Here is a 57,671-nt window from a genome sequence, read left to right on the forward strand (position 1 = left end):
ACTCACCCGTTCGCCACTAATCCACCCCCGAAAGGGCTTCATCGTTCGACTTGCATGTGTTAAGCACGCCGCCAGCGTTCGTCCTGAGCCAGGATCAAACTCTCCGTGAATGCTTCATCAGCAACCACCGAAGAGCGGCACCACCGGGAGGAATCATCCCGGCATGCACAACATCCTCGCTGATCAATCTCAAAGAAACCCCACCCCACAAAACTATGAGGCACGAGGTATCAACATATCTGGCGTTGACTTTTGGCACACTGTTGAGTTCTCAAAGAACGGACGATCCCTTCAAAACCCCTCACAGGGCCTCTCCGGACGTTTCCCTCTCGGTGAAACCGACTCTATCAGAGCTGATCCGACAGAAAATCGGGGGGCTTCTCTGCGTCCCGCAATCTGATTGCGCGACTCGAAGCCAAGAGGTCTCCAGCTGTTGCTTCCGAACTCGTCGGCTCTTCGGCAACCACTCGATTCCACCGCCTCGGAGAACCGGGTCGAACCGGCTTTCCGGGGCGGCGAGAACAGTAACAGGTGGCCGGGGGCGGACGCACATCACGCCGCCGTCGGCACCGTTGCCGCACGGTCGTCGGGCCCGACGTCCCCGGTCTCCCCGGCCTGTGCCGCGCGCTTTCCCAGCACGTACACATAGGCCAGGAACACCAGTTCACTCGCGACGCCGATCGTGACGCGGATCCACGTGGGGAGGCCGGACGGTGTCACGAAGCCCTCGATGACACCGGAGACGAACAGAACAGCCGTCAGCCCCACGGCCATTCCGATGGCTGATCGCCCCTCAGCGGCGAGCGCGACGCGACGGGTGCGCGGTCCGGGATCGATGACCGTCCACCCCAGCCGCAGACCCGTACCCGCCGCGACGAAGACCGCGGTGAGTTCGAGGATTCCGTGCGGCAGGACAAGACCGAGGAAGATGTCGAGGCGGCCGGCCGACTCCATCAGACCGATGCCGATCCCGAGGTTGAGCATGTTCTGGAAGAGCACCCACAGCACGGGGATGCCCAGCAGCGCGCCGAAGACGAGGCAGACGGCGACTGCCTGGGCGTTGTTCGTCCAGACCTGCGCGGCGAAGGAGGTGGCCGGATGGCTGGAGTAGTACGTCTCGTACTGGCCTCCCGGGCGTGTCATCTCACGCAGTTCGTCGGGTGCGGCGATCGCCGACCGTACGTCGGGGTCAGCCCCGATCCACCAGCCGATGAGAGCGGCGACCACGACCGACAAGAGGGCCGTCGGCACCCACCAGTCGCGAGTGCGGTAGACGGCTGCCGGGAAGCCGGCGGTGAAGAAGCGGGCGGCGTCCCGCCACGATGCCCTGCGGGGCCCCGTCACAGCACTGCGTGCACGTGCGACGAGGGTGGTGAGGCTTCCCGCCAGCGCGGGGTCGGGTGCGCTCGACTGGACCTGGGAGAGGTGTGTGGCGGTGCGCTGGTACAGGGTGACGAGTTCGTCCGCCTCCTTGCCGGACAACCGGCGCCTGCGGCGCAGCAGTTCCTCCAGCCGGTCCCACTCCGCCCTGTGAGCGGAGACGAAGACATCCAGATCCATGGTGAGAGCTTGGCAGATCGCTTCGCGGGGGCGGCAGACTGTGCGGCGGAGGGGCGATCTGTGAGGCAGGAGGCACCGTGAGCGAACTCGTGACAGGTGACGCCGTCGTTCTCGGTCTCCGTCCGGCGCGGCTGCCGAGCCGCGCGCTGGCGGTCTTCATCGATCTTCTGCTCGCCTGGGCCGTCTATCTGGCGGTGTCTTTGATGCTGCTGACGGCGGTCGCCTCGCTGGACGCCGCGGCAACGGCGGCCGTCCAGGTGGCGCTGTTCCTGCTCGTGCTGGTGGGCGCTCCGATCGCTGTCGAGACGCTGAGCCGTGGACGGTCGGTGGGCAAGCTGGTGTGCGGCCTGCGGGCGGTACGGGAGGACGGCGGTCCGATCCGGTTCCGGCACGCGCTGGTGCGCGGGGCGCTCGCGGTCATCGAGATCCAGCTGTTCCTCGGGGTGATCGCCTGCACCGCTTCGCTGGTCTCAGCCAGGGGACGGCGGCTGGGGGACGTGTTCGCGGGGACGCTCGTCGTGCGCGAGAGGGTGCCGGCCGCACGGGGTGTACCGGCGCCGCCTCCGCCGGACTGGCTCGCGGGACGGTTCGGGGAGCTGGACCTGTCACGGGTACCGGGTGGACTGTGGCTGGCCGTGCGCCAGTACCTGATGCGGGCCGGCCAGCTCGACGAGACCGTGAGCCGTTCGATGGCGGAGCGGCTCGCGGCGGATCTCGTCGCGTGTACGGGCGTACCGGCACCCGGCGGTGTGCCGGCCGCGGCCTACCTGGCGGGTGTGGTCGCCGAGCGGCAGGCACGCGAGGCGCAGCGGACCTTCGGTGCGCACGGAACCGCCTCGCCCACGGCGGTCTCCGCCGACGGCGGCGCTGCCGAGGGGACCGGCGGGCCTCCGACTCCGCCGCAGCACCCGTGGGTACCGGTCTCGGCGTCCGCCCCGGCCCCGGTCCCGGCGCCGCCTGCCGCGCATCAAGCGCATGGCCCCGGCGACGGGGGACACGGACGTGGAGGTTCGGGTGGTGGTCGTGGTGGAGGAGGAGGACGGCCGCGGGAGCCGCAGGAACGGGAGAGGCCGAGCACCGGGTTCGTACCGCCGTGGTGAGAACGGGCCTGCCGTGAGCCGCTGTTGTGCGGCCGGCGAGCGGAGCGGGACGCGTCGGTCACAGCGGCCGGAAAGCGTGGTTCAACCGAACCTGGAGGGCGGGGTGTCCAGCTCCTCCAGTTCGATGCCGGGAGCGGCCAGCACGACGTCACCGGCGATGTGGACCGGGTGCTGCTCCCCTGTGTCGACCTCGCCGACCTGGTAGTTCTCCACGACCAGCGGGTCGTTGTCGGTCGGGTGTGCTTCAGTTCCGAGCAGTGCCCACGCCTGGTCGAGCGTGCGGGGGGCGAGAACGGGGGGTGCGAGGGAGACGAGGCGTACGCGGGTGGCGGGGGCACCGGCCGCCAGGCGCAGCAGCCGTGAGGTCGCGACGAGGAACGCGGGGGATCCGCCGGTGAAGGAGTGGGCGGGCACGTTGCCCTCCTGGGCGTGTTCGCCTCTCGGGTCGGTACGGACCCAGGTGACGCCGTCGAGGGCGACCCCGCGCACCTGCCAGCCCCCGGAGTGGAGTTCGAGGCGGATCGGCCGGCCGAGTTCGTCGAGGGCCAGGTCGACGGAGCCGGATTCGTCACCGGAAGGTGTGGTGATCCGGGAGACGTAGCGCCAGCCGGAGGGACCGGGGGCGCAGTTGAAGTGTTCTTCGCCCAGGGGGGTGTGATCGTGCGGATCGTGGAGCGAGTACCGGCCGCGTGGCATGGGGCGACTCTACGTGCGGCGGTGTGGCGGCAGAGCGGAAGGCCCCCGCCGGAGAGGCGGGAGCCTTCGCGTGAGCTCGCCGGCGCCCGTCGGCACCTGCGGAGTGACGGGCGGGCTGCCGGAGCTGCCGCCGGTCAGTAGCGGTAGTGCTCCGGCTTGTACGGCCCTTCGACCGGGACGCCGATGTAGTCGGCCTGGTCCTGGCGGAGCGTGGTGAGCCTCACCCCGAGGGCGTCCAGGTGGAGCCGGGCGACCTTCTCGTCCAGGTGCTTGGGCAGCACGTAGACCTCGGTCGGGTACGACTCCGGCTTCGTGAACAGCTCGATCTGCGCGATCGTCTGGTTCGCGAAGCTGTTGGACATCACGAACGAGGGGTGCCCGGTGGCGTTGCCCAGGTTCAGCAGACGGCCCTCGGACAGCACGATGAGGACCTTGCCGTCCTTGAACGTCCAGGTGTGGACCTGCGGCTTGACCTCGTCCCTGACGACGCCGTCGATGGCGGCGAGTCCGGCCATGTCGATCTCGTTGTCGAAGTGGCCGATGTTGCCGACGATGGCCTGGTGCTTCATCCGGGCCATGTCCGAGGCCATGATGATGTCCTTGTTGCCCGTCGTGGTGATGAAGATGTCCGCGGTCTCCACGACGTCCTCCAGGGTCACCACCTGGTAGCCGTCCATCGCGGCCTGCAGCGCGCAGATCGGGTCGATCTCGGTAATCAGGACGCGCGCGCCCTGACCGCGCAGCGAGTCCGCGCAGCCCTTGCCGACGTCGCCGTAGCCGAAGACCACCGCGACCTTGCCGCCGATGAGCACGTCGGTGGCGCGGTTGATGCCGTCGATGAGCGAGTGACGGCAGCCGTACTTGTTGTCGAACTTCGACTTGGTGACGGAGTCGTTGACGTTGATCGCCGGGAAGAGCAGCGAACCGTCCCGCTGCATCTCGTACAGGCGGTGCACGCCGGTGGTGGTCTCCTCCGTCACGCCACGGATCTCCGAGGCCAGCTGCGTCCACTTCTGCGGGTTCTCCCGCAGGGTGCGGTTGAGCACCTCCAGGACGACCCGGTGCTCGTCGTTCTCCGCGGTGTCGACGGAGGGGGCGGCGCCGTCCTTCTCGTACTCGACGCCCTTGTGGACGAGGAGTGTGGCGTCACCGCCGTCGTCGAGGATCATGTTCGGCCCGCCGGTGGCGGCGCCCGGCCAGGTCAGGGCCTGCTCCGTGCACCACCAGTACTCCTCGAGCGTCTCGCCCTTCCAGGCGAAGACCGGGATTCCCTGCGGGTTTTCCGGAGTGCCGTTCGGGCCGACCGCGACGGCGGCGGCGGCGTGGTCCTGCGTGGAGAAGATGTTGCAGGACGCCCAGCGGACCTCTGCGCCGAGGGCGGTCAGGGTCTCGATCAGGACGGCCGTCTGCACGGTCATGTGAAGCGACCCGGTGACCCGGGCCCCTGTCAGAGGCTTGTCAGCGGCGTACTCCTTGCGGATCGCCATAAGGCCGGGCATCTCGTGCTCGGCCAGGCGGATCTCCTTGCGGCCGAAGGCCGCAAGGGAAAGATCTGCGACCTTGAAGTCCTGGCCGTTGGAGGTCGTCGTCATGCGAACTGCTCTCCTCGATGTCGAGGTCATGGCTGACTGGTCCGTGCTGCGGCACTTGGGCTCTGTGTGCGGCGCGTGCCCGGTGTACGCGGAGCGCACCCGGACACACTGGTCCCTTGCTCGCAACCCAGTCGTCGGAGGCCCTCTCTCCCTCGGTGGCCCGGAACGGGCCAGCCGACCGCCATCAGCAGCGACGTCTGCGCTCTACGAATCTACACCGCTCGTCCAGTCGAGCGGATTTCTCACGTACGAGCAAGGGCGGACCTTCCAACCTCGTCGGTTCCCGGCCGCACACTGCACGCAGTTGTGCCGATGCCCAGGAGTGCGCCCTCCCACACATCCGATCACAGCCGGGAAGCTCGACGGGACGCCTCTTTGCGCTGCCGGACCCCGGTCAGACCTTGGGATCGGAGGCTTCCGGCCGGTATATGTCCGGCTCCAGATAGATCGCCCGCGCGCTGGGAACAGCCTGCCGGATCCGGTTCTCCGCCTCGTCGATCGCCCGCGCGACCTCTCCCGCGGTGTCGTCGTGCTCCACGGCCACCTTGGCGGCGACGAGCAGTTCCTCGGGGCCGAGGTGGAGCGTACGCATGTGAATGATTCTCGTCACTGTCCGCCCGTCGACGATGGCGACGCGGATCTTCTCGCGCTCGTCGGGGTCCGCGGACTCGCCCAGCAGCAGCGACTTGGTCTCCGCCGCGAGCACGATCGCGATCACGACGAGAAGCGCGCCGATGCACAGCGTGCCGATGCCGTCCCACACGCCGTCGCCGGTGATGATCGCGGCACTGACGCCGAAGAGGGCGAGGAAGAGGCCCACGAGAGCGCCCAGGTCCTCCAGGAGCACGATGGGAAGTTCGGGTGCCTTGGCGCGGCGTACGAACTGGCTCCAGCTCAGGGAACCGCGGACGTCGTTCGCCTCCTTGATCGCCGTACGGAAGGAGAGCGTCTCCGCGATGATGGCGAAGACCAGCACACCGACCGGCCAGTACCAGACGTCGATCTCGTGCGGGTGCTTGATCTTCTCGTAGCCCTCGTAGAGCGCGAAGACACCGCCGATGGTGAACAGGACGATCGAGACGAGGAAGCCGTAGATGTAGCGTTCACGGCCGTACCCGAAGGGGTGTGCCTCGCTGGCGTCCTTCTTCGCCTTCTTGCCGCCCAGCAGCAGCAGTGCCTGGTTGCCCGAGTCGGCGAGCGAGTGCACGCCCTCCGCGAGCATCGAGGACGAACCGCTGAAGACGAACGCGACGAACTTGCCCACTGCGATGGCCAGGTTGGCGCCCAGCGCGGCGATGATCGCCTTCGAACCGCCTGATGCACTCATGCGAGTCGCTTGTCCTTCTCTCGTGGTGATCTGCCTGTACGGGTGGCCTGCCGGCTCCTGACGCGCGGCTGCGGGCCGCACGGACGGCCGTCCTGTCAGACGGCCACCGTGGCGCGGAAGAGCGTACCTTCACCGCCGGCGGTCAGCCGCTCCCCTGCCCGTACATAGGCCGACTGCCCCTGCCGCAGGGTCAGTTCACCGGCTCCGCCTCCGGCCGGGGTTCCTGTTCCGGGCCCGGTTCCCGTCCCGCCGGTTCCTCCCTCGCCGCGCAGCACGACACTTCCGGCGGTGCACAGCAGGATCTGCGGGGCTGCGGCGCCGAGCCTGCCCGGTACGCCGCCCCGGGCGAACACGTAGCGGGAGAGGCGGAATTCGCCGGCGGGGACGTCGTAGCGTTCCTCGCCGTCCGGCCCGGCCTCCGGCCGCAGGATGCCGGGCTCACCCGGCTCGAAGCGGACGATGCGCAGCAGTTCGGGTACGTCCACATGCTTGGGAGTGAGCCCGCAGCGCAGCACGTTGTCGGAGTTGGCCATGATCTCGACACCGAGACCTTCGAGATAGGCGTGCGGAACTCCGGCGCCGAGGTAGAGCGCCTCACCGGGCTGCAGACGCACGTGGTTGAGCAGCATTGCGGCGATCACGCCGGGATCGCCCGGGTAGTGGTGGGCGAGCGAGGCGTACACGCCGTACGCGGGCGCGTACGGGCTGCCGGACCGCAGTGAGAGTGCCTCCGCCGCCCGTGCCGCTTCGGCGACCGTACGGGCCGTCGCGTCGCGGTCGGCGGTGAGCACGGCGGTCAGGACCTCGCGCAGCGCTTCGCTCGCCGGACCGGCCCGCAGCACGTCGACGTAGGGCTTGAGGCCGTCCACGTCCAGGCCGGCCAGCAGACCGGCGGCCTCCTCGGCCGTGCGGAACCCGCACAGACCGTCGAACGGCGTGAGCGCGCAGATGAGTTCCGGCTTGTGGAAGGGATCCTTGTAGTTGCGCTCGGGCGACTCCAGGGGCACACCGCGTGCTTCCTCCTCGGCGAACCCCTCGGCCGCCTGGCCGAGGTCCGGATGCACCTGAAGGGAGAGGGGCGAGGCGGCAGCCAGCAGCTTCAGCAGGAACGGCAGGCGCGGCCCGAAGGCACGTACGGATCCGGGCCCCAGCTCACCTTCGGGATCAGCCGCGATGACGTCGGGGAGGGACTGCGCGCCCTTCCCGCGGTCGAGGCTCGACGGCGCTCCGGGATGGGCACCCATCCACAGTTCGGCCTGCGGCTCGCCCGTGGGCGGGGTGCCGAGGAGTCCGGGTATGGCGGTCGTCGAGCCCCATGCGTAGGGCTTGACGGTGTTGGTGAGGCGGTCCATGCGGTGACGCTTCGCTTCCTTCCGGCGGTCAGGACCATGATGCGCCGCGGTCGGCCAGCGACAGGTAAACGGCGGTGAAAGCGGCGGTGGCGGTCAGTTCGGCTGCGGCTTCCAGCGGGCTGCTGCCGTCGGTGGGTCCGAGTTCACTGAGGGGGACGTCGCGGGCGTACGTCACATCCCGTACGGCGGGCACGGCGGACTCCTCCTGGAGCGCGTCCTCGCGCAGCAGGACCACCCGGGCGTGCAGCGATTCGGGCTCCTCGACGCGGTCGCGGAAGAAGTCCTCCGGGTCGGACGACGCGGCGAACGCCCCGGACAGCAGCGCGGAGTGCCCGGCCATCGCCTCGGGCAGCTCCGCGGCGAGGGAGGGGACACCCGGGACGGCCGCCAGGGTGGTGGCGGCGTGCCGTGCCACGGCGCCCGCGACGGCACCCTCGCTCCACAACAGCGGGAGAGTGCCGGAGAGTTCGGTGGCGAGGGACTTGGCGGGATTGTCGTAGGTGGCGACGGCCGGGCCGCAGCGCTCCGCGACGTGGTCCAGACGGTCCGCGAGAGCCTGCAGGGCAGCAGGCCCCGCCGGGAACAGTCCGAGACGGTCGCAGAGGAGGAGGAGCGGCGTCAGCAGCGGCCAGAGGTCGCTCGGTGAGCCAGCGGGCGCGGACGGCGCGTGCCGCCCGGCATGCCGGAACGACCCGTCCGGCCGGTCGTTGGCTTCCGCTGCGGCGGGCCCGCCCCGCGGGTCGTGCCCGGCCGGCAGGTCGTGCCCGCCCGGCCCGTTCACGGGGCTCTCCGCCGGCTCCCGGTCCGTGCCCGGCCCTGTGACGAGCGGCACGGCCAGCCCGTGGGTCTCCGCGGTCAGCTCGGCGGCGGGTGACGCGGACGGAGAGACGGTCGCGACAGTGCAGCCGCGCCGGTGCGCCTGCTCGATCAGCGCCGTCAGACCCGGTTCGCCGCCGTCCGGCGTGGCGACGAGCAGCAGATCCAGCGAACCGGCCCAGCCCGGCAACGTCCAGCGCAGCGCCCCGGGATCAGCCTGCGGTCCAGACGGGCGCAGCAGCGTGACGGGGGTCGCGCCGTCGGCGAGCGCGCCGAGAAGGTCGGCCGCGCAGGCGGTCGTCTGTCCGGGGCCGGCGACGAGCACGGCACGCGGACGACCGTCGGGCTGCAACTCGGTCAGCCCGGCCTCCGTCGCCCGCCGCACGGCCGTACGCACGTGGGCGCCGGCTTCGGCAGCACCGCGCAGCAGACCGTTGGCGTCCGCGCGGGCGAGGGCTTCAGGAGAGTCGAGGAGTGACTCGTCGAGCATCTTCCGGAGCCTCCGATCGGCTGCGGGGCCGTGTGCTGCCCGCGCCGGGTGTGTGATTGGTGATGTGATGCCGGGCCGGACCGGGCCCGGTGGGCCGGGGCCGCCCCCTGATCAGGACGGGCGCCGTGCCTCGTCCACGAGGAGGACCGGGATGCCGTCGCGGACCGGGTAGGCGAGAGAGCACTCCTTGCCGCCCGTGCAGACCAGTTCTTCGCCCTCCTCGCGGAGCGGCGAGTGGCACGCCGGGCAGGCGAGGATCTCCAGGAGACCGGCTTCGAGCGACATCGTGACCCTTTCGGAGGCAGGCGCGGCTGGTGGCCAGGGTACCGCCGGGGGCGGGGCGCCCGTCGTGCGCCCGTCGAGGTGGCCGGCGAGGGTGGCGTGGGCCTCGGCGGTGGCTCGGCGGAGGCACGGCCGGGCCCCACACCGGCCGGTGATGGCGGAGCGTGCACGCGTCCTGCGGGCAGTGCGCACGAAGCCGCGCGCACTGCCCGCAGGACGGGAAGCTCTACCCCCGTACGATCGCCAGGACTTCGTCACGCACCGCGGCGGCCGTGCCGGCGTCGCGCGCCTCGACGTTCAACCGGAGCAGCGGTTCGGTGTTGGAGGCCCGCAGGTTGAACCACCAGTCGGCGGCCGTGACCGTCAGCCCGTCCAGTTCGTCGATCTCGACACCGCCACGGTCCTGGTAGGCCGCCTTCACCGCGGCCGCACGGCCTGTCTGGTCGTCGACGGTGCTGTTGATCTCGCCGGAGGCCGCGTAACGGTCGTACTCCTGGACGAGCTCCGAGAGCGGCCCCTGCTGTCCCCCCAGCGCCGCCAGCACGTGCAGCGCTGCGAGCATGCCCGTGTCCGCGTTCCAGAAGTCGCGGAAGTAGTAGTGCGCGGAGTGCTCTCCGCCGAAGATCGCGCCGGTGCGCGCCATCTCCGTCTTGATGAAGGAGTGCCCCACGCGCGTACGTACGGGCGTGCCGCCGCTCTCCCGCACGACCTCGGGCACGGACCACGACGTGATCAGGTTGTGGATGACGGTGGAGCCGGGCGACCTGGCGAGTTCACGCGCGGCGACCAGTGCGGTGATCGCGGACGGTGAGACCGGGTCTCCCTTCTCGTCGACCACGAAGCACCGGTCCGCGTCGCCGTCGAAGGCCAGTCCGATGTCGGCGCCGGTCTCCCGCACGCGCTGCTGGAGGTCGACGATGTTCTTGGGGTCGAGCGGATTGGCCTCGTGGTTGGGGAACGTGCCGTCCAGTTCGAAGTACATGGCGTCGAGTTGCAGCGGAAGGCCGTCGAAGACCGTCGGGACGGTGTGGCCGCCCATGCCGTTCCCCGCGTCCACCACGACCTTCAGGGGCCGGATGGCGGTGAGGTCGACGAGCGCACGCAGATACTCCGCGTAGTCGGAGAGCACGTCCCGCCGGCTGATCGTGCCGGTGCGCGCGTCCGGGTCCCTCGCCGGCAGGCCCGAACCGGACCATTCCTCGACCAGGGCACGGACGTCGGCGAGCCCGCTGTCCTGGCCGACCGGGGCGGCGCCGGCCCGGCACATCTTGATCCCGTTGTAGCGCGCCGGGTTGTGGCTGGCGGTGAACATCGCGCCCGGGATGTTCAGTTCACCGCTCGCGAAGTAGAGCTGGTCGGTCGAGCACAGCCCGATCTCCGTGACGTCGGCGCCCTGCCCGGCGGCACCTCGGCCGAACGCACGCGACAGCCCGGGAGAGGACGGCCTCATGTCGTGGCCGACCACGATCGCGGACGCCTCGGTGACGCGGACGAAGGCGGCCCCGAACAGTTCGGCGAGTGGCTCGTCCCACTGGTCCGGCACCACACCGCGCACGTCGTACGCCTTCACGATCTCCGACAGATCAGCCACGGGCCAGCCCTCTCCTGGATCTTCAGGGTTCTCGACAGCTCACGAGGGGCCAAATCTACCCGCAGGATGCCCGGTCACCGGTCGCCGCCGGGCACGTCCGGGCGCATGTCGCGAAGTGGCGGGCCGTGCCGGGGCTCCGTCGGGCGTGCTGCTTCGTCCGCCCGCCGGGACGGACTACGGCTCGGGCGACCTGAGCACGCGGAGGTGGCCGCGCCGGGCAACCTCCATCGGGTCGGAGTCACGCCCGCCGGGACCGCCCACCGCGTCGGAGGGCACGGCGGAGGACGGGTCACGCCGGGGCGTACGGGCCGCCTCCCGAACGGCGTTGGCGAGCGCTTCGAGATCGTCTCCGCTCGGCCGGGCGGGACCGGAGTCGACCGCGAGGCGTACGACTTCCCAGCCGCGCGGCGCGGTCAGCCGCTCCGAATGCTCCGAACACAGGTCGTAGCAGTGCGGTTCCGCGTAGGTGGCGAGCGGTCCGAGGACGGCGGTCGAGTCCGCGTAGACGTACGTGAGCGTCGCGACGGCGGGACGGCCGCATGCGGTGCGCGAACAGCGACGTACAGGGCTCACGACGTTGGACCGTACCGCACTCTTGAGCGGCCCGCGACGACTCTCCTTGACGTCACCCCGTCGTGTCGTCCCGATACGCCGGAAACACCTGATCTGCGAGAAGACTCGGACGCCGACACGCCTACGTCCGGGGCGAGTCGGCCAACACGCGGCAATCGGTCGGGAGTCGCGCTCAAGCAGGCTCTCGGTGGCGAGATCAACGGTCTTGAACCGAACGGAAAATGGCATGAAACGCAATGTCAACGGTCATTTGGAGACACGTTCGTGAATGACCCGGTGCGGACTTCTCACGACACGTACGGAGACTAGGCTCAGCTCAATGAACAGCCCTGTACCGCCCCGTCGGCCGGAGCACTCCGAGGATTCCGTTACCGGCGCTCACGACCCGCGGCCACGACGTCGCGACCGTCACGGGCGCGGCATGCGGGGGCCGGTGGCACCGCCCCAGGTACCGCTCGCCGTCAGCCGCTCGGAGTCGTTCGACGACATGGTGCGCGACTCCGTCAACAGACTGGAGAGGCGCTGGCCGCAGCTGACCGGGGTCGAGTTCGCGGTACAGGAAGTGCCCCGTACGGACAACGGCGAACTGGACGAGCAGGCCGAAGTCGTACCTCTCGGCCGCGTGACCGAGGCCAAGGACGACCGGCCCGACCGGATCGTCGTCTACCGCCGCCCCGTCGAGATCCGCACACGCAGTCGCGACGAACGGGCGCTCCTCGTGCACGAGGTGGTGGTGGAGCAGGTGGCCGAACTGCTGGGCCTCTCCCCGGAGTCGGTCGATCCGCGGTACGGACAGGACTAGTGACGTCCGGGGAGGTTGGTCAGCCGGGTGACCGGCGTCCGGTGCCGTGAGCCCCGAGCCGGTGAATCCTTTCCCGGTCGCAGCAGCAGCGTCCCTCCCTGCGGTGCGGGCCGCCGGACGGCCGAACTCCGCGCCCGGACGGGCCCGTTCCGGGACGGGAGCAGCGGGAGCAGCGGCCGGAGCCGCCGGTGACGCGCCACAGGCAGGGCCGCGTGCCCGGCCTGCCCCCGGCGGGCGGGCACCCCTCCGGTTCGCTGCGGGAGCACCTCGTGCGGGACCTGCCTCAGGGCGCCCTCCGCGGTGATCCCGTCACGGCGGCAGAGCCGGGCGGCCTGCGCAAGCGCCGCCAGACAGTGGGTCGGTGGCGCGGGCGTCTCTGCCCGCTCAGTCGTCCGTCAGCACGGACAGATCCTGACCGGAGACGGGCACCGAGACGGTGCCGCGGTCGTCGGGCAGCGTCTGCACCGTGAACGCGGGCAGGCCGTCCTTCTTCCGCTCCAGCATCCGCGAGGCGTAGACCTGCCCGCCCGAGAGCCGTTCGACCGTCACCGCGTAGGTTCCCTTCCCGCCCTGCGGACGGGGCGGGACAAGGGACTTGGTGGTCTTCCCCTTGACCTTGTACGTCTTGCTCACCGCGCTGCCGCCGCCGCTGCCCGCGGATGCCGTCACCCGCACCGTGGCCGCCGATCCGGTCGCGGTGAGCGAGAGGCTGGAGCCCTTGTCCCGGTTGTCCGCGGCGGTCGCGCGTTCGACGAGGGGCGCGGTGCTCGGGATGAAGGCGGTCTCCTGCTTCGAGCCCTTGCCGCGCGTCACCCGCAGCGCCGCGACCACCGGAGTGGCGTCACTTCCCCCCTCCGAGGGAGTGAGCACGAGCGAGCCCGCCTCTCCCTTGGTGAGGTCCCGCAGATCGACGGCGGTCGTCATGCCGCCCTTTACGTGCAGCGTCTCGTGGCCCGCCGGCGTGATCTGTCCGGACGGTGTCGCCAGCTGGACCTTGAGGTCCGCGTCGTTCTCCCCGGGGGCGAAGACGACCAGCCGTACGGAAGTCGCGTCCCCCGGAATGCCGGGCAGGACCGCGCTGGGGTTCGGGTCGGCGGCGGCGGAGACCCAGTCGCCGCCCAGCTTCTCGTCGGCCGCCTGCACCTGCGCGCCGACGCGGCCGGAACGGGCCACGACGTGCAGCCCGACGTTCGCCGCCGACTCCGTCGTCAGCGTCGACAGCAGAACCGGCACGGTGGAGCGGGCAGGAACGGTGATGCCTTCGCCCGCTTCGGAATTCTCCCGGCCGTCCTTGCCGTAGAGATTCAGGTCGACGACGGCGGTGGCGTTGTCGGGGTTCGTCAGATGGACGTAGTCCTGCCGCTCCTTCGCCGTGCTCGCCCCGAGGAACCAGAAGTCGGTGTCGGGCACCGAACAGGCGCTCCCCTGGAGGCCACGTCCGGCTCCGGCGGCGACGTCCGTCGTCTGCTGGACGGTCCAGCCGGGCGCCATCCGCCCGTCGGCCGAACCGAACAGCGCGGACGCCGTCGAGCCCTTCTGCGCCGTGACGGGCTTGCCAGGAGTGCGCAGCGGCACGAACGGCTCGGCGTCCGGCTTGCCCTGATCGCCGTCCGCGCCGTCCTCCTCGTCGCGCTCCTTGTTCTCGTCGTCCCCGTCGTCCTTGCCGTCTCCCTCGTCCTTGCCGTCCTTGCCGTCCTCGTCGTCCCCGCCGGACGGATCGCCGGGGTCCGCCCTCTCGGCCGGGTACAGCTCGGCGCCGCCCTTGCCCTCGCCGCCCTTCGGCGCGAAAGCGGTGTACTCCGTCTCCGCCACGTCGGACAGGCTCGGCTGCGGGCAGACCAGCGTGGAGCGCTCGACCGGCTTGCGGCCTGCCGCGCCGGCCTGTCCGGACTCCTCACTGCCGGGCGCTGCGACAGCGGCGACGCCGGTCACGGCAGCCAGTGCGGTGACCGCGCCGAGCAGGGTCATGGTGGTGCGGTTCACTGCTGATCGCTCCTGTTGCCGTACCGGGGGTCGTAGCCGTACGGGTCGGCGGACCCGGCGTGGTGGTCGGGCTGCTGAGCCGGATCCCAGTCCTCGTACGGACGGCCGTAGCCCTCGTCGTGACCGTGCGCGTAGGGCTGCTGGTCGGGGTAGGACGCCCCGCCCTCGTAGGACTGCTGCGCTCCGTAGGGCTGTTGGTCGCCGTAGGGCTGTTGGTCGCCGTAGGGCTGTTGGTCGCCGTAGAACTGCTGATCGCCGTAGAACTGCTGTGCCGGCTGCCGGGCGTCATAGGGGTCGTAGTGCGGCTCACCGTAGGTCTGCCCGTACTCCGCGCCGTACGGGATGTCGGCGCCGGCCTGCGTGCCGTACCGGTCGTCCTGGTCCTGGCCCGCGTGGTCCACGCCGTAGGAGCCGTGATCCGGCGCGCCGGCGCCCGGGTGATCAGTGGAGTCCGCGGGGTCTGCGTGGTCCGGTCCCTGGGCACCGTCGGCCGCATCCGAGGCGGCTCGCAGCCTGCGGGCGCGGCGTCCCTCTCCCGCGACGGGCTGCGCCGGCACGGCGGCCACCTCCGGGAGATCGTCGTCCACCTCGCGCCGGCGGCCCGGCAGCGCCAGGACGACCGCCACGACGGCCAGGAATCCCTGCACCCACAGCCATACGGTGTGCGCCGTGCCCGTCTCGTAGGTGAGCGCGAGACGGCCGCCCTCCGCAGGGAGCCGGAATCCCTGTGCCCATCCGTCGACCGTTACGGGCTCCAGCGGCCTTCCGCCGAGCGTGGCCTTCCACCCGGAGTCGGCCGCGTCGGCGATCCGCAGAACCCTCCCGGCCGGACCGGACTTCAGCTCCGTGTGCGCCTCCACGGGGCCCGCCGCCACGGGAACCGGGTCCGGCTCGTCCCCGGCCGGCCTCTCTCCCGCTCCGCCGGGCACGACGCTGATGCGGGAGACTTGACGGTCCACCGCCCACAGTGCGCTGCCGTCCTCCTGGCTGAGCCGGGTCAGACCGGGCGTCGCGTCCAGTACGCGGCTCATCTGCCGGGGCGCTCCGTCCCGTACGAGCACATAGCGCACCGCGTAGCCGCCGAGCTGGGAGGTCTGGTCGGCGCCCGAGCCCGCCACGAGATTGGCGACAACACGGCCGAGCTTCGCGTCGTCACCTCCGGCAGCCGCCAGGTCGCCGTCTCCCAGCCTGGCACCGGAGCCGCGCACGAGCGAGTACGAGACGTCCGAGGGGACCCGGGAGGCGCCCTCGGCGTTCCCCGACAGCACCAGGGTGCGCGCCTGGTCGCGCGTACTGCTCTCCTCCGCGACGAACGCGGGCACCTGCACGGGGTCGCGCCGTGACAGCGGCCCGTCCGCACCGCCCACCATCCAGCTGACGGCGGCGACGAGCGGTGCGGCGACCGCGGCGGCGGCGACGAGCGCCGCCGCGGGCTGCTTCCAGCCGAAGCTCTGTTCGGCGACCCGCTCCTTCGCGCCCTCCGCCCCGACCGCGGCCGCGCACAGCAGCGCCAGGCCGTAGACGAGAGTGGAGGGCCCGGCCCAACCGGAGCTGTTGGTGAAACCGGCGAACAGCAGCCCCACCAGCGCGACGATCCAGGCAGCGCGAACGGCAAGCTGCCGCTCGCCGCGCAGCAGCGCGGCGAGCGCGGCGAGCACGATGCCCACGAGCAGCAGCCCGCCGGCGGCGCCCGGGCCGCCCGGTGTCAGGGTCAGCAGGTCGAGCGCCGTGGCGGAGCCGCCTCCGTACGGCAGGCCGGCCTCGCGGAGGAAACCGGAGGGGCTCATCACGAGCGAGAGCGACCAGGGTGCGAGCAGCACCATCGGCGTCAGCAGAGCGGCACCGCTGCGCAGCGCTGCGCCCCGCATGCTGTCGGTCCCGGCACCGCTGTCGGCGAGCGGGATGCCGTCGAGTCCGCGTCGGCGCAGCAGGAGCAGCCCGGCCGCCAGTGTCAGCGCGATCAGCCACACGACGGGCGTGAAGGCGCTGGTCAGCGTCAGCAGCAGGCCGTACCCCCACACGGAGCGCCAACTCGGCCTGCCACGCAGCCCGCTCACGGCGACCGCGGCACGCGCCAGAAGAGGCAGAGTGACCGCCAGCACGGCCGTGCCGATACGGCCGCCCGCGAGCGCTCCCGTCACGGCGGGCAGCAAGGCGTAGGCGACGCTCCCCCAGGCACGCAGCAGGCGCGAGTCCACCAGGGGCCGGGACGTGAAGTACGCGGCCAGGCCCGCAAGCGGCACGGAGCAGACCAGCAGCAGTGTGAGCGCGAAGCCGGTGCTGCCGAAGAAGACGGTGGCGACCATGGCCACGATCGCGAGGTACGGCGGAGCGGTCTGGGTGCCGCCGATACCGACCGGATGCCAGCTGTCGGTGTAGCGGGCCCACAGGTCCGACACGTCGGCGGGTGCGGGCAGCAGCGCTCCCCCCGCGAGCGCGCCGCTGCCCAGCAGGGCACGGCAGGCGATCAGCGACACCAGCAGCAGTACGGCGAAGAGCACGGGGGCCGGTTTGCGGGCGATCTGCTTCAGCCGCGCGAACTGCTCGACCTCCAGGTAGTCCGCGTCGTCGTCGCCGGGACCTGACTCCACGGCACCGTGCCGTCCACCCGAGGAGCGTTCCGGCTCGGACCGTCCGCCGAAGTTGCTGGCCACCTGTTCGGCGGTGGCGCGCACGGTCGCACCGGGCGGCGGGAAGAGATGCCGCATGTCCGGGTAGGGCACGACGGGCTTTCCGCGCCGGCGTCGGGCCCCGAGCAGGCGCCCGGGGCGCAGCAGCGTGCCGGTCAGACCGGTCACCTCGTCCAGTGCCTGCCCCGGCACCTTCCCGACGAGGTAGGCGAGCGTACGCACCACCGTGCCGAGCACGAGGCGCAGCATGACCCAGGGGAGCTTCGACGCGGGCACATTGGCGAGGAGCGTGTAGACGGCGCCGGCCTTGTCGACGCGGTGCGGACTGGCGCCGCCCCTGGCCGCGCGGCCCACGCAGTCGACCGGACGGCGCTCACGTGAAGCTGCCTCCGCGTGCCGCATCACCGCGTCCGGCACGATCAGCACCCCGTGGCCCGCGGCGTGTGCCCGCCAGCACAGGTCGACGTCGTCGCGCATCAGCGGAAGATGCCTGTCGAAGCCTCCCAGCTGCTCGAAGACGTCGCGTCGGATGAGCATTCCGGCGGTGGAGACGGACAGCACCGTCCGTACCTGGTCGTGCTGCCCCTGGTCCTGCTCGCGCCGGTCCATGCCGGTCCAGCGGCGCCCGCTGTCGGCGATCGACACCCCGGCCTCCAGCAGTTGCCTGCTGTCGTACCAGCTGCGCAGCTTGGGCCCGACGAGCGTGGCGGCCGGGTCGGCGTCGACGACGCGCAACAGCCGCCCCAGCGCGTCCGGCTCAGGTGCGCAGTCGTCGTGCAGCAGCCAGAGCCACTGGACGGGTTCGCCGTGGGGGAGTTCCGGCATGTCGTAGGCCTCGTCACGCCATGTGCGGGTGACGGGGTCCCAGCCGCTGGGCCGCTTCAGATAGGGAAGGTCGTCCGGGGTCGGCGCGCCCGCTGTACGGGCGGCCTCGTCGACTGCCGCGCCGAAGCCCGTACGCCGGGCCATGTGCAGTACGCGGTCGGCGCCCAGAGCATCGGTGAGCAGCCGGGCCGACTCGTCGGCGCTGCCGGTGTCGGCGGCGATGACGTTCTGCACCGGGCGTTCCTGCGCAAGGAGCCCCGAGAGCGCCTTGGGCAGCCACCTCGCGCCGTCGTGGGAGACGAGCACGGCTGTGACGACGTGCCGGGGGAACTCGGGTGTGGCCGCCTCGAACTGGGCCGCCGTATGGCTGTGCACGGACATGGAGGTGCGGGCCCCTCCCGGGGGTGCGGGGGCGATCCCCCGAAGAGCTGCGACGGACTGCGTAGGCACACTCGCCCCGCGGAGGGGGTCGCGCACCGTGGACGGGCACACACTAACGGCTCAGCGCCGAGTGCCCATCGGTCCGTGCGAGCAGTCCGTGCGACCGGTCCGTGCTCGCGGGGGCGTTCGCCGCCTCACGGGCACGGGCCGGTCGTTCACACAGCGGCCTTCTTCAAGCGCCGGCGTTCACGCTCGGACAGTCCGCCCCAGATACCGAAGCGCTCGTCGTTCGCGAGGGCGTACTCGAGGCACTCGGAGCGAACCTCGCAGGCGAGGCAGACCTTTTTCGCCTCTCGGGTGGAGCCGCCCTTCTCGGGGAAGAACGACTCGGGATCGGTCTGGGCGCACAAAGCGCGTTCCTGCCAGCCGAGCTCCTCGTCCACTTCGTCGACCAGCATTTCCTGGAACAGCTCGGCCATTGTGCGCCCCTCGTCCGTCTTTGCGTCCCCGTGATGCCGTCGTTATCGATCCCGGCTGAACGACACGTGTGAAATTACAAGTGTGCCGATCCGCACCAGTCAAGCCGAGATCTGCTATTGAGCCCGTTATTCACTCTGCGGAACCAAGGGCGATCGGAAAGTGTTGATTTCACCACGAACCCTGCCTCACGCCCCTGCTGATCACCGAACGGCGACTTGCCGGGTGAACTCCGAACCGGCAATCCGGCACATCGGCCGCCGTCCACACGGACAGCACCGATCACGGTCCGGTCACAGATGCACAACGACGTTCATGTGCACAGGTGTTGCGCCACTTGTCCGCGAGGCACCGTGCACAAACCTTTCGCCGGATACCACAACCGGATGAGGTGAAACATTGCCCCCGAACACGGCACGCAGTTGACAGCGGTACGGGTGACTCGGTCTCCTTGACCGCATGACAGTGACCTCCGAGCCTCGTACGGCCGCCGTCGCCGGCCGACTCCTCCGCGCTGCTCGCGCCGCCTCGGGTCACTGCTGCTGTCGCTGTCGCTGCTGTTGAGGCACACCTCGAACCCTCTTCACTCCCCCGCCCGGTGACGCCCGGGCTCCCTCCAGCGCGAAAGACTCCACTGACGTGAACAGCGACGTCGAGATCGCGGGCGACCCGCTCGCTCTCCCCCACCTCATGCCGCCCGTCCCCGCGCACCCCGCCACTGTCGCGGGCTTCGCCGGACTGGCCCGTACGATCGCCGCCGACCGCCCGAACTGGGCACCGCTCGTGCAGTACGACCCCACCACCCGCTGGTACCACCGGCTGCGCACCGGCCCGGGCTACGAGGTGTGGCTGCTCAGCTGGCTGCCCGGGCAGGGCAGCGGCCGCCACGACCACGGACAGTCCTCCGGAGTGTTCACCGTCCTCGACGGTGAACTGACCGAGCACGTGCGGGGCGCACGCCGAACGATGCGCGCCCGCGCACAGCGGGTCTTCGCACCCGGGTACGTGCACGAAGTCGTCAACGACGGCCTGGCGCCCGCCGTCAGCCTGCACATCTACTTCCCCGGTCTGACGGAAATGGAGATGCACCCGACGCCCGGCGCCTGCGCCGCCACGGCCACAGCAGCGGCCACGGCAGCGTCCCTCCCCCTCCCGGCCGACTGAGCGCGGTGCACGGACGCGGCGGGCCCGCACCGGGACTCCGGCGGGCCCCCGGCCGTCCCTGCGGAAAGGCCCCGGGAAGTGCCCGTCACGAGTCGGCGGGCGACGACCGCCCTGCTGTTCGAAGCCCGTCTGCTGACACACTGTCCGCATGGAGCGGATCGTGGTTCTGGCCGGGGGCATCGGTGGTGCCCGCTTTCTGCGCGGACTGAAGTCCGCCGTACCCGACGCGGAGGTCACCGTCATCGGCAACACCGGTGACGACATCCACCTCTTCGGGCTGAAGATCTGCCCGGACCTGGACACGGTGATGTACACGCTGGGCGGTGGCATCCACGAGGAACAGGGCTGGGGACGTGCCGGCGAGTCCTTCGCCGTGAAGGAGGAGCTGGCGGCCTACGGCGTCGGGCCGGACTGGTTCGGGCTGGGCGACCGTGACTTCGCCACCCACATCGTCCGTACGCAGATGATGGGCGCCGGATACTCCCTCAGCGCCGTCACCGAGGCCCTGTGCGCGCGCTGGCAGCCGGGGGTGCGGCTGCTGCCGATGACCGACGACCGGGTCGAGACCCATGTGCTGATCGACACCGCTGACCTCGACGGCTCCGCGCCCGCGAGCGAGGGCGGCGAGAGCCGGAAGGCCGTGCACTTCCAGGAGTACTGGGTGCGTCTGCGCGCCTCCGTCGACGCGCACGCGGTGGTGCCAGTCGGCGCCGAGACCGCCAAGCCCGCACCGGGCGTGCTCGACGCGATCGCGGAGGCGGACGTCGTCCTCTTCCCGCCCTCCAACCCGGTCGTCAGCGTGGGCACGATCCTCGCGGTGCCCGGGGTCCGGGAAGCCATCGCCGAGGCCGGGGTGCCGGTGGTCGGGCTCTCACCGATCGTCGGGAACGCGCCCGTGAGCGGAATGGCGGACAAGGTCCTCTCGGCGGTGGGCGTGGAGTCCACCGCCGCAGCGGTCGCACAGCACTACGGCAGCGGTCTGCTGGACGGCTGGCTCGTCGACACCGCGGACGCCGGCTCCACCCGGGCCGTGGAGGACGCCGGAATCCGCTGCCGTGCCGTCCCGTTGATGATGACGGGCATCGAGGCCACCGCGGAGATGGCGCGCGAAGCTCTCGCACTGGCCGAGGAGGTACGGGCATGACGGCGCCGGGCACCCAGAATCCCGGCCAGGGCCCGCCGCCCGCGTACCGCGTCTGGGCGCTGCCCGGCATACCGGAGGTGCGCCCGGGCGACGACCTGGTGAAGCTCATCGTCGGCGCCGCGACGGCTGACGGGAGCGACGGCGGCGACGCTGCCGGTCCCGGTGTCCGCGGCGGTGACGGCTGGCCGGCTGCCGGGCTTGCCGACGGCGACGTCCTGATCGTCACCTCGAAGATCGTGAGCAAGGCCGAGGGCAGGATCGTGCAGGCCGACGACCGTGAGGCGGCGATCGACGCGGAGACCGTCCGCGTGGTCGCGCGGCGCGGGCCCGCCAGGATCGTGCAGAACCGGCACGGCTTCGTGATGGCCGCTGCGGGTGTGGACGCCTCGAACACCCCGAAGGGCACTGTGCTGTTGCTGCCCGAGGACCCCGACGCCTCGGCGCTCCGGATACGCGAGGGCGTACGGGACGCGCTGGGCGTCGACGTCGGAGTGGTCGTCACCGACACGTTCGGGCGGCCCTGGCGCGAGGGGCAGACCGATGTCGCCGTCGGAGCCTCCGGCGTACGGGTGCTGGAGGACCTGCGCGGCGGGGTCGACATGTTCGGGAATCCGCTGGGCGTGACCGTGACGGCGGTCGGCGACGAACTGGCGGCGGCGGGCGAGCTGGTCAAGGGCAAGGCGGACGGCTTCCCCGTCGCGGTGGTCAGAGGGCTGCCGCAGCATGTGCTGGAGCGTCAGGAGACCGTGGAGGCCCCCGGGTCCGCGGAGTCCCCCGGGTCCGCGCGGTCGCTGGTGCGGGACGCCGCCCATGACATGTTCCGCCTGGGCACTTCCGAGGCCGTCCGGGAAGCGCTCACGCTGCGCCGTACCGTCCGGGAGTTCACCGCGGAGCCGGTGGACGGCGGCGCGGTGCGCCGGGCCGTCCAGGCGGCCGTCACGGCGCCCGCACCGCACCACACCACGCCGTGGCGGTTCGTGCTGCTGGAGTCCCCTCCCGCTCGGCTGCGGCTGCTCGACGCGATGCGCGAACAGTGGATCGCGGACCTGCGCTCGGACGGCAAGAGCGAGGAGAGCATCGCGAGACGCGTCCGGCGTGGCGACGTACTGCGCAACGCGCCCTATCTCGTCGTGCCGTGCCTGGTGATGGACGGATCGCACGAGTACCCGGACGAGCGACGGTCCGCGGCGGAGAGGGAGATGTTCGTCGTGGCCTGCGGCGCGGGCATCCAGAACTTCCTGGTGGCGCTGGCCGGTGAGCAGCTCGGCTCGGCGTGGGTGTCCTCGACGATGTTCTGCCGGGACGTCGTCCGCGACGTCCTCGAACTGCCCGGCGACTGGGACCCGATGGGCGCCGTCGCCGTCGGCCGCGCGGCGGCGCCACCGCGTGAACGCCCGCCGCGGGACGGCGGCGCCTTTCTCCGGGTGCGCTGAGGGGCACCCGCCGCGCATCCGCCGGTGGCGCGTTGTCAGAGCCGCCGTCCGCCGGCGGTGCGTGGTCAGAGCCGCCGTCCGCCGGTGGTGCGTGGTCAGAGCCGCGCGATGTCACCGATGGGGAACCGGGGCTGCCGCCGGGCCGGGCTCCGCCCGGCGAGCATGATCAGCCGGGCCGCGCGGTGCCGCTGGCCCTCGTACGGGGCCAGCAGTTCCAGCATCCCGGCGTCGTCGACATCCCTCGCGCCGGTGAGCGAGTAGCCGATGATGCGCGGCAGATGGAGGTCTCCGACCGTCAGCGCGTCGGGATCTCCGTTGCTGCGCTGCAGCGTCTCCGCGGCCGTCCATGGGCCGATTCCCGGGATGAGCTGGAGCCTTGCCATGGCGTCGGCCGACTCCATCGACGCGGCCTCCTCCAGGCGCGTGGCACGCTGCGCGGCACGGATGACGGTCGCGGAGCGCTTGTTGTCGACGCCCGCACGGTGCCACTCCCAGGAGGGGACGCGGCACCAGGTGCGGGGGTCCGGCATCACGTGAAGACCGTCGTGCGGGCCGGGCGCCCGCTCGCCGTGGCGCAGTACGAGCAGCCGCCAGGCACGGTGCGCCTCCCGTGTGGTCACTTTCTGCTCCAGCGCCGAGGGGATCAGCGCTTCCATGACGAGTCCCGTACGGGCCAGCCGCAGACCGGAGTGACGGCGGTGTGCCTGCCGGGTCAGCGGGTGATGGGGCGTGAAGCCCGAGGGGTCGTCGTCCGCGCCGAGCAGTGCGGGCAGCTGGTCGAGGGCCCACCGGGCGCCGGGGCCCCATGCCTCGCCGCGCACGGCCGAGCTCGCGGCGTGCGGCGTGATCCGCAGCGTCGCCGGGCCGTCGGGTGTGCGGGTCGTGCGCCAGACGGCGCCGCCTTCGAGCCGGTAGCAGGGGTCGTAAGGTCCGCGCCGCAGCACGCGCAGGCTGCTCTGCAGGTCGTACAGAGGGGGCGCGGTCCAGGTACGGGTGGCAGGCACGCCCGACAGCGTAGGCGCGAGGGGAACGTCGCGGCCCTGCGGGGCGAGAACACCTGCGAAAAGGCGCCTCCCTGCGGGGCTCCGGCTCCCCCGCATGTCATCCGTACGGGGAGAACGACCCCCTCGTGGGCGTCACTGGTCGGACGAGAAGCGCACCGCTCCCGCCGGGATGCGCGCCCCGCACCACACGCGGATGCCGTCACGCAGCTCGTTGCCGCCGCCCACGACCGCACCGTCGCCCACCACCGCACCGTCCAGGAGCGCGTCCGGGCCGATCCGGGCGCCGGCGCCGATCAGGGAGTCCCGCACTTCGGCTCCGGGCTCGATGACGGCGTCGTCCAGCACCGTCGAGCCGTCGATCCGCGCGCCGGCGCCGACCCTCGCACCGGCGCCCACCACGGTGCCGCCCGTCAGCTTGGCGTCGGGTGCCACCTCAGCGGTGTCCAGGACGAGTTGGTCACCGCATCTGCCCGGCACGGCGGGCGACGGCGCCTTGCCCAGAACGAGGTCGGCCGAGCCCCGCACGAACGCCTGGGGGGTGCCGAGGTCGAGCCAGTAGGTGGAGTCGACCATGCCCTGAAGGTGTGCGCCCTCGGTGAGCAGACCGGGGAAGGTCTCCCGTTCGACGGATACGGGCCGTCCGGCGGGGATGGTGTCGATGACGGAGCGGTTGAAGACGTACGCGCCGGCGTTGATCTGATCGGTGACGATCTCCTCGGGCGTCTGCGGTTTCTCCAGGAACGCGGTGACGCGGCCGCCGTCGTCCGTCGGCACCAGCCCGTAGGCACGGGGATCGCTCACCCGGGTCAGATGCAGGGAGACATCGGCCGACGTGCGGACGTGGGTGTCCACGAGCGCTCCGATGTCGAGACCGGTGAGGATGTCGCCGTTGAAGATGAGCACCGGTTCGGAAGGTGCAGAGCGCAGGCGCGAGGCGACGTTGCGGATGGCTCCCCCCGTGCCGAGGGGCTCCTTCTCGGTGACGTACTCCAGGTGCAGTCCCAGCTGTGCCCCGTCGCCGAAGTACGGCTCGAAGACCTCCGCCAGATAGGAGGTCGCCATCACCACATGGTCGACACCGGCCGCCCGCGCCCTGGCAAGTTGGTGGGCGAGGAAGGGAACGCCCGCCGCCGGCACCATCGGCTTCGGCGTGTGCACGGTCAGCGGACGCAGCCGGGTGCCCTTGCCCCCGACGAGGAGGATCGCTTCTGTCACCAGTTCTCTTCGCTTTCCTGACTGACGGAGGGGGCCCATGAGCCTGTCGTCGGCGGCCAGTTTATGCAGGAGCGGACAGTCCTCGGCGCACACACGGACGAGGGACTGCCGCGCCGGGGAGGAGGACCGGCGCGGCAGTGGCGTGTGCGGAACCGACCCGGCCCCCCGAAGCCTCGGCGGCTCGGCAGTCCGTGGCTCGCGGTCGGGGGTCCGGCAGTCCGTGGCTCGCGGTCGGCGGCTTCCCGGCCCGGACCGCCTCAGCGCCCCTGGAGTTTCCCGGCTTCGGTGCGGATGCCGGGGAGCGCTCCGTAGAGCCGGTCGCCGGGGCAGTCTGTGACGAACCCGTCCCGGTGCCCGGAGACGGCGTTGAAGGAGACCTTGGCGCCCTTCTTGTGCTTGGTGCCGCCGGACGAGGTCAGCGTCACCTTGCCTCGTGCGTCGATCCCGTGGACGCCGAGCTTCCACGCCGTCAGCCGGGCGAGCGCCCCGGTGGCCTGCTTGGACGGGGTGTCCTTGGAGTAGGTGCCCAGTACGGCGATGCCCGTGGTCTCCTCGTTGAATCCGAGGGTGTGAGCTCCCGTCACCGCCCGTGCCACACCTCCGGCGCGGCCCTCGTAGATCTTGCCGCACTTGTCGACGAGGAAGTTGTATCCCAGGTCGCGCCACTTGCTGCTGTTGACGTGGTAGCGGTAGATGGCGCGGATGATGGACGGCACGTCGGCGCAGTCGTAGCCGGTGGTCTCGGCCGAGTGGTGGACGACGGCCGACTTCACGGTCCCGCCCAAGGGGAACTCCTTCTCCCGCAGGCTCTCGTCCGCTCCCCAGCCCTTGCGGGTGACGATGTCCGGGCGCGGCCCGATGTGCGCCTCCTTCGCCCCGCCCTGGGCGGACGGTGCGGAATCGCTCTTCTCCTCCCTGTAGGTGGCTGTGGTCTCGGCCTTGGAGAGCGCCGGCAGCACACCGCCCGGCTGCTTCTCGGGTCCGTCGGAGCGTGGGGAGGTTCCGGACTGAGGGTCGCCGCTGCTCTTGCCGCCGTCCGCGCTGCTCCCGCGCTCCTGCCCGGGGGCGACGAGTTCCAGGCGCGTGCCCTGGGGCAGTCCCGCCTTTCCGGACCGCTGTCCGGGCGAGGGCTCTCCCTCTTCCGTCGTCTCCTTCGCGCCTTTCGACTCCGCCCCGGGGACGATCCGTACGCGTACCGCGCTGGATTCACCCGTCCACAGGGGGGTCGTGGCGCCGACGGGCTTCCCGCCGCCCTCTTCGGCCGCGCCAGGGTCCGGTCCGTGACCGCCCGGGGTCTCCAGGGAGCGCCAGGCCGACCAGCGGTCGGTGTCCGAGGACCGGGTCTGTACCTGGAGTTGACCACGCGGTGCGGCACTCGCGTCGTCCCAGACGACACCCACGAGGGAGAAGGGCTTCACCTTCGTCGAGGCGGCGCGCTTCCCTCCTGACGGGTCGTCCTCCCAGGCGGAGAGAAGCTTGTCACCCGAACGGGTGTCGGTGGCCGGAGTGCCGAGGGGCAGCGACTGGGTGTGGCCCGGTACGGGACCGTCGCTTCGGGAACGGCCGGTACGGGCAGCGGGGGGTGCGGCATCTTCGTCTGTGGCGGACTGCCTGCCGGACAGCGCGGAGTCGGCGGACTCGGTGGGCGCGAGTGGCAACAGCAGAGCTCCCGCACACGCGACACCGATCGAGGTGACAATTAGTGCACGCATAGGTTGATCGTGCACATATTCCTACATATCTGTCTATTCGGACGGAGGTGGCACCTGACGCCCTGTCCGGCCGCCCGGCTCCGCCGCTCTGCCCACAGGTACATCCGGCCCACTGCACGGCCCACCCCCAGCGCCGGGACACCGTCCGCCCACGTAGGCTTGACGGGTGAGCGCTCCCCCACGAACCGTTGCCGACCTGCTGAGTTCCTCCCTCGCCGAGGACCCGGGACGACCGCTGGTGACCTATTACGACGACGCCACGGGCGAACGCGTCGAACTGTCGGTCGCCACCTTCGCCAACTGGGTCGCCAAGACCGCGAACCTCATCCAGGACGACCTGGCCGCCGAGCCCGGCGACCGGCTCTCCCTGCTGCTGCCCGCGCACTGGCAGACAGCCGTCTGGCTGCTGGCCTGCTCCGCGACAGGGGTCGTCGTCGATGTGGAGGGCGACCCCGCTGTCGCCGACGCCGTCGTCAGCGGACCGGACACGCTGGAGGCCGCCCGCACGTGCCGCGGGGAGCGGGTGGCACTCAGCCTCCGCCCACTGGGCGCGCCCTTCCCGCAGCCGCCCGAGGGCTTCGCCGACTACGCGGCCGAAGTGCCGGGCCAGGGCGATCAGTTCGCACCGTACTCGCCCGTGGACCCCGGAGCCCCCTTTCTCCTCGTGCGGGGGCAGGAGGAGTTGACGGGCGCGCAGACAGTCGGAAGGGCGGTGGAGGACGCGGCCACGTTCGGCCTGACGTCCGCTTCGCGGCTGCTCTCACTCCGCCCGTACGACAGCTGGGCCGGACTCAGCGCCGGGCTGCTGGCCCCGCTCGCCGCGGGAGGGTCCGTGGTGCTGTGCCGCAACTCCGACCGGCTCGGCCTCGGCGCGCTCGGCAAGCGCGCCGAGGAGGAACGCGTCACCCACACCGTCGACTGAACCGCGCTCCCCACTTCGGCGCTCCCCCGAAGCCGGTCGCAGGTGATCAATGACGATCAGTGGTGATCACCTCGCGTACAACCCTGTACGACTTTCGGGTGTCTGCCTACATGAGCGGCGCTCGCACGCCTGTACGTCGCGTACGCGCCGCAGACACCACAAGGGATGACGCAGACGTGACCGACTCCGCGACCGACGACGAGACCACCTCGAAGAACGGCGCCGCAGACACCACGGACACCACAGACGGAACGGACGCCGGAACGGACACCGCGGACGGAACGGACCCGGCACCCGGCGGAGCCGGCGGCACCCGCCCGCGCCGCCGCTGGCTCCGCCTGGCGGCACTGGGCACGTCCGTGCTCGTACTGGCCGCGGCGGGCGGGGGCTGGCTCCTCTACCAGAAGCTCGACGGCAACATCCGTACGGACGTGGGAACCGCGAAGGAACTGCGCAACTACGCGGCACAGCGCCCCGATCCCCCGTCGGGCGAGGCCAAGAACATCCTGCTGCTGGGCTCGGACGACCGCGGCGGCGACAACGGCTCCTACGGCCGCGACGAGGGCAGCCAGCGCTCGGACACCGCGATCCTGCTCCACATCTCCGCCGACCGCCGCAGCGCCACCGGTGTCTCGCTGCCCCGCGACCTGATGGTCGACCTTCCGGCCTGCACCCGGCCGGACGGCAGCCGCACGCGGGCGCAGTTCGCACAGTTCAACTGGGCCTTCCAGTTCGGCGGTGCCGCCTGCACGATCCGTACGGTCGAGATGCTGACCGGCGTGCGCGTCGACCACCACCTCGTGCTCGACTTCACGGGCTTCAAGTCGCTGGTGGACGCCGTCGGCGGTGTCGAGGTGTGTCTGCCCGGCGCCGTGAGAGACCGGGACGCCAAGCTCGACCTCCCCGCCGGACGGCAGACCCTCTCGGGTGAGGACGCCCTCGGCTACGTACGCGCCCGGCACGGGATCGGGGACGGCAGCGACACCGAGCGGATCAGCAGACAGCAGCAGTTCCTCGGATCACTCGTGAAGAAAGTACGCAGCAATGGTGTGCTGCTGAATCCCGCGAAGCTGTATCCCGTATTGCACTCGGCGACGTCCGCACTCACCGCGGACGAAGGGCTGGATTCCCTGGGTGAACTGTACGAACTCGTACGCGGGGTAAGGAAGGTTCCGGAGGATCAGGTGCGCTTTCTCACCGTTCCCCGCCAGCCGTACGCGCTGGACCGCAACCGCGACGAACTGGTGCAGCCGGACGCCCGCAGACTCTTCGCCCAGCTGCGCGAGGACCGTCCCGTGCGGGTCGAATCGGACGGCGCGGAAGCGGGGACGGAAGGCCGGGGGGCCTCTCCCGGGCCTTCCGCCGGCCCAGATCCCCGCCCCGGGAACCAGCCGCAGGGCGATCCCGTCGGAACCTCGACGGGCGATTCCCCGCAGCGGCGGCCTCGCGACGGCGGCGACGGACCGGACAACTCCGCTCCGGTCTATCCGGGCACGACTGCCGCGCACGACATCTGCACTTGACAACGCTGAGAATGGGGTGGATTGACCGTTTATAAGTTCGCGGAATTCGTCACTGCCGTCGCTGCGCGCCGAATCGGCCGGATAGTGTGGCCGCTTCGGTCCGCCCCTACAGGGCGACGCCAGGCCGCAGATGGAGGACTTACGCAATCGTGAACGCGCAAGGCCGTGGGCATGCGGGAGATGTCGATCCCGCGGATCAGTGGGTGTTCGATCCGAGCACCGGCAGCTACACGCTGCGGCTGACCCCGGATGCCGGCGACTCCCGGAGTCCGTCGGGCAGCAGCCGACCCACCGCGCCGCGTCAGAGAACCTCCCCGGACGAGGAGGAAGCGCGGCTCCCCTCCCAGCGGCGGCGGGCGCGCGGTGAGCAGGCGGCGGCGGGCGGGCACCGCTCGGGCGGCCAGAACCGCCGCAGGCGCAAGCCGGAGATGACGAAGAAGCAGAAGGTGCTGCGCTGGGGCGCGGGCACCCTCGGGCTGATAGTCCTCGCGGGTGGCACGGCCGGCTACTTCCTGTACGACCACTTCAACGGCAACATCGACAAGGTCGACGTCGGCATCAGCAACGGAGCGGTCGCCGACGGGCCGGTGAACATACTCGTCATCGGCACCGACGCCCGTAAGGGCAAGGGCAACAGCGGCTACGGCGACGCCGCGAGCGTCGGCCACGCCGACACCACGTTCCTCTTCCACGTCTCCGAGGACCGCACCAACGCCACCGCGCTGTCCATCCCGCGCGACATGGTCACCGACATCCCCGACTGCCCGACCAAGCAGGAGGACGGTTCGACCAAGACCATCCCCGGCCAGCAGGGCGTGCGGTTCAACACCAGCCTCGGCCAGTCCGGCCGCGACCCGGGCTGCACATGGCGCACTGTCGAGAAACTGACCGGCGTCAAGGTCAACCACTTCATGATGGCCGACTTCAACGCGGTCAAGGAACTCTCCACCGCGGTGGGCGGCGTGGAGGTGTGCGCCGCGAAGGACATCAACGACCCGAAGTCGCACCTCAACCTCAAGGCCGGCAAGCACGTCGTCAAGGGCGAGCAGGCCCTGGCGTTCGTACGCACCCGCAGCTCGGTGGGCTTCGGCAGTGACCTCAGCCGGATCGAGCTGCAGCAGCAGTTCCTCAGCTCGATGATCCGGAAGATGAAGTCCGGGGACACGCTGACCAATCCGTCGAAGCTCTTCGACCTGGCGAATGCCGCCACGAACGCCCTGACGGTGGACACGGGCATCGGCAGCGTCAAGAAGCTGACGGATCTCGCCAAGGACCTTCAGCGGGTCAACACGAAGAACATCACCTTCGCCACCGTCCCCGTCCTGGACAACCCCGAGGACCCCGCCACCGTCATACTGGACGAGGCGAAGGCAAAGCCGCTCTTCAAGATGGTCAAGGCGGACAAGTCCCTCACCAAGACGAAGAAGGACTCCAAGGAGAAGGATCCCACCAAGGCCGAGAAGGTCCCCGCGTCGCAGGTGCGCGTGGACGTGCGCAACGGAGGCGGTCCGGTGGGAGCGGCGCAGGAGACGGTGGACTGGATGCAGAACCAGAAGGGCGTGCAGCTCTCGTCCAACGCCGGCAACGCGCCGTCCCAACAGGACACGACCACGCTGAAGTTCGCACCTGACCAGGCAGGTCAGGCCGCGACCGCGGCCGACATGATGGGACTGCCGAAGTCGGCGCTGAAGGAGAGCTCAAGCGTCGGCGAGGCCATGGAACTCACCCTCGGCAAGGACTTCAGCGGGGCGGGCGAGCCCATCGCCGCGCCGGAGAAGGCACCGGAAGGCGTCCAGAACGTCAAGGGGAACGAGAACATCTGCGCGAAGTGACGGGCGCCGCCCCCACGCCCCCGCCAGGGCACCGGGGCGGCACACACCCGCGCGGGGGACAGGATCGCGGAGGTCCCGTGCGGCAGCAGGACGGCACCCGGGGTGGCCCGGGAGTGCGCAACGGCGCGCCTGCCGTCGATGCTCGCCGACGGTACGGGTCACGCGAAGAGGACCGCCTGCCGCGACAGCGACAGCGGCACACACAGACAGGCGGCGGCGCTATGGACGCGGACGGCTACGACGGCAGTGCGGAGGACGGTGGAGGTGACCGTCGTCCGCGCAGGAGGAGACGGGTGCTTCGCTGGTTCAGCGTCTGCCTGTCGCTTCTCATACTCGCGGTGGCGGGGGCGGGCTATCTCTACTACGAGCACCTGAACGGCAACCTCGACCGGGACGCGCTCAACCTCGGCGACAACGACCTCGACAAGAGCGACCCCAACGCGGCCGGCCAGACGCCGCTGAACATCCTGCTGCTGGGCTCGGACTCCCGCGGATCGAAGAAGAACATCGAACTGGGCGGTTCCCGCGCGGACCGCGACCGGCCTCCGCTGGCGGACGTGCAGATGCTCCTGCACGTCTCCGCCGACCGCAGCAACATGTCGGTGATCTCGGTCCCCCGTGACACCAAGGCGACGATCCCCAAGTGCACCGACCCCGACGACGGCAAGGTGTACGAGAAGACGACCGCGAAGATCAACACGAGCCTTCAGCGCGGCGGGCCCGGCTGCACCGTCGCCGCCTGGGAGGAGATGACCGGCATCCCCATCGATCACTTCATGATGATCGACTTCGCCGGTGTGGTCTCCATGGCCGACGCGGTGGGCGGCGTCCCCGTCTGCGTGGACAACAACGTCCGGGATCCTCAGTCCCAGCTCCGCCTGAAGAAGGGCAAGTCGGTGGTGCGGGGCGAGCAGGCGCTGCACTGGCTGCGTACGCGGCACGGCTTCGGCGACGGCAGTGACATAGGGCGTGCGCGCGCACAGCACATGTACATGAATTCGATGGTCCGCCAGCTCAAGGCCGGCACGAAGCTCACCGATCCCGGCAAGCTGCGCGCTCTGGCCGAGGCCGCGACCAAGGCCCTCACCGTCGACGAAGGACTCGGCTCGGTGAAGAAGCTCTACGACCTGGGCAACGACCTCAAGCAGGTGCCGACCAAGCGCATCACCATGGCGACGATGCCCTGGGAGTACGCACCGGGCGGCTTCGTCGTGCCCAAGCCGGGCGACGCCGACCACACCTTCTCCCTCGTACGCAACGACGTGGCGCTGGACGGACGGGACAAGAAGAAGCCCGGGGCGGACAAGTCCCCACCGCCGAGTGAGCCCTCGGTACCCAAGTCGGAACTCCCCGTACGGGTGATGAACGGGACCGGCACCGCGCTGCAGGCGCCCGTCACCGGCCGGGCCGGCGTCATCTCGGAGCATCTGGGCGGCAAGGGCTTCGCCCAGGCCACGGCCGACGCGACTCCCAAGTCACAGGCTGACACCACCGTCAGTTACCCGCGCGAGGAGCAGCGGGGCGACGCGCTGGCGGTCGCCAAGGCCATCGGCCTGCCCGAGAGCGCGGTCAAGCACTCCAGCGGAGTGCAGGAGGTGACGCTGGTGATCGGCAGGGACTGGCGCGAGGGCACGGCCTACCCCGAGGACACCGGCGGCTCCTCCGGCGAGAAGAAGGAGAACAAGGCGCCGGACAGCGCGGACGCTCTCCGGGGTGACGACGACGGGGCCTGTATGGAGGTCAACCCGTCGTACGTGTGGTGACGTACCCGGGCGCCCGACCGGCCGCCGTCCGGCCGAGGGCAGCGCCGTGAGCCACGGATGAGGGGCAGCCACGCCGGTACGCCGGTGGCTGCCCCTCGTCCGGCGGGCTCCGTCAGTGGGTGCCTGCCAGTGGGCCGTGCCTGTCAGTGGGCCGTGCCTGTCAGCGGGCGGCGAGCACCGGCTCACGCCGGGACGCCATCACCTTGCGCGCGAGCTTGCGCGGGCTGGTGAGGAAGCCCCAGCCCCACGAGAGGTGCATGGTGGCGAGCGCGAGGGGGATCTGCGCGCGGCTCTTGAGCGGCAGACCGTTCCCCGCGGGCAGCGAACCGGCCGTGATGCCGGCCAGATAGCCGCCGGGCACGATGAAGCCCCAGGGCAGACCGGCCAGGCCCAGGCCCGTACCCACCGCGATGGCGCACAGAGCCACCGGCGGGGCGAGATAACGCAGACTGATCGACCCGGGATGGTACCGCGCGACGACGTGCCGCCAACGCCCGTAGTTCTTGTACTGCTTCGCCAGCGCACGCACGTTCGGACGCGGCCGGTACTGGACCTTCAGCTCCGGAGAGAACCAGATCAGGCCGCCGGCCCCGCGGATGCGGAAGTTCAGTTCCCAGTCCTGCGCGCGGATGAACTCCTCGTTGTATCCGCCCTGTTGCTCCAGCACCGAGCGCCGGAAGACGCCGAGGTAGACGGTGTCCGCCTCGCCGGCCGCTCCGCCCGTGTGGAACGCGGCGTTGCCGACGCCGATCCTGGAGGTCATGGCCGCCGCGACGGCACGCTCCCAGTCGTTCTCACCCTCGGCGTGCATGATGCCGCCGACGTTCGCCGCGCCGGTCTCCTTCAGCAGCCGCACGGCCGTGGCGATGTATCCCGGTGAGAGCATGCCGTGCCCGTCCACACGCACCACGACCGGGTGCCGGGACGCCTCGATGGCGGCGTTCAGCGCCGCGGGCGTACGGCCGGTGGGGTTGGGAACGGTGTGCACCCGCGGGTCCTCACGGACGAGCTCCGCCGCGATCTCGTCCGTACGGTCGGAGGAGGGGCCGAGGGCGATGACGACCTCCAGCTCCGCGTCGTAATCCTGCTGGAGGATGTGCTGTACGGAGCTGCGCAGGTGTCGTTCCTCGTTGAGGACCGGCATGATCACCGAGACGGGGGGCAGCTCCGCGCCCGGGGAAGTCCAATCAGTCACGCGTTCACGTTACCGCGACAGAGGGACGGTCCCGCACGGCAGCCGGGTGCCCGGGAGCGGGCCGACGGCGTGTGACCAAGTGCCGCAGATCGTATCGCCCTACGGTATGGCAATGCGCGCGAAAGCACACAAGAACGGTCAGAGGCCCCGCTGGGGTGTGCGCCTCGCAACGGCCCTCTCCGTACTGGTGCTGGGGGCGAGCGGCGTGGGGCACGTCATGGTCAACGGCCTGAACGCGGACGTACACCGGGTCGACCCCTTCCAGGGCCTCACCGACCGCCCACGGGACACCGGCGGCGTCAACTTCCTCGTCGTGGGCACCGACCGGCGCGACGAACTCTCCGACGAACAGCGGGAGAAATACCGTCTCGGCGGCGCCGCCTGCGACTGCACGGACACCCTGATGCTCGTACACCTCTCCGCCGACCACGACCGCGCCAGCGTCGTCAGCCTGCCCCGCGACTCGTACACCAGGCTTCCCGCCCACACAGACGCGGGCACCGGCAAGCGGCACGCCGCGGAGCCCGCGAAGCTCAACTCTGCGTACGCGCACGGCGGTGCCCCGCTGACCGTCAGCACCGTCGAGGCCATGACCGGCGTCCACGTCGACCACTATCTGGAGATCGACTTCACCAGCTTCATGCGCACCGTGGACGTGCTCGGCGGAGTGCCGGTCTGTACGGACAAGGCCCTCCGGGACAACTACTCCGGGCTGGACCTGCCCGCGGGAACGACCAACCTGGACGGCGGCCGCGCCCTGCAGTACGTACGGGCCCGGCACCTCGGCGACGGCTCCGACCTGAGCCGGATGAAGCGCCAGCAGCACTTCCTCGCCTCGGTCATCGAGAAGGCCACCGAGAGCGGCGTCCTGATGAACCCGGTGAAGCTGCGTGAGGTCGCCTCCACCATCCTGGACTCGGTGCGCGCAGACCGCGGCCTGGGCACCGACCAGATGCTGGAACTCGGGCGGGCCATGCGGCGCTTCACCGCCGAGTCCTCCGAGTTCGCCTCCGTGCCCATCGAGAACTCCGACTACACCGTGCCCGGGCTGGGCTCCACCGTGAAGTGGGACAAGCGCGAGGCCGAGAAGCTCTTCGGGGCGCTGCGCGACGACCGGCCCCTGACGAAGGAGAAGTCCCGGGAGACGGAGCGCGCCGGGGACGCAGGCAAGGCCGGAGGGGACGGTCAGGTCCGGATTCCCCCCGGCAGCATCCGGGTCCAGGTGGACAACGGCACCGACCGCGAGGGCCTCGCCCGGCGGGTGGACCGCAAGCTGAGCGGTACGGGCTTCGCGACGACGGGTGCCCCGCGCAGCGCCGCGCGCAACGACGTGGCGAGGACCACGATCACCTACGACCCCCGCTGGAACCGCTCAGCACGTGCCCTCGCCAAGGCGCTCCCGGGCGCCGCACTGGTCGAGGAGGCGGACCAGGGGCCGCTGATGAGGGTCACCGTGGGCAAGAAGAACCACACCGTACGGCCGGTGCACGTCGCTTCTCCCTCTTCCGGGCCGGACTCGGGGCCGGACTCCGGGCCGGGCGGCGGTGCCGTCGACGGCGAGGAGAAGAGTTCCTGCGCTTAAGGCCCCGCTCCTGGGGCCGCCGTCAGCCGGCCGCGGGCGCCGCTTCCGTCTGCTCGCGCTGTCTGCGGTCCCGCAGTTCCTTGATGGCGCGGCGCCTGGCCAGACGGTGGGTGCGCCGGATCTGTGCCTCCTGGTACCGCCGCGTGTCCGGTTCGGTCTCCGGCACCACGGGCGGTACGGGCCGGGGTCTGCCGCTCTCGTCGACGGCGGCGAAGACCAGGTAGGCGCTGCCGACCCGGGTCGCCGGCACGGCCTCGTTCCAGCGCTCGGCCAGAACGCGCACACCGACCTCCATCGAGGAGCGTCCCGTCCAGTTGACCTGGGCCTTGACGTGAACGAGGTCGCCCACGCGCACCGGCTCCAGGAAGACCATCTCGTCCATCGAGGCCGTCACCGCGGGACCTCCGGAGTGCCGTCCCGCCACCGCTCCCGCCGCGTCGTCCACCAGTTTCATGATCACACCGCCGTGCACGGTGCCGAGGAGGTTGGTGTCGTTGCCCGTCATGATGTGGGACAGGGTGGTGCGGGACGCGGCTGTGGGCTTGCCCTGCGGGGCGTCCCCGGCCGCTGGGGCCTGATGGGTCATGTGCCCAGCCTAGTGCTGTGGCCGGGCAGGTCTGCCGGGGAGCGGCCCGGACGCTGCGGCAGGGTGCCGGGCCGGACGTCGCGTGCCGGCCGGTCTCTGCGGACGGCCCTGGGCAACTGAGCGGCTGAGAACGCACACGGCGGCCCGCCGGCAGAATCCGGGCCTTTGCATCAGAACAGCTACAGCCTCGGCCCGAAGTGTCACCCGGACTGTGTTCTTCCCGCCGAGTCAAGGCAAACTGCCGTGCATGAATGACTGGCCCGGTGGATGGAACGAAGGTTCCCGCGACAGGTACGGCAGCCCGCGCGCCCATGGAGGCGTGCCGCCGCAGACGAGAGGCGGCTACGACGCGGGCTACGGCAGACAGCCGGGGTACCACGACGACGGGTACGGCGGGTACGACTCGGGCTACAGCGACGGCCAGGTCTACGGCGGCGATCCCCGGGGTCACGACGGCTACGACCCCTACTACGACGACGGGCCGCCGCCCCGCCGTCGCAGCCGGTTCAAGGTCGCTCTGATATCCCTTGTGGTCGTGCTGCTGGTCTGGTCCGTCGGCACCTACTTCTGGGCCGACTCCAAGCTGAGGCGGGAGGTCGACCTCAGCATCGTCCAGGAGCGCCCGGAGGCGGGCGACGGCACCAACTATCTGATCGTCGGGTCCGACAGCCGCGAGGGACTCTCCGCCCAGGAGCGGCAGGAACTGCGCACGGGCTCGGCCGCCGGCAAGCGCACCGACTCGATGATGATCCTGCACGTCGGCAGCAACGGGCCGACGCTGATCTCGCTGCCGCGTGACTCCTGGGTCGAGATCCCGCCCTTCAAGGGCTCCGAGTCCGGCAAGCAGTTCAACAACACCCAGCAGACCAAGCTCAACGCCGCCTATTCGCAGGACGGCGCCCCGCTGCTGGTCCGTACCGTCGAGCACAACACCGGTCTGAAGATCGACCACTACGCCGAGATCGGCTTCGGCGGCTTCGCCCAGATCGTCGACGCGGTCGGCGGTGTGGAGATGAACATCCCGCAGGACATCAAGGACAAGAACTCCGGCGCGGACTTCAGGAAGGGCAAGCAGACCCTGGACGGGAAGCAGGCCCTGGCGTTCGTCCGCAACCGGCACGCGGGTACCGGGGACAGCGACCTGGGGCGGACCAAGAACCAGCAGAAGTTCCTGGCCGCCCTGGCCAGTCAGACCGCCACGCCCTCGACGGTCTTCAACCCCTTCAAGCTCTACCCGACGCTCGGGGCCGGGCTGGACACGCTCGTCGTGGACGAGGACATGAGCCTGTGGAACCTGGGCTCGATGTTCTTCGCGATGAAGGACGTCTCCAGCGGAGAGGGCAAGCGCATGAACATGCCGATCTCCGGGCCGGCACCGGCGGGTTCCCTGCAGTGGGACAAGCCGAAGGTCCAGAAGCTGATGCAGCAGTTGAAGAACGACGAGAAGGTCACCGTCACTTCGGACCGGTGAACCCGTGCCTCAGTCGCACGCGCACAGACAGAACGGGTGCCCGGCAGGGTCCAGGTAGACGCGGAAGCCGCGCTTTCCGCCGTCGTCGCCCTGGATCAGCCGGGCACCCAGTTCGATCACCTCTCTCTCCGCCTCGTCGAGGCGGTCCTTCGGCACGTCCAGGTCCAGGTGGAGCTGCTGGGCGTGCTCCACGCCGGGCCACTGCGGCGGAATGAAGCCGGGTGAGGCCTGGAAGGCGAGACGGCGCCCGTCGGGGCCCTGGACGTCGACCCATTCGCCGCCGTCGTCCGGTTCGACCTTCCAGCCGAGCACGTCCGCGTAGAACCGGGCGAGACGCGCCGGGTCCGGGCAGTCCAGAACAACGCAGTTCATCGTGGCGATGGCCATAGTTACCCCTTGACGTCTTGAACTGGTAACGCTCGTGGTTACCAGATAATGGCCCTCCATCGGTAATCTGGCAAGCGTGACGGACCGGTCAGCCCCGAAATCGCTCGCACTGGTGCAAGAGCTGACGAACACGCTCGACATCGAGACGGGCGAGGACGCGCTCGCGGAACCGGGCGGCACCGCGGATTTCGCGCGCCGTCACGGGATCGAGGGGATCGGCACCCGGAAGGACTGCGCCGGGCGGGACCTCGCCGCGCTGCGCGAACTGCGTGAGGCTCTGCGTGCGGCCTGTCAGGCGCACACGGGCAGCGACATGCCCCCCGAGGCGTCCGAAGCGCTCGGACGGCGGCTCGCCCGTGCGCCGCTCGTCCTCGCCGTGGACGCGAACGGGCGGGCCGGACTGCGGGCAGCCGAGGGCCTGTCCGGGATCGAGGCTCTGACCGCCCGTATCGCGGCGGGCATAGCCGCCGCGGAGGCCGACGGCGACTGGCAGCGGCTCAAGGCGTGCCAGGCCCACGACTGCCAGTGGGTCTTCTACGACCGCAGCCCGGCCGGCCGGGGACGCTGGTGCACGATGGCGGTCTGCGGGAGCCGCGCCAAGATGCGCGCGTACCGTGCCAGACGGCAGGGCTGACTCGTTCCCGGCGCAGGGCGGCGCGGCCGGCGGCAGCGGCCGGCGGCCGCAGGCGCACGTGGCCGCCCCTTCGGCGGTGCGGCCACGGCGCGGAGCAGTCAGGCCGTGGGACGGCCCAGGGCGCGGAACTTCCAGTTCTCCTTGCGCCACACCGCCGGATCAAGCGTATTGCGGCCGTCGAGCAGGTGCCGCACCGCCACCGTCTCGCCCAGCGCCGCCGGGTCCAGCTCCTGGAACTCGCGCCACTCCGTCAGGTGCAGCACCACCTCCGCGCCGCGTACGGCCTCCTGCGCGCTCGGCGCGTAGCGCAGGGTGGGGAAGATGGCGCGGGCGTTGTCCATGCCCTTGGGGTCGTAGACCGTCACCTGCGCCCCCTGGAGGTGCAGTTGACCTGCGACGTTCAGGGCGGGCGAGTCCCGTACGTCGTCGGAGTCCGGCTTGAAGGTGGCGCCGAGCACGCCGATACGGGTGCCCAGCAGAGTGCCGCCCACGGCGTCGCGGGTCAGCTCCACCATCTGCGCCCGGCGCCGCATGTTGATCGAGTCGACCTCACGCAGGAACGTCAGCGCCTGAGAGGCGCCCAGTTCGCCCGCGCGGGCCATGAAGGCACGGATGTCCTTGGGCAGGCAGCCGCCGCCGAAGCCGATGCCGGCGCGCAGGAACTTCTTGCCGATGCGGTCGTCGTACCCTATGGCCTCGGCCAGCTTCACCACGTCACCGTCGGCTGCCTCGCACACCTCGGCCATGGCGTTGATGAAGGAGATCTTCGTCGCCAGGAAGGAGTTGGCCGAGGTCTTGACCAGTTCCGCCGTGGGGAAGTCGGTGACGACGAAGGGCGTGCCCTCGGCGAGCGGTGCCGCGTACACCTCGCGCAGCAGCCGCTCCGCGCGCTCGCTGCGTACGCCGGCGACGATGCGGTCCGGGTGCAGCGTGTCCTTGACAGCGAAGCCCTCCCGCAGGAACTCCGGGTTCCAGGCCAGTTCTGCGTCCTGGCCGGCGGGAGCCAGGGAAGCCAGCCGGCCGGCGAGACGCTCCGCGCTCCCGACGGGCACGGTGGACTTGCCGACGACCAGGGCGGGACGGTCCAGATGGGGGGCCAGCGAGTCGACCGCGCTGTCGACGTAGGACATGTCGCAGGCGTACTCGCCGTGCCGCTGCGGAGTGTTGACGCAGACGAAGTGCACGTCCCCGAAGGCGCCGACCTCCTCGTAGGAGGTGGTGAAGCGCAGGCGTCCGCTGGAGCCGGCGTGTCCTGCCACGTGCTTGCGCAGCAGATCCTCCAGCCCGGGCTCGTACATCGGCGTCTCGCCGCGTTCCAGCAGCGCGATCTTCTCCGGGGAGATGTCCAGGCCCAGCACCTCGAAGCCGAGTTCGGCCATGGCGGCGGCGTGGGTGGCACCGAGATAGCCGGTGCCGATCACTGTGATCTTGAGCGGGGCCCTGTCGGACATGTGTGCGGTGCTCCTGTGGGACGACTCCGGGAACGCTCCGAGAACGCTGCCCGCGAGCATATCCGGGGGCCGCCTGTCATGAACCTCACGTATCCCGGGCCGGGCCGGGGCCTCTAGAATTGAGTTACTTAACGGTAATTAGCAGATGTCTGCCGCCCGCCGCTCGCCGTCCGGCGCAGCAGAGTTGAAGAGGAGTGAGACGCCTTGGCGCCATCGGGAAAAAGCGCAGCCGCCGACTTCGATCTCTACCGGCCGTCCGAGGAGCACGAGATGCTCAGGGACTCGGTGCGCGCCCTGTCCGAGGCGAAGATCGCACCCTTCGCCGCCGAGGTGGACGAGGAGGCCCGCTTCCCGCAGGAGGCGCGGGACGCGCTGGAGGCCAACGACCTGCACGCGGTGCACGTGCCGGAGGCGTACGGGGGCGCGGGTGCCGACGCCCTGGCGACCGTCATCGTCATCGAGGAGGTCGCCCGCGTGTGCGCCTCTTCGTCGCTGATCCCGGCGGTCAACAAGCTCGGCTCGCTGCCCGTGATCCTCTCCGGCTCCGAGGAGCTGAAGAAGAGGTACCTCTCGCCCCTCGCGAGCGGCGGCTCGATGTTCTCGTACTGCCTGAGCGAGCCGGACGCCGGCTCGGACGCGGGCGGCATGAAGACCAAGGCGGTACGGGACGGCGACCACTACATCCTCAACGGCGTGAAGCGCTGGATCACCAACGCCGGGGTCTCCGACTACTACACCGTCATGGCCGTGACCGACCCGGACAAGCGCACCAAGGGCATCTCGGCCTTCGTCATCGAGAAGGACGACGAGGGCGTCTCCTTCGGCGCCCCGGAGAAGAAGCTCGGCATCAAGGGCTCTCCGACGCGTGAGGTCTACCTCGACAACGTGCGCGTACCGGCCGACCGGATGCTCGGTGAGGAGGGCACCGGCTTCGCCACGGCGATGCAGACCCTCGACCACACCCGCATCACCATCGCGGCCCAGGCCCTCGGCATCGCGCAGGGCGCGCTCGACTACGCCAAGGGCTACGTCGCCGAGCGCAAGCAGTTCGGCAAGCCGGTCGGCGACTTCCAGGGCGTGCAGTTCATGCTGGCCGACATGGCGATGAAGCTGGAGGCGGCCCGTCAGCTGACCTACGCGGCCGCGGCCCGGTCGGAGCGCCTGGCTCTGGGGAGCGGCGAGGAGGCGGTGACCTTCTTCGGCGCGGCGGCCAAGTGCTACGCCTCGGACGCGGCCATGGAGATCACCACGGACGCCGTCCAGCTCCTGGGCGGCTACGGGTACACCCGTGACTACCCGGTCGAGCGGATGATGCGCGACGCGAAGATCACGCAGATCTACGAGGGCACGAACCAGGTCCAGCGGATCGTGATGGCCCGCAACCTCCCGTAGGACTGCGTGGACGTCGTGTCCGCACGGACGTCGGCCTGCGGACGCGGGCCCGCGCGCCACGGGCAGACCCGTGGCGCGGCCGGGACACCGCCAGGGCACAGGACTGAGGGGCACTCCCGCACACACCGGGGGTGCCCCTCAGTCCTGAGCGGGTCCGCGCTTGCGCTCGGCGATCCACTCCAGCACCCGCGACGCCACACCCGGCTGTGTCATCAGCCCGCCGCCGTGCACCGCCCCCGGCACGGTGACGACCGTGATGTCGTCGGCAGCCATGCCCCTGCCGCGCTCCGCGATGCGCAGCTCCTCGGAGTGCGCGACCGGTACGAAGTCGCGCCGTGAGTGGATCAGCAGCATGGGGGCGTCCTCACTGCCCGTGGCATGCCGCACCGCCGACATGTCACGCCAGACGTCGCGGCAGCGTTCGGGGCCCTCACCCTGTCCGCGCCTGGGCTCGCAGCCCGCGAGTACGGCGGCGCTCGCCCGCAGCACCGTCAGTCCCCGGCCGTGCTCGCCCGTGTCTCCCGCTCCGTCGCGCCAGGCGCGGTAGGGGTCGACGACGGGCGAGAGCCCTATGACTCCGGCGACGTGCCGTCGTCCTGCCCCGTACGTACCGACGCTGGTGGCGAGCTGGCCGCCCGCCGAGGAGCCGAGCAGGACGATGCGGTGCGGGTCGACCCCGAAGATGCCGGCCCGCTCGCGTATCCAGCGCAGTGCGCGCAGCACGTCCGAGCGCTGGGCGGGCCAGGAGGCGTCGATGCTGCGGCGGTAGTCGACGTCGAAGACGGCCGCCCCGGAGTCGGCGATCCGCTGGGCCCAGGCGTTCCAGCCGGCGGGACGGTCGTGGAACCAGAAGCCGCCGTGCAGGATGATCACGCCGGGACGCCGCCCGGACTCGCCCCGGGGCGCGGAGTGGTCACGGTATGCGACCAGCTTCTGGCGGGGTGCGCTGCCGTAGGAGTGGGCGCGCTCCGTCGCCGGATCTTCGGCCGAGTCGCCGCGCACCACGATTGACGTGCACAGCAGCAGCGTCAGGCACGCGACGAGGATGATCGGGAACCGGCGCACCCTCCCAGAGTCAGGGCCCGGAGCCATGGCCGCAACATCACTCTCCGTGGTGGAAGTGGCACGCCTCACGCGCGCGGCCCCCGCTCCGCAGTGGACAGCTGCGAAGACCGGGGGCCGCGTACGTCCGTGAGCGGGGCGCTACTTCACCGTCCCCAGCATCGGCCTGATCCTCTTGCGGGCGGCCAGGAAGACCACGCCCGCCAGCACCGCGATGACGCCCTGCACCGCGAAGCCGGTCCGGCCGCTTGCCGCGTCGCCGATGAGGAGCTGGACGATCGCGAAGACGCAGTCGCCCGCGGTCACCGCCAGGAACCAGACACCCATGAGCTGGCTCGCGTACTTGGCCGGGGCCAGCTTCGTGGTCACCGACAGCCCGACCGGGGACAGGCACAGCTCCGCGACGGTCTGGATCAGGTAGACCACGATCAGCCACAGCGGGCTGACCCTGGTGTCACCGGAGGCGGCCGCCATCGCCAGCATCATCACGCCGAAGGAGGTGCCGATGCCGATGAGACCGATGGAGAACTTCGTCGTCGTGGTCGGGTTGCGGCTGCCGAGCTTGACCCAGAGCGCGGCCAGCACGGGGGCGAGCGTCATCACCCACAGCGGGTTGACGGACTGGAACCAGCTCGCGGGGAAGTCGATGCCCAGCAGGTCCGTCGAGGTGCTCTTCTCGGCGAAGAGTGTGAGCGTCGAGCCGGACTGGTCGAAGATCATCCAGAAGATCGCGGCGGCGACGAAGAACCAGATGTAGGCGCTGAGCTTCTTCTTCTCCTCGGGCGTGACGTCCCTGTCGCGCCGCATCCTGGCGAAGTAGTACGTGGGCAGGATCAGCCCCGCGATGCTCAGCGGCCACAGGACCCAGTCGATGGTGAAGGCGTTCGCGAGCACGACGGCGGTGTAGAAGAGGCCCAGCACGGCGACGCTGACCAGGGTGTTGCGTATCGCCTTGTTGCGCTCCCCCACGCTGAGCGGGTTGGGAACGGTGCTGGACTGCGGGGCCAGGTGCCGGGTGCCGACCAGGAACTGGATGAGGCCCAGGCCCATGCCCAGGGCCGCGAGGCCGAAGCCCAGGTGCCAGCTGACCTTCTGGCCCGCCCAGCCGATGAGCAGCGGGGCCGCGAAGGCGCCGATGTTGATGCCCATGTAGAAGACGGTGAAGCCGCCGTCCCTGCGGGGGTCGTCGGGCCCCTGGTAGAGGTGGCCGACCATCGTGGAGATGTTGGCCTTCAGCAGTCCGGAGCCGACGCCGATGAGGACGAGACCGGCGAAGAAGAGCACCTCGACGGTCGTCGCCAGCAGCGCGTGACCGGTCATGATGACGAACGAGGAGATGGCGACCGTCTTGCGGGGGCCCCAGACGCGGTCGCCGAGCCAGCCGCCCGGCATCGACATCAGATAGACGGTGGCGTTGTAGACGGAGTAGAGCGCCACGGCCGTGGCCGTGGCCATGCCCATGCCGCCTTCACTCACGGCGGCCGTGAGGTAGAGGACGAGCAGCGCGCGCATCCCGTAGAAGCTGAAGCGCTCCCACATCTCGGTCATGAAGAGAGTGGCGAGTCCGCGGGGGTGGCCGAAGAAGGTTCTTCCGCCCTCCTCCGGCGGTTCCTGCTGCGCGTCCTTGGACACTGTGGAGGCCATGTGGGGGGCTCCTCGCTGTATGGGACGCGGCCGGCACCGGGGACCGGCGGGTCGGCACCGGCAGCCGGGGCGCCCCGTGCGCGTACGCAGGACGGGGCCGGCCGAGTCGTGGGCTGGTCCTGGCAGCTTCCGGCGCGCACAGAACGAGGAGACCGCCGGAGGTGCCGGTACCGGCGACCCGGGTCCGGCTCACGGCGCCCACGGCGGTACATGCAATATGCACGCACCAGGTCGCACCACTGCGCGGGAATCCCGCCACCGGACCGGCCGGCTACCGCGGAGGCCGGCCGGCGCACAGGATCACCGGCCCGCGGAGCCGCCGGAACGCCGCCCCCCTGGGGTGATCACGTCGAAAGCGCCCTCACCATACGTCACAGAAGCACCCCCGACGGAAGAGCTTGCGATGCAGATCACAGGTTGAGGGCGTCACATTCCAGCCATTCGAAGGTAACGAGTCTGCATCTCCGACGATCCGCATTGGTTGCCAGGGACCTGCCTTACCCTCGGCTACGAGGACTACCATCGGGCCATGACCCGTGTACTGCTCGCCGAGGACGACACCTCGATCTCGGAGCCACTGGCCCGTGCGCTGCGCCGCGAGGGATACGAGGTCGAGGTCCGCAAGGACGGCCCCACAGCGCTCGACGCCGGGCTGCACGAGGGGATCGATCTGGTCGTCCTGGACCTCGGCCTTCCCGGCATGGACGGCCTGGAGGTCTGCCGCAGACTGCGCAACGAGGGGCACACCTTCCCCGTGCTCGTCCTCACCGCGCGTGCCGACGAGGTGGACACCGTCGTCGGCCTGGACGCGGGCGCCGACGACTACGTCACCAAACCCTTCCGGCTCGCCGAACTGCTCGCGCGCGTACGGGCCCTGCTGCGGCGGGGCGCGGCGGCCGAGCCGGCCGTGCAGCCCGCCACGCACGGCGTGCGGATCGACGTCGAGTCGCACCGCGTGTGGATGGGCGAGGAGGAACTCCAGCTGACGGCCAAGGAGTTCGACCTGCTCAGGGTGCTGGTGCGCGACGCGGGCCGGGTCGTCACCCGCGACCAGCTCATGCGCGAGGTGTGGGACACCACATGGTGGTCCTCGACCAAGACCCTGGACATGCACATCTCCTGGCTCCGCAAGAAGCTCGGTGACGACGCCGCCAATCCGCGCTACATCGCCACCGTGCGGGGTGTCGGATTCCGCTTCGAGAAGAGCTGAGCGTGCGGGCACCGTCGCGGTCGGCACCCTCACGGACAGCGCTGTCGCAGCAGACACCCCGCAACGGGGGCCACCGGCGGTCCTCCGCCACCGGCCGCCGCCGCCCCGGAGGCCGTACGTGCGCCGCAGGCTGATCCAGTCGACGCTCGCCGTCGTCCTCGTCGTGGTCGCCGTCTTCGGCATCTCGCTGATCATCGTCGAGGCCCGCTCCATCGAGGCCAGCGCGGAGGACGGCGTCACCTCGGAGGCCGTACAGCTGGTCTCCGTGGTGGAGAGCCGCATCGTCGCAGGGGAGCGGGTGTCGCCGGCGACGATGGACAACGCCGTGCCCACGAACCGCTACGTCCGTATCGCCGTCCCCGGCAAGCGGACCATCACCCTGGGCGACCGGCCCGAGGGCAAGGTGATCGAGGCGTCCCGTACCGGTGCGCACGGAGAGCGGATCACCGTGCAGCAGTCCTACAGCTCCGTGCAGGAGGAGATCGGCCGTACCCTGCTGATCATCCTCGCCGTAGCGCTGCTCGCGGTCGCCGCCGCCGCGATCCTCGCCGTACGGCAGGCCCACCGCGTCGCCGCCCCGCTCACCGACCTCGCCGAGACGGCCGAGCGGCTCGGCTCGGGCGACCCGCGGCCCCGCCACCGGCGCTACGGCGTCCCCGAACTGGACAGGGTCGCGGACGTGCTGGACGGAAGCGCGGACCGGATCGGCAGGATGCTGACCGCGGAACGGCGCCTGGCCGCCGACGCCTCGCACCAGCTGCGTACGCCGCTGACCGCCCTGTCGATGCGGCTGGAGGAGATCATCGCGACGGCCGACACCGACGATCCCGAGGACCGGGCCATCGTCAAGGAGGAGGCGACGATCGCGCTGGCCCAGGTGGAGCGGCTGACCGACGTAGTGCAGCGGCTGCTGACCAACTCCCGTGACCCGCACTCCGGTTCGGCGGTCGGCTTCGACCTGGACGAGGTCCTCAAGCAGCAGGTCGAGGAGTGGAAACCCGCCGTCAGGAACGAGGGAAGGGCGATCGTACGCTCCGGGAAACCGGGGATGCGGGCCGTGGGCACACCCGGCGCGGTCGCCCAGGTGATCGCGACACTCATCGAGAACTCCCTGATGCACGGGGCCGGTACGGTCGCCCTGCGCACACGTGTGACGGGCAACCAGGTCGTCGTCGAGGTGACGGACGAAGGCCCGGGAGTCGACCCCGAGCTGGGCTCGCGGGTCTTCGAGAGGACCGTCAGCGGCCACAACTCCACCGGTCTCGGCCTGGCCGTCGCCCGCGACCTCGCGGAGGCGGACGGCGGACGCCTGGAGCTACTTCAGCAGCACCCGCCGGTCTTCGCGCTCTTTCTCAGCCGGGAGACCCTCTCCGGACGCGGAGCCGAGGACTCCCGGGGCGTGCGCTGAAGGCGCTCTGAAGACCCAGGTGCGGTAGGTCCAGAAGCGGAAGAGCGTGCCGATCCCGAGCCCGATGACGTTCTTGGCGATGTTGTCCGCGAGCGGTGTGGTGAAGCCCAAGCCGTAGTGGGACACGGCGAGCACGGCGTTCTCGATGACCAGCGCGATGCCGCTGAAGGTGAAGAAGAGAGCCGTCTCGCGCCGGATGCGGCGCTTGTCGGTGTGCCGGTACGTCCAGTAGCGGTTGCCCAGGTAGTTGGTGGCGATCGCGACGAGCTGCGAGAGCACACCCGAGCGGATGGGCGCCAACTGCAGGGTGTGGATGCACAGATTGAAGACGGCTACATTGACGAGGAATCCGACGGCACCCACGGCTCCGAACTTCGCGATTTCGCGAGCGAGTCGTTCGAGCCGGGTGCGCAGTCGTCTCACTGTGCGCGCTGCGCCCCATCCACTCATGTCCCGCTGGCCCCGTTCCGGTCGGTGATCCGTCCCCCGAGCCATGCTAACCAGCGGGCCCGTCCTCCGCAGTGCGGGCATCTCCGGCCCTCCGGCGCCGTGCCCGCCGCCTCGCTGCGGGCACGGCGCCGGAGGGCCGGAGCGGTGCGCGCTACCCGTCCTCGTGGCCGCGCGAGCCGCGGCGCAGTTCCATCACGGCTGCCGTCGCCTCCAGCCAGCGGGCCACGGTCTCGTCGCCGTCCACGTCCCCGTCCTCGACGACCGACGCGGCGGTGGCCAGCCACTCCTTCGCCGGCCCCGCCGCGCAGCCGGGCAGCGGCTCGGGCAGCGCCGCGGCGGACCGCACACCGCCGCGCCGTACGACCTCGCCGAGATACGACACGCCGCGCGGGTGGACGTGGTGGTCCTCGGCGGCGAGCGCCGCGGCCACGGCACCGTCGCCGAAGAGGGCTGTGCGGTGCGCCCCTTCGAGGGTGAGTCCGTACCGCAGGAGCAGGGGGATGTCGAGGGCGCGCAGTTCCTCGTCGGTGGTGCGGCGGCCGGTGCCGCCCGTCTCGTCTGTCACGGCAGGTCTCACTTCCGCACGGTCACGTCGAAGGTCACCTTCGTGGCCTCGTGGTCTTCATCGGTCCGCTCACTGGAGGTACCGCACCGGAAGCAGTGGCGCAGCTTCACGGTCGTACGGCCGGGGGCGCGCGCCCGGAACTCCAGGAAGCGGGTGCCCCCGGAGCCCAGGCGCTCCGGGTCGGAGCCCTGGAAACTCCTGCCCGTCGCTTCGATGACGGAGGTGTCGGGCTCCGGCGGGTCGGTCACCCAGGCGTAGCCGGTGCCCGGGTTCTCCTCCAGCTTCAGGGCGAAGCGCCGGCCGGGCGCGACCCGGATGCGGGTGTGGTTCTTGTCGTAGGTCCGCTCCGGTACGGGGGAGGACGCGGCACCGGAGCTGTTGCCGCTCTTGCCGCCCGTGCCGCCGTCGTCGTTCCCGCCGTCCCCGCCGCCCCCCAAGAGCCAGAAACCCGAGAGAACGGCCACGGCGACGGCGACGACGGCGGTGAGGATGATCAGAGCGCTCTTCGCTCGCATACGTGCCGCCTTACTCGCGGAGGCCGGGTGCGCCGCTCACTCCGGGAGCCGCGCGGAAGTGGGCGTGGGCAGGCGCTCGTCGGACGCCCCTGCCATGTTGCCGTTGACGAAGTCGTCCTCGCTCACCCACGTCGTGAAGCCCCAGGGGTTGTAGACCTGGAGCCTGTCGCCCTCCTGGCCGATGATCATGATCTGGTGGCCGCTGTCCTCGCCGCGGACGCTCAGCGGTACGGGCTTGCCCTCGTTGACGGAGTCGCGGATCTCCGGCAGCGCGTCCTCACGGTCCCCCGCGTCCTCGAAGTCGCGGTTCTCGTAGTCGCTGCCGGTGTGAGCGCCGATCTCGCTGTCGGCGATCTCCTCGCTCTCGTCGTTGGTCATGCCGTCCTGGTCCTCGTCGTCCCGGGTGTCGTAGACGCGCGTCTCCTCGTCCCGCATGCGCTCCTCGAACGCCTCCGGGTTGTCGTGCTCCGGGTCGCCGGGGTGGCCGCCCGTGGTGAGTTCCAGGGCGTAGAGGGGGTCGGACGCGGCGTGCGCCGTCACGGTGGACATGGCGACACAGGTGGGGCCTTCCTGCTCCCAGCGCTGCGGTCCGAAGGAGACGTCGGCGTCCTGGTCGCCGTATTCCCTGGAGTCTCCGGGACTGTTGGTGATCGGCGTCAGGTGCTCCTGCAGCCAGGCCGGGTCGTCGCCGTAGGGGTGGATCTTGTCGCGGAAGTCCTGGATCTGCTCCAGATCGTGGCCGGCGGCGAGCGCCTTCATCAAGTACGCGCGTTCCTCGGGCGACTGGGCTCCGTCCAGCATCCCGTCGAAGGCCGCGCGCTCCGAGGCGCTCATCCTGTCCAGGCGGGTGCCCGAACGGCGCAGGTCGTTGGCGGTGAGGATCTCGTTCTCGTCGCGTTCGCCGCCGTGCGCCGCGGCGTCCGCGAGGGTGATCCGGTCGGCGGCGGAGAGGTGGTCGGAGTCGAGCTTCCCCGCGCGTGCCTCGGAGGTGAGCTTGTCCAACTCCCGGTGTGCGCGTTCACCGGCCTCCTCTGCCCGTTCGACGGCGGAGCGCAGGAGCCTGACGCCGTCCAGCGCCGCAGTCCTGGCTCTGGCGGCATCGTCCTCGGAGGCGGTGACCGGGCTGTCGCCGAGGTGGTTGCGGGCCGCGTGGAGCGCGTCGAGTCCGCGTCCGTGCGAACTCTTCGCGTCCTGGATGCCCATGGAGAGCATCTGCAGTTCCTTGCCGGCCTGGGCGAACTTCTCCGCCATCTGGTCGGCGCTGTAGGCGGCCGCGTCGGTGACCTCGGCGGCCTTGCTGCCCGCCTGGCCCACCCAGACCTCGGGCAGTCCGGCGCGGGCGACCGCCTTGACGTCCCCGTGCACGGTGCTGACGTGCGAGGAGGCGTTGGCGTAGTCGCGTGCCTTGCCGGCGATATGGTCCGGATCGCCCTCGGGCTCGGGGAAGCCGAGTGCGTTCTCGATCTTGTTCGCGAGCTGGATCTTGGCTATCTCACCGACGAATCCGCCCCACAGGGGACCGGATTCGATGTCGCCCAGCAGGTCGTCGAGTTCCTTCTTGCGGTCGCGGCCGAGGGACGTCATCGCCCTCCCTCCTCGGCGGGCACCTGAAGGGAGCGGAAGCTCTCGCCCCGGCGCACGTCCTCACCCTGGGTCGTGGCGACGCCGTCACCGATCTTCTTGTGCAGCTCGCGGAGCGCGTCGGCCAGTACGCCGACCTCCTCGTTCCAGGCGCGGGCGAAGGCGGGGAAGGCCGAATCGGCCCCGTACTCGCCGAACTTGCTGTCGCCGAAGAGGGTGGTGACGGCGTAGGCGGGGCCGCTCACCCCCTTGCCCAGCAGCCTGCCGACGGAGTCCAGGTCGCCGGCCGCGTTGTCCAGCCGCTTTCCCTGACTGAGCGTTCCCGTTCCGTCCAGACCCAGATCGCCCCTGCCCGCAGCCATGCGCACTCCCCCGTGAACCGAAATCTCGCCAGGTACTCATCAAGCCGCGCGCACTATACCGGCCGCCCTCCGCGCACCGGGGGGATGTGGTGTGCGGATACCCTGACCTTGTGACGTTCCCGGTTCTCGGCATGGTCGGTGGTGGCCAGCTCGCCCGTATGACCCATCAGGCGGGCATCTCCCTCGGCATCGGATTCAGGCTTCTTTCGGACACTGCGCAGGATTCCGCGGCGCTCGTGGCACCCGAGGTGGTGGTGGGCGACTACCGCGACCTGGACACTCTGCGTGACTTCGCCCGCCGCTGTGACGTGCTCACCTTCGACCACGAGCATGTGCCCACCGAGCACCTGCGTGCGCTCGAGGCGGAGGGCATCCCCGTACGGCCGGGTGCCGACGCGCTCGTGCACGCCCAGGACAAGGGCGTGATGCGCGCCCGGCTCGACAGCATCGGCGTGCCCTGCCCGCGGCACCGGACCGTACGCGACCCCGCGGACGCGGCGGCCTTCGCGGCCGAGGTGGCGGACGGCGGCGGCAGCGGCAGCGGCAGCGCGACGGGCGGGAGCGGCGACAGCGGCGGGAGCGGCGCCTTCCCGGTGCCCGTCGTGCTGAAGACCGTGCGCGGCGGTTACGACGGCAAGGGCGTCTGGGTCGTGCGCTCCACCGAGGAGGCCGCCGAGCCGTTCAAGGCCGGAGTGCCCGTACTGGCGGAGGAGAAGGTCGACTTCGCGCGGGAACTGGCGGCGTGCGTGGTGCGCTCACCGCACGGCCAGGCGGTCGCCTATCCCGTCGTGGAATCCGTCCAGGTCGACGGCGTCTGCGACACCGTGATCGCCCCCGCGCCCGGCCTTCTCTCCGAGGAGGCGGTACAGGCTCAGGAGCTGGCCCTCCGGATCGCCCAGGAACTCGGCGTGGTCGGGCATCTGGCGGTGGAGCTCTTCGAGACCCGCGACGGGCGCGTGCTGGTGAACGAGCTGGCGATGCGCCCGCACAACTCCGGCCACTGGACCCAGGACGGCGCGGTCACCTCGCAGTTCGCCAACCACGTGCGTGCCGTGCTCGACCTCCCGCTGGGCGACCCGCGCGCCCGCGCACGGTGGACGGTGATGGCGAACGTACTGGGCGGCGACTACCCGGACATGTACTCCGCCTACCTGCACTGCATGGCGCGCGACCCGCAGTTGAAGATCCACATGTACGGCAAGGACGTGAAGCACGGCCGCAAGGTCGGCCACGTCAACACCTACGGCGACGACCTGGCCGATGTGCGCGAACGCGCCGCCCACGCCGCCGGATACCTGCGAGGGACGATCACCGAATGACGACCACCACCCCGCTCGTCGGCCTCGTGATGGGCTCCGACTCCGACTGGCCCGTCATGGAGGAAGCAGCCAAGGCCCTGGACGAGTTCGAGGTCCCCTACGAGGCAGACGTCGTCTCCGCGCACCGCATGCCGCACGAGATGGTCGCCTACGGCCAGGAGGCCGCCTCCCGCGGACTGCGCGCCGTCATCGCGGGCGCGGGCGGCGCCGCTCATCTGCCCGGCATGCTCGCCTCCGTGACGCCGCTGCCGGTCATCGGCGTACCGGTGCCGCTGAAGTACCTGGACGGCATGGACTCGCTGCTGTCCATCGTGCAGATGCCCGCCGGCGTGCCGGTCGCCACGGTCTCCGTCGGCGGCGCCCGCAACGCGGGTCTGCTGGCCGTGCGCATGCTCGCCGCCCACGACCACGAACTGCGGGAGCGCATGGTCCGCTTCCAGGAGGAACTCAACGACGAGGCGAAGGAGAAGGGCCGGCGGCTGCGCGGCAAGGTCGCCGCCGGCCGGACCGGTTTCGGCTTCGGGGGCAGCTGATGACGGCCACCGCCGGAACGGACGAGCTGCTCGCCCGGGCGCGCGAACTCCTCGCCGAGGCCCCCGTGGTGGACGGCCACAACGACCTGCCGTGGGCGCTGCGCGAACAGGTGGCCTACGACCTCGGCCTGCGTGACATCTCCCGCGACCAGTCCGCGCATCTGCACACCGACATCCCGCGGCTGCGCGCTGGCGGCGTCGGCGGCCAGTTCTGGTCGGTGTACGTGCGCACCGATCTGAGCGGCGACAGCGCGGTGAGCGCCTGTCTGGAACAGATCGACGTGGTCAGGCAGTTGACGGCCCGCTACCCGGACGACCTCCGCATGGCCCGTACCGCCGGCGACCTGGAGACGGCACGCTCCGAGGGCCGCATCGCCTCGCTGATGGGCGCCGAGGGCGGCCACTCCATCAACAACTCCCTCGCCACACTGCGCGCGCTGCACGAACTTGGCGTGCGCTACATGACGCTCACGCACAACGACACCATCGACTGGGCGGATTCGGCGACGGACGAGCCCCGCCACGGCGGACTCACCCGCTTCGGCGAGGAGGTCGTGGCGGAGATGAACCGGGCCGGCATGCTCGTCGACCTCTCCCACGTCGCGGCGTCGACCATGCGGGACGCGCTGCGGGTGAGCGAGGCGCCCGTGATCTTCTCGCACTCCTCGGCGCGTGCCGTGTGCGACCACCCGCGCAACATTCCCGACGACGTGCTGGAGTCGGTGCCGGCCAACGGCGGTGTGGCCATGGCGACGTTCGTACCGAAGTTCGTCCTTCCGGAAGCCGTCGCCTGGACGCAGGCCGCCGACGAGAACATGCGCGCGCACGGCCTGCACCCGCTGGACACCGGTGAGGAAGGCATGCGCGTGCACCGCGAGTTCGAACGCGAGCACCCGCGGCCGCGGGCCGACGCCGCCACTGTCGCGGACCACCTCGACCACATGCGGGAGGTCGCGGGCATCGATCACATCGGCATCGGCGGCGACTTCGACGGCACGGCGTTCACTCCCGAGCAGCTGCGGGACGTCTCCGGATATCCGCACCTCGTCGCCGAACTGCTGCGCCGGAACTGGTCACGCTCGGATCTCGCCAAGCTGACGTGGCACAACGCGGTACGGGTGCTGCGCGACGCCGAAGCGGTCTCCCGTGAACTGCGCGGGCGGCGCGGCCCGTCCGTCGCCACGATCGGGCAGCTGGACGGCTGACGCCCGGGGCGGGACCGTCAGCCCGGTGCTGCCAGTTCCGCCCAGACCGTCTTGCCCCGGCCCTCCGGATTGCGCACCACGCCCCAGTCCAGGCAGAGCCGCTGGACGATGAACATGCCGTGCCCGCCGGGGCGCCCGGCGCGGTGCGGCGTGCGGGGGGCGGGCGAACCGCTGCCCTGGTCGACGATCTCCAGGCGCAGCACTTTGGTACCGCTGCCCACGCGCAGCTCCTGGGGCCCGTCCGCGTGCAGACAGGCGTTGGTCACCAGTTCGGAGACGACGAGCAGGACATCCTCGGCGGCGGCACGCTGGTCACCGGTGGCGGCGGGCAGCCACCCCCAGTCCTGGAGCGCCTGCCGGACGAAGTCGCGGGCCCGCGGGACGGCACCGCTGACGCCGACCAGGTGCAGTCTGCGCACCTGGCGCATCGGATGCCCCTTCCCGCTCTCTTCCCCGCTCTCTGCTTGTACGGACTGGCCGGCTTGTACGGACTGGCCGGCACGGCCGGAACCCGGCCCGCCGGCGGACGGCTGGGCGGGCTCCTGCCCGCCGGAACGGCCTGCCTGGCCGGACTGCCCCGCCTGGTTCGACGGCGCGGGCACCTCGGCCGCGCCGCGGTCCGTCCTGGACGCCTCGCCCGCCTTGCTCTGCGAACCCGTCTGGCCTGCCGCACCGAGAGCACCAGGGGCGGCGGCGGAGCCCGGCCTGCCTGTCACGGCCCCCGCACCGGCGGTCCCGGCTCCGGGCGTGGCTGCTGTCGTCGCGGCGCCATCGGGCTCCGGTCCGCAGTCGCCCGCCGGATACGGCCGGGGGGTGCTCATCAGTGGTTCACCTCACCGATCACCGATAGTGCCTCTCGTCGCCGCGTGCCGGGACAGCGATCAGCATCGCGAGTGTCTCACCGTCCGTCTGCCTCACTCAGAGGATCTCCTGCCCTACGGGACCGTGAGAACACCCACTGATTCGGACGGACTGATGTGACACGCGCAACTCGCGCGTAGCCCCGTGGACACATACGGCGCCGAGGGCATCACGCCTCCGCCACATGCGCCAGCGCAGCATCGAGATCATCATGCACCGTGAAGACCGCACTCGCCCCGGTGATCTCGAAGACCCGGGCGACCACAGGCAGCATTCCCGCCAGATGGACGCCTCCTCCGGCGGCATCGGCCTTGAGCCGTGCGCCGAGCAACAGGTTCAGTCCCGTCGAGTCGCAGAACTCCAGCCGGGAGCAGTCGACGACCACACGGCTGCAGCCGTCCGCGAGGACCCGCTCGAGCGGGCCGCTGAGCACCTCGGCGGTGTGGTGATCGAGCTCACCCTCCGGGCTCACGACGGCACTGTTCCCCTGGTGCCGGACGTCGACCGTCAGCCGACCCCGGCTCGTGCTGCCGGGCATCCCGCGGTCCATGCACACCCCTTATTGATCGCCAAAGCGCCGTCTCTTCTGCCCCCGTGAAACGATCTGAACCCTACGCCTTCACGGGCACTACCGGTAGCCGAACAACCCACACATTGGGGCAAATTCGGACATTAAGCACTTGCCATGCACGTACAGGAGCGGGTAGGCGTATAGGAATACAGAAACAGTCGGCTCTGGAGGCGCCGCACCCTCGTAGTGCACGTCACGGCTTCGGCAGCCATACGCCGAGAATAATGGAGGACATCGCCATGTCACCCAGGCTCGATCCAGGGATACCGGACGCCACTGCCGAGCCGGTCGTCCCGGAGCAGATCAGCCCTGAACAGGTGCAGGACCACACGGCCTCCGAAGAGGTCGAGCAGGCCTTCGACCAGCTCCAGGTCTTCGACATCCCACCCTACGACGAGGTGGGGCCCCTGGACGCGCGGGCCATGTCCAAGACCCTCTTCAAACGTCTGGAGACGCTGGAGGAGGGCACCCACGAGTTCGCATACGTACGCAACACGCTGGTCGAACTCAATCTCGCCCTGGTCAAGTTCGCCGCCTCCCGCTTCCGCTCCCGCAGCGAGCCCATGGAGGACATCGTCCAGGTCGGCACCATCGGGCTGATCAAGGCGATCGACCGCTTCGACATGGACCGCGGTGTCGAGTTCCCCACCTTCGCGATGCCCACGATCGTCGGGGAGATCAAGCGCTTCTTCCGCGACACCTCCTGGTCGGTCCGCGTCCCCCGCCGTCTTCAGGAACTCCGCCTGGACCTCGCCAAGGCCGGCGACGAGCTCGCACAGAGCCTCGACCGGGCCCCGACGATGGAGGAGCTGGCCGGCAGGCTCAGCATCACCGTCGAGGAGGTCGTCGAGGGCATGGCGGCGAGCAACGCCTACACCGCCAGCTCCCTGGACGCGCAGCCCGAGGAGGACGACACCGAGGGCGCCCTCGCGGACCGCATCGGCTACGAGGACACCGGCCTGGAGGGCATCGAGTACGTCGAGTCCCTCAAGCCCCTCATCGCCGAACTCCCCCCGCGCGACCGCAGAATCCTCTCCCTGCGGTTCGTCGCCAACATGACGCAGAGCGAGATCGGCGAGGAGCTCGGCATCTCGCAGATGCACGTCTCCCGGCTGCTCTCACGCACGCTGAACAAGCTGCGCAAGGGGCTGATGGTCGAGGAGTGACGCCCGCGCGCACGAGACGCCCGTTCACCGGTGGGCCGTTCCGGAGAAGTGCCGGAACGGCCCACGGTGCTTTGTGCGGCGAAACCCTCCGAGGTGTCCGCGTCCACGCCCCGGAAATTGATCAACTGCTTTCTTGCGGAACGTGCTTGCCTGACTCCGTTATGTACAATTTGTGAGGGCTGATCACACGGAAGGCTTGCCGATGTCGGACACGGAGCACACAGAGGGGCTTGATACGCAGCCCACCGCTGACACGCTCTTCCTTGAAGACCTGGTGGCACAAGCATGGGCAGGTCACGTCAGAGTGCCCCATTTCCAACGGGATTTCCGCTGGAACAGCCAGGACGTCATCCGTCTCTTCGACAGCATCGTGCGCGGGTATCCGGTCGGCAGCCTGCTCCTCTGGATGCACCGGTCCCCGGCGGAGCGGATCACTCTGGGCGCACTCGATATCGATGCACCCCAGAGGGACAATGCACTGTGGGTGGTCGACGGCCAGCAACGAATCACGAGCCTCGCAAACACACTGCATTCCGAAGGAAACCAGCACCAGCCATTCAATGTTCATTATGACTTGCGCAAGGGCGAATTCACCGTTGCCCCGAAAATGACCGAAGCTCATGTCGTGCCGCTGTCGGTCCTGTTCGACCTGGAGAAACTCCTCGACTGGTTCTCCGGCCCCGGCAAGGCAGCAGCGGAACATCTCACCTCCGCCGGCCGCATCGCCAAGAAACTACGCGCGTACAAAGTCCCCGCTTATCTGGTGCGCCAGGACAACGAGGCCGTACTGCGGGACATGTTCGACCGCATGAACAACTTCGGCAAGCGGCTCAAACGCGCGGAGATCTTCTCCGCCCTGTTTCCCGGACCGGTCGACAGCACGGGAAAGACGCTCAGCATTACTCGCATCGCCGAACACGTGGCATCACGCACGGGGTTCGGCACTCTCGACGACGACACCGTGCTGCGTTCTCTGCTCGCTCGCCGGGGACCGGACATCACACGCGAACTCCACAACGAGTTCGACGACAGCCGGCGCCGGACTCCCCCGGAGTTCCCGAAGGAGAACGAGAGCAGGGCTTACACAGAAACTGAAAAAGCCCTGGTACGGGCTGTGGAATTCATACAGGAAACCGCCGGTGTTCCGCACCTGTCCCTGCTCGCCTACCGCTCACTCGTCATCGTCTTCGCCCGGTTCTTCGCTCATTTCCCGGAACCGGAAGCACGCAACCAGCGTCTGCTGCGCCGCCTGTACTGGCGAATCGCCGTATCAGGGCCGACCGTTTTCAAGGGAAGCTTCACCCAGATGGGAAAGGCTCTCGCCGGCATGATCAAGCCGGGCGACGAGCACGGTTCGGTCAAACAGCTCATCCGGTCCATGGACGAGGCACAGCCGATCATCCCCGATACGGCACGCTTCCGCGCGAACACCGCGGGCACGAAGATTCTCATCTGCTCCTGGTGGGCGTTGGCACCCCGCTCCCCGCTCACCGGGATCCCCTACGACCTCCAGGACCTGAGCGGTCTGCTGGCAGACGAGTCCAGCCCCAACAGCGCGGTGCCCACACTTTTCCGGGGCCTCCCACCGGAGCACCAGAATCTGGCGGCCAACCGTGTCTTCCTTCCGAGCGGCACAGAGCCTGTCGAGGACGCTCTTGCGCGTCTGGCCGCAGCCCCCCTCTCGCCGGCCGGGGAGACGGGAATGAAGGAGAGTGAGTGGGTCACCACTCTCGCCTCGCACTGCATGACCACCCAGAGCGCCGGCCTGCTGGCCGCCGGTGACACTGCCGGGTTCCTCTCGACGCGGCAGAAACTGATCAGTGCACACCTTCAGGAGTTCCTCGGACGCATGGCCGAGTGGAACTACGAGGACACTCCGGCTCTGGGCTCGCTCGACTTCGACGATGACGAGCCCGAGGAGCACACCCGTGGCGTTGCCTGAGTCCTACTACGCGGTGCTTCTCCACGGTCGGCACGTCGGCACCCTGTGTCAGCGCGGGGATCACACGCAGTTCGTGATGCGCGAAGAGTATCTGGCCGATCCCGCACGGCCCGTGCTGGGTCTCCGTTTCGAGGAAGTGCTGACACGACCGTACTCTTCCGCACTGCGACTGCCGCCGTGGTTCTCGAACCTCCTCCCGGAGGGGCCCCTCCGACAGTGGGTCGCCGACGACCGCGGCGTCTCCGCAGACCGTGAGATGGAGTTGCTCGCGCAGGTCGGGCACGATCTCCCGGGCGCGGTGCAAGTGGTCGCAACGGAAGCACCGGAAACTTTTCACATCCGGCCGCCGGCAGAGTACGGAAACGGCAGAACCGGATCACGCACATTCGG

Annotated in this window: 49 protein-coding genes and 1 rRNA gene (1 of these 50 running past the window's edge); 21 read left to right on the forward strand and 29 right to left on the reverse strand. The window is 70.4% G+C overall.

Annotated elements, in window-relative coordinates:
- Positions 1-110 (reverse strand): 16S ribosomal RNA (locus H343_RS0100005); the annotation flags it as partial.
- A 442-nt stretch (positions 111-552) separates the two neighbouring features.
- The gene (locus tag H343_RS0100010; protein ID WP_028429453.1) at positions 553-1,560 is read right to left on the reverse strand and encodes a stage II sporulation protein M; all 1,008 of its coding nucleotides are present in this window, start codon (positions 1,558-1,560) and stop codon (positions 553-555) included.
- 77 nt (positions 1,561-1,637) lie between these two features.
- Between H343_RS0100010 and H343_RS0100015 the strand changes: the two genes are divergently transcribed.
- Positions 1,638-2,660, forward strand: coding sequence for an RDD family protein (locus H343_RS0100015; protein ID WP_028429454.1), 1,023 nt, complete (start codon positions 1,638-1,640; stop codon positions 2,658-2,660).
- Positions 2,661-2,741: 81 nt separating this feature from the next.
- On the opposite strand, the gene H343_RS0100020 is transcribed toward H343_RS0100015, so the two are convergent.
- The 8 genes from H343_RS0100020 to H343_RS0100055 form a co-directional block, all read right to left on the reverse strand.
- Complete coding sequence (locus tag H343_RS0100020) at positions 2,742-3,356, reverse strand: hypothetical protein (protein ID WP_028429455.1); 615 nt, start codon at positions 3,354-3,356, stop codon at positions 2,742-2,744.
- 134 nt (positions 3,357-3,490) lie between these two features.
- Positions 3,491-4,948 (reverse strand): adenosylhomocysteinase, encoded by a 1,458-nt coding sequence (gene ahcY / locus H343_RS0100025; protein ID WP_028429456.1) that lies wholly within the window; start codon positions 4,946-4,948, stop codon positions 3,491-3,493.
- Between the two features lie 394 nt (positions 4,949-5,342).
- Positions 5,343-6,275: a cation diffusion facilitator family transporter gene (locus tag H343_RS0100030; protein ID WP_028429457.1), complete on the reverse strand. Its 933-nt coding sequence runs from the start codon at positions 6,273-6,275 to the stop codon at positions 5,343-5,345.
- A 95-nt stretch (positions 6,276-6,370) separates the two neighbouring features.
- Complete coding sequence (gene manA, locus H343_RS0100035) at positions 6,371-7,627, reverse strand: mannose-6-phosphate isomerase, class I (RefSeq protein ID WP_028429458.1); 1,257 nt, start codon at positions 7,625-7,627, stop codon at positions 6,371-6,373.
- Between the two features lie 28 nt (positions 7,628-7,655).
- Complete coding sequence (locus H343_RS0100040) at positions 7,656-8,933, reverse strand: SIS domain-containing protein (RefSeq protein WP_028429459.1); 1,278 nt, start codon at positions 8,931-8,933, stop codon at positions 7,656-7,658.
- A gap of 111 nt (positions 8,934-9,044) precedes the next feature.
- A complete protein-coding gene (locus H343_RS33725) occupies positions 9,045-9,218 on the reverse strand; it encodes a Trm112 family protein (RefSeq protein WP_078504883.1) in 174 nt (57 codons plus the stop codon).
- Positions 9,219-9,441: 223 nt separating this feature from the next.
- Positions 9,442-10,806: a phosphomannomutase/phosphoglucomutase gene (locus H343_RS0100050; RefSeq protein WP_028429460.1), complete on the reverse strand. Its 1,365-nt coding sequence runs from the start codon at positions 10,804-10,806 to the stop codon at positions 9,442-9,444.
- A 174-nt stretch (positions 10,807-10,980) separates the two neighbouring features.
- Positions 10,981-11,454 carry a DUF3499 domain-containing protein gene (locus H343_RS0100055; protein ID WP_078504943.1) on the reverse strand — a complete coding sequence of 158 codons (474 nt, stop codon included), beginning with the start codon at positions 11,452-11,454 and terminating at the stop codon, positions 10,981-10,983.
- 244 nt (positions 11,455-11,698) lie between these two features.
- On the opposite strand from H343_RS0100055, the gene H343_RS0100060 reads away from it, so the two are divergent.
- On the forward strand, positions 11,699-12,181 hold the full coding sequence (locus tag H343_RS0100060) for a metallopeptidase family protein (RefSeq protein ID WP_078504884.1): 483 nt from the start codon (positions 11,699-11,701) through the stop codon (positions 12,179-12,181).
- A 384-nt stretch (positions 12,182-12,565) separates the two neighbouring features.
- Here the strand turns inward: H343_RS0100060 and H343_RS0100065 are convergent, their stop codons facing one another.
- The 3 genes from H343_RS0100065 to H343_RS0100075 form a co-directional block, all read right to left on the reverse strand.
- Positions 12,566-14,164, reverse strand: a complete 1,599-nt coding sequence (locus H343_RS0100065) for a DUF5719 family protein (RefSeq protein ID WP_028429463.1) — start codon at positions 14,162-14,164, stop codon at positions 12,566-12,568.
- A complete protein-coding gene (locus H343_RS0100070) occupies positions 14,161-18,000 on the reverse strand; it encodes a glycosyltransferase (protein WP_028429464.1) in 3,840 nt (1,279 codons plus the stop codon). The genes H343_RS0100065 and H343_RS0100070 overlap by 4 nt, the downstream gene beginning before the upstream one ends.
- A gap of 215 nt (positions 18,001-18,215) precedes the next feature.
- Complete coding sequence (locus H343_RS0100075) at positions 18,216-18,479, reverse strand: WhiB family transcriptional regulator (protein ID WP_028429465.1); 264 nt, start codon at positions 18,477-18,479, stop codon at positions 18,216-18,218.
- 637 nt (positions 18,480-19,116) lie between these two features.
- Between H343_RS0100075 and H343_RS0100080 the strand changes: the two genes are divergently transcribed.
- From H343_RS0100080 to H343_RS0100090, 3 genes are all read left to right on the forward strand, one after another.
- Positions 19,117-19,641: a cysteine dioxygenase gene (locus tag H343_RS0100080; RefSeq protein WP_028429466.1), complete on the forward strand. Its 525-nt coding sequence runs from the start codon at positions 19,117-19,119 to the stop codon at positions 19,639-19,641.
- Positions 19,642-19,789: 148 nt separating this feature from the next.
- Positions 19,790-20,785 carry a 2-phospho-L-lactate transferase gene (cofD, locus tag H343_RS0100085; RefSeq protein ID WP_028429467.1) on the forward strand — a complete coding sequence of 332 codons (996 nt, stop codon included), beginning with the start codon at positions 19,790-19,792 and terminating at the stop codon, positions 20,783-20,785.
- A complete protein-coding gene (locus tag H343_RS0100090) occupies positions 20,782-22,218 on the forward strand; it encodes a coenzyme F420-0:L-glutamate ligase (protein WP_051264407.1) in 1,437 nt (478 codons plus the stop codon). The genes cofD and H343_RS0100090 overlap by 4 nt, the downstream gene beginning before the upstream one ends.
- A gap of 95 nt (positions 22,219-22,313) precedes the next feature.
- Here the strand turns inward: H343_RS0100090 and H343_RS0100095 are convergent, their stop codons facing one another.
- The 3 genes from H343_RS0100095 to H343_RS0100105 form a co-directional block, all read right to left on the reverse strand.
- Complete coding sequence (locus H343_RS0100095) at positions 22,314-23,222, reverse strand: DNA-3-methyladenine glycosylase (protein ID WP_028429469.1); 909 nt, start codon at positions 23,220-23,222, stop codon at positions 22,314-22,316.
- 132 nt (positions 23,223-23,354) lie between these two features.
- Positions 23,355-24,437, reverse strand: a complete 1,083-nt coding sequence (manB, locus tag H343_RS0100100; RefSeq protein WP_028429470.1) for a mannose-1-phosphate guanylyltransferase — start codon at positions 24,435-24,437, stop codon at positions 23,355-23,357.
- A 257-nt stretch (positions 24,438-24,694) separates the two neighbouring features.
- Complete coding sequence (locus H343_RS0100105; protein ID WP_028429471.1) at positions 24,695-26,149, reverse strand: N-acetylmuramoyl-L-alanine amidase; 1,455 nt, start codon at positions 26,147-26,149, stop codon at positions 24,695-24,697.
- A gap of 166 nt (positions 26,150-26,315) precedes the next feature.
- Between H343_RS0100105 and H343_RS0100110 the strand changes: the two genes are divergently transcribed.
- From H343_RS0100110 to H343_RS0100125, 4 genes are all read left to right on the forward strand, one after another.
- Positions 26,316-27,071, forward strand: a complete 756-nt coding sequence (locus tag H343_RS0100110) for a TIGR03089 family protein (protein WP_028429472.1) — start codon at positions 26,316-26,318, stop codon at positions 27,069-27,071.
- 176 nt (positions 27,072-27,247) lie between these two features.
- Positions 27,248-28,594 carry an LCP family protein gene (locus H343_RS28025; protein WP_486586725.1) on the forward strand — a complete coding sequence of 449 codons (1,347 nt, stop codon included), beginning with the start codon at positions 27,248-27,250 and terminating at the stop codon, positions 28,592-28,594.
- Positions 28,595-28,743: 149 nt separating this feature from the next.
- The gene (locus tag H343_RS0100120) at positions 28,744-30,426 is read left to right on the forward strand and encodes an LCP family protein (protein WP_028429473.1); all 1,683 of its coding nucleotides are present in this window, start codon (positions 28,744-28,746) and stop codon (positions 30,424-30,426) included.
- 113 nt (positions 30,427-30,539) lie between these two features.
- Complete coding sequence (locus tag H343_RS0100125) at positions 30,540-32,189, forward strand: LCP family protein (protein WP_486586756.1); 1,650 nt, start codon at positions 30,540-30,542, stop codon at positions 32,187-32,189.
- Between the two features lie 160 nt (positions 32,190-32,349).
- On the opposite strand, the gene H343_RS0100130 is transcribed toward H343_RS0100125, so the two are convergent.
- Positions 32,350-33,384, reverse strand: a complete 1,035-nt coding sequence (locus tag H343_RS0100130) for a glycosyltransferase family 2 protein (RefSeq protein ID WP_486586726.1) — start codon at positions 33,382-33,384, stop codon at positions 32,350-32,352.
- 106 nt (positions 33,385-33,490) lie between these two features.
- Here H343_RS0100130 and H343_RS28030 point away from each other — a divergent pair, with 106 nt between their 5' ends.
- Positions 33,491-34,966 (forward strand): LCP family protein, encoded by a 1,476-nt coding sequence (locus tag H343_RS28030; protein WP_078504944.1) that lies wholly within the window; start codon positions 33,491-33,493, stop codon positions 34,964-34,966.
- A 22-nt stretch (positions 34,967-34,988) separates the two neighbouring features.
- Here the strand turns inward: H343_RS28030 and H343_RS0100140 are convergent, their stop codons facing one another.
- Positions 34,989-35,552 carry an acyl-CoA thioesterase gene (locus tag H343_RS0100140; RefSeq protein WP_028429476.1) on the reverse strand — a complete coding sequence of 188 codons (564 nt, stop codon included), beginning with the start codon at positions 35,550-35,552 and terminating at the stop codon, positions 34,989-34,991.
- A gap of 247 nt (positions 35,553-35,799) precedes the next feature.
- Between H343_RS0100140 and H343_RS0100145 the strand changes: the two genes are divergently transcribed.
- Positions 35,800-37,023, forward strand: a complete 1,224-nt coding sequence (locus tag H343_RS0100145; protein ID WP_078504887.1) for an LCP family protein — start codon at positions 35,800-35,802, stop codon at positions 37,021-37,023.
- A 9-nt stretch (positions 37,024-37,032) separates the two neighbouring features.
- On the opposite strand, the gene H343_RS0100150 is transcribed toward H343_RS0100145, so the two are convergent.
- Positions 37,033-37,410 (reverse strand): VOC family protein, encoded by a 378-nt coding sequence (locus H343_RS0100150; RefSeq protein ID WP_028429478.1) that lies wholly within the window; start codon positions 37,408-37,410, stop codon positions 37,033-37,035.
- Positions 37,411-37,486: 76 nt separating this feature from the next.
- On the opposite strand from H343_RS0100150, the gene H343_RS0100155 reads away from it, so the two are divergent.
- Positions 37,487-38,044 (forward strand): CGNR zinc finger domain-containing protein, encoded by a 558-nt coding sequence (locus H343_RS0100155; protein WP_028429479.1) that lies wholly within the window; start codon positions 37,487-37,489, stop codon positions 38,042-38,044.
- Positions 38,045-38,142: 98 nt separating this feature from the next.
- On the opposite strand, the gene H343_RS0100160 is transcribed toward H343_RS0100155, so the two are convergent.
- On the reverse strand, positions 38,143-39,495 hold the full coding sequence (locus H343_RS0100160) for a UDP-glucose dehydrogenase family protein (protein WP_028429480.1): 1,353 nt from the start codon (positions 39,493-39,495) through the stop codon (positions 38,143-38,145).
- A 204-nt stretch (positions 39,496-39,699) separates the two neighbouring features.
- On the opposite strand from H343_RS0100160, the gene H343_RS0100165 reads away from it, so the two are divergent.
- A complete protein-coding gene (locus H343_RS0100165; protein WP_486586727.1) occupies positions 39,700-40,887 on the forward strand; it encodes an acyl-CoA dehydrogenase family protein in 1,188 nt (395 codons plus the stop codon).
- Between the two features lie 138 nt (positions 40,888-41,025).
- Here the strand turns inward: H343_RS0100165 and H343_RS28035 are convergent, their stop codons facing one another.
- Positions 41,026-41,952: an alpha/beta hydrolase gene (locus H343_RS28035; RefSeq protein ID WP_051264409.1), complete on the reverse strand. Its 927-nt coding sequence runs from the start codon at positions 41,950-41,952 to the stop codon at positions 41,026-41,028.
- A gap of 138 nt (positions 41,953-42,090) precedes the next feature.
- On the reverse strand, positions 42,091-43,593 hold the full coding sequence (locus H343_RS0100175; RefSeq protein ID WP_028429482.1) for an oligopeptide:H+ symporter: 1,503 nt from the start codon (positions 43,591-43,593) through the stop codon (positions 42,091-42,093).
- 529 nt (positions 43,594-44,122) lie between these two features.
- Here H343_RS0100175 and H343_RS0100180 point away from each other — a divergent pair.
- Both H343_RS0100180 and H343_RS0100185 read left to right on the forward strand, forming a co-directional pair.
- Positions 44,123-44,803 (forward strand): response regulator transcription factor, encoded by a 681-nt coding sequence (locus H343_RS0100180; RefSeq protein WP_028429483.1) that lies wholly within the window; start codon positions 44,123-44,125, stop codon positions 44,801-44,803.
- Positions 44,804-44,921: 118 nt separating this feature from the next.
- Entirely contained in the window at positions 44,922-46,211 is a 1,290-nt protein-coding gene (locus H343_RS0100185; protein ID WP_028429484.1) for an ATP-binding protein, read from the forward strand.
- Here H343_RS0100185 and H343_RS0100190 read toward each other — a convergent pair.
- The 5 genes from H343_RS0100190 to H343_RS0100210 form a co-directional block, all read right to left on the reverse strand.
- Positions 46,119-46,661 carry a GtrA family protein gene (locus H343_RS0100190; protein WP_028429485.1) on the reverse strand — a complete coding sequence of 181 codons (543 nt, stop codon included), beginning with the start codon at positions 46,659-46,661 and terminating at the stop codon, positions 46,119-46,121. The two genes, H343_RS0100185 and H343_RS0100190, sit on opposite strands and share 93 nt — an antisense overlap.
- Positions 46,662-46,812: 151 nt before the next feature.
- Complete coding sequence (locus tag H343_RS0100195; protein WP_028429486.1) at positions 46,813-47,226, reverse strand: hypothetical protein; 414 nt, start codon at positions 47,224-47,226, stop codon at positions 46,813-46,815.
- A gap of 8 nt (positions 47,227-47,234) precedes the next feature.
- Complete coding sequence (locus H343_RS28040; protein ID WP_051264410.1) at positions 47,235-47,741, reverse strand: protease inhibitor I42 family protein; 507 nt, start codon at positions 47,739-47,741, stop codon at positions 47,235-47,237.
- A gap of 36 nt (positions 47,742-47,777) precedes the next feature.
- Complete coding sequence (locus tag H343_RS28045) at positions 47,778-49,325, reverse strand: WXG100 family type VII secretion target (protein WP_051264411.1); 1,548 nt, start codon at positions 49,323-49,325, stop codon at positions 47,778-47,780.
- Positions 49,322-49,684, reverse strand: a complete 363-nt coding sequence (locus tag H343_RS0100210; RefSeq protein WP_028429487.1) for a hypothetical protein — start codon at positions 49,682-49,684, stop codon at positions 49,322-49,324. Before H343_RS0100210 ends, H343_RS28045 begins: the two co-directional genes overlap by 4 nt.
- A 131-nt stretch (positions 49,685-49,815) precedes the next feature.
- On the opposite strand from H343_RS0100210, the gene H343_RS0100215 reads away from it, so the two are divergent.
- Genes H343_RS0100215 through H343_RS0100225 form a run of 3 tightly spaced genes read left to right on the forward strand, consistent with a single transcriptional unit; the run spans position 49,816 to position 52,741 of the window.
- Positions 49,816-51,003 carry a 5-(carboxyamino)imidazole ribonucleotide synthase gene (locus H343_RS0100215; RefSeq protein WP_037901918.1) on the forward strand — a complete coding sequence of 396 codons (1,188 nt, stop codon included), beginning with the start codon at positions 49,816-49,818 and terminating at the stop codon, positions 51,001-51,003.
- Complete coding sequence (gene purE, locus H343_RS0100220) at positions 51,000-51,536, forward strand: 5-(carboxyamino)imidazole ribonucleotide mutase (protein ID WP_028429489.1); 537 nt, start codon at positions 51,000-51,002, stop codon at positions 51,534-51,536. Before H343_RS0100215 ends, purE begins: the two co-directional genes overlap by 4 nt.
- Complete coding sequence (locus H343_RS0100225) at positions 51,536-52,741, forward strand: dipeptidase (protein ID WP_037901761.1); 1,206 nt, start codon at positions 51,536-51,538, stop codon at positions 52,739-52,741. The genes purE and H343_RS0100225 overlap by 1 nt, the downstream gene beginning before the upstream one ends.
- Before the next feature lie 17 nt (positions 52,742-52,758).
- Here the strand turns inward: H343_RS0100225 and H343_RS0100230 are convergent, their stop codons facing one another.
- Both H343_RS0100230 and H343_RS0100235 read right to left on the reverse strand, forming a co-directional pair.
- Positions 52,759-53,343, reverse strand: a complete 585-nt coding sequence (locus H343_RS0100230; protein WP_078504945.1) for an ATP-binding protein — start codon at positions 53,341-53,343, stop codon at positions 52,759-52,761.
- Between the two features lie 428 nt (positions 53,344-53,771).
- The gene (locus H343_RS0100235; RefSeq protein ID WP_028429492.1) at positions 53,772-54,152 is read right to left on the reverse strand and encodes an STAS domain-containing protein; all 381 of its coding nucleotides are present in this window, start codon (positions 54,150-54,152) and stop codon (positions 53,772-53,774) included.
- A 245-nt stretch (positions 54,153-54,397) separates the two neighbouring features.
- Here H343_RS0100235 and H343_RS0100240 point away from each other — a divergent pair, with 245 nt between their 5' ends.
- From H343_RS0100240 to H343_RS0100250, 3 genes are all read left to right on the forward strand, one after another.
- Positions 54,398-55,339, forward strand: a complete 942-nt coding sequence (locus H343_RS0100240; RefSeq protein ID WP_028429493.1) for an RNA polymerase sigma factor SigF — start codon at positions 54,398-54,400, stop codon at positions 55,337-55,339.
- Between the two features lie 202 nt (positions 55,340-55,541).
- Positions 55,542-57,281, forward strand: coding sequence for a DUF262 domain-containing protein (locus tag H343_RS0100245; protein WP_028429494.1), 1,740 nt, complete (start codon positions 55,542-55,544; stop codon positions 57,279-57,281).
- Positions 57,244-57,671 carry the start of a type II toxin-antitoxin system HipA family toxin gene (locus H343_RS0100250; protein WP_051264413.1) on the forward strand. Its footprint extends 862 nt past the window's final position, so only the first 428 of its 1,290 coding nucleotides appear in the window; it begins with the start codon at positions 57,244-57,246; its stop codon lies beyond the right edge, outside the window. Before H343_RS0100245 ends, H343_RS0100250 begins: the two co-directional genes overlap by 38 nt.

The sequence above is a fragment of the Streptomyces sp. TAA204 genome (genome assembly GCF_000424965.1).

Bases quoted from the DNA above. Each gene is read 5' to 3' on its own strand.
- H343_RS0100010 (WP_028429453.1), bottom strand. From the start codon at position 1,560: ATGGATCTGGATGTCTTCGTCTCCGCTCACAGGGCGGAGTGGGACCGG.
- H343_RS0100020 (WP_028429455.1), bottom strand. From the start codon at position 3,356: ATGCCACGCGGCCGGTACTCGCTCCACGATCCGCACGATCACACCCCC.
- ahcY (WP_028429456.1), bottom strand. From the start codon at position 4,948: ATGACGACGACCTCCAACGGCCAGGACTTCAAGGTCGCAGATCTTTCC.
- H343_RS0100030 (WP_028429457.1), bottom strand. From the start codon at position 6,275: ATGAGTGCATCAGGCGGTTCGAAGGCGATCATCGCCGCGCTGGGCGCC.
- manA (WP_028429458.1), bottom strand. From the start codon at position 7,627: ATGGACCGCCTCACCAACACCGTCAAGCCCTACGCATGGGGCTCGACG.
- H343_RS0100040 (WP_028429459.1), bottom strand. From the start codon at position 8,933: ATGCTCGACGAGTCACTCCTCGACTCTCCTGAAGCCCTCGCCCGCGCG.
- H343_RS33725 (WP_078504883.1), bottom strand. From the start codon at position 9,218: ATGTCGCTCGAAGCCGGTCTCCTGGAGATCCTCGCCTGCCCGGCGTGC.
- H343_RS0100060 (WP_078504884.1), top strand. From the start codon at position 11,699: ATGAACAGCCCTGTACCGCCCCGTCGGCCGGAGCACTCCGAGGATTCC.
- H343_RS0100070 (WP_028429464.1), bottom strand. From the start codon at position 18,000: ATGTCCGTGCACAGCCATACGGCGGCCCAGTTCGAGGCGGCCACACCC.
- H343_RS0100075 (WP_028429465.1), bottom strand. From the start codon at position 18,479: ATGGCCGAGCTGTTCCAGGAAATGCTGGTCGACGAAGTGGACGAGGAG.
- cofD (WP_028429467.1), top strand. From the start codon at position 19,790: ATGGAGCGGATCGTGGTTCTGGCCGGGGGCATCGGTGGTGCCCGCTTT.
- H343_RS0100090 (WP_051264407.1), top strand. From the start codon at position 20,782: ATGACGGCGCCGGGCACCCAGAATCCCGGCCAGGGCCCGCCGCCCGCG.
- H343_RS0100105 (WP_028429471.1), bottom strand. From the start codon at position 26,149: ATGCGTGCACTAATTGTCACCTCGATCGGTGTCGCGTGTGCGGGAGCT.
- H343_RS28030 (WP_078504944.1), top strand. From the start codon at position 33,491: ATGGCAATGCGCGCGAAAGCACACAAGAACGGTCAGAGGCCCCGCTGG.
- H343_RS0100140 (WP_028429476.1), bottom strand. From the start codon at position 35,552: ATGACCCATCAGGCCCCAGCGGCCGGGGACGCCCCGCAGGGCAAGCCC.
- H343_RS0100145 (WP_078504887.1), top strand. From the start codon at position 35,800: ATGAATGACTGGCCCGGTGGATGGAACGAAGGTTCCCGCGACAGGTAC.
- H343_RS0100150 (WP_028429478.1), bottom strand. From the start codon at position 37,410: ATGGCCATCGCCACGATGAACTGCGTTGTTCTGGACTGCCCGGACCCG.
- H343_RS0100160 (WP_028429480.1), bottom strand. From the start codon at position 39,495: ATGTCCGACAGGGCCCCGCTCAAGATCACAGTGATCGGCACCGGCTAT.
- H343_RS0100175 (WP_028429482.1), bottom strand. From the start codon at position 43,593: ATGGCCTCCACAGTGTCCAAGGACGCGCAGCAGGAACCGCCGGAGGAG.
- H343_RS0100180 (WP_028429483.1), top strand. From the start codon at position 44,123: ATGACCCGTGTACTGCTCGCCGAGGACGACACCTCGATCTCGGAGCCA.
- H343_RS0100190 (WP_028429485.1), bottom strand. From the start codon at position 46,661: ATGAGTGGATGGGGCGCAGCGCGCACAGTGAGACGACTGCGCACCCGG.
- H343_RS28040 (WP_051264410.1), bottom strand. From the start codon at position 47,741: ATGCGAGCGAAGAGCGCTCTGATCATCCTCACCGCCGTCGTCGCCGTC.
- H343_RS28045 (WP_051264411.1), bottom strand. From the start codon at position 49,325: ATGACGTCCCTCGGCCGCGACCGCAAGAAGGAACTCGACGACCTGCTG.
- H343_RS0100210 (WP_028429487.1), bottom strand. From the start codon at position 49,684: ATGGCTGCGGGCAGGGGCGATCTGGGTCTGGACGGAACGGGAACGCTC.
- H343_RS0100215 (WP_037901918.1), top strand. From the start codon at position 49,816: ATGGTCGGTGGTGGCCAGCTCGCCCGTATGACCCATCAGGCGGGCATC.
- purE (WP_028429489.1), top strand. From the start codon at position 51,000: ATGACGACCACCACCCCGCTCGTCGGCCTCGTGATGGGCTCCGACTCC.
- H343_RS0100225 (WP_037901761.1), top strand. From the start codon at position 51,536: ATGACGGCCACCGCCGGAACGGACGAGCTGCTCGCCCGGGCGCGCGAA.
- H343_RS0100235 (WP_028429492.1), bottom strand. From the start codon at position 54,152: ATGGACCGCGGGATGCCCGGCAGCACGAGCCGGGGTCGGCTGACGGTC.
- H343_RS0100240 (WP_028429493.1), top strand. From the start codon at position 54,398: ATGGAGGACATCGCCATGTCACCCAGGCTCGATCCAGGGATACCGGAC.
- H343_RS0100245 (WP_028429494.1), top strand. From the start codon at position 55,542: ATGTCGGACACGGAGCACACAGAGGGGCTTGATACGCAGCCCACCGCT.